The organism is Streptomyces sp. NPDC087859 (assembly GCF_044742595.1).
GTDB lineage: Bacteria > Actinomycetota > Actinomycetes > Streptomycetales > Streptomycetaceae > Streptomyces > Streptomyces canus_F.
In genome coordinates, this window is the sequence record NZ_JBIUUU010000033.1 from 1 (window position 1) to 55,496 (window position 55,496).

The following is a 55,496-nucleotide window of genomic DNA, read 5'->3' on the forward strand; positions in this document are numbered from 1 at the left end:
GCGCCGATGGTACTGCAGGGGGGACCCTGTGGGAGAGTAGGACACCGCCGAACAAATTTTAGAAAAGGCCCACGCCATCAGGCGTGGGCCTTTTTGCGTTTAGGGTAAATGGCATGCGCTATGACCTGGTTATCTTCGACAACGACGGCGTCCTCGTCGACAGCGAGCCGATCTCCAACCGGCTGCTGGCCGGCTATCTCACCGAGCTCGGGCATCCGACGTCGTACGAGGACTCCATCCGTGACTACATGGGGTCCGCGATGCATCGGATCCATGACCTGATCGAGGAGCGGACCGGGGAGCGGTTGCCCGAGGACTTCGACGATGTCTTTCATGGGCGGGTGTTCGCCGCGTTCGAGCGGGAGCTGAAGCCTGTGGCCGGTGCTGTGGGTGTGCTGGAGAAGCTGGCTGCCGATGGGGTGGCGTACTGCGTGGCGTCGTCCGGGAGCCATGAGCGGATTCGGGTGGGGCATCGGACGACCGGTCTCGACCGGTGGTTCGAGGATGCGCGGATCTTCAGTTCGCAGGATGTGGGGCGGGGCAAGCCTGCGCCGGATCTGTTTCTGTACGCCGCCGAGCGGATGGGTGTCGCGCCGGAGCGGTGTGTGGTGGTCGAGGACAGTCCGTTGGGGGTTCGGGCGGCGGTCGCGGCCGGGATGGATGTGTACGGGTTCACCGCGATGACGCCTGCCGACCGGCTTGCCGGTGCCACTCAACTCTTCTCCGACATGGGGGAGTTGGTGGACCTGCTGGTCTGATCCGAGGTCTGACATTTGTCATGCGGAGCTCCGGACGATCGTTTCTACTGGGGGACCCCGGTCGGGCGGGAAGCTGAGGGCATGACGAAGACGAGCAAGCAGCACACCTTCGGCCCGCTGATCGTGGACGTGGCGGTGCCTGTCGGGTCGTACTACCTCTTCAAGGACGCCTTCGGGATGAGCACCTTCGCGGCGCTTGCCTGGAGCAGCGCGGTGCCGGCCGGGCGGACCGTGTGGAGCGTGGTGAGGGAACGGACGGTCAATGGGCTGGCCGCTCTCATCCTCGTCGTGAACGCCGTGTCGCTGCTGCTCGGTCTCGTCTCCGGGGATCCGCGGCTGATGCTCGCCAAGGACAGCGGGGTCAGCAGCATCATCGGGGCCGGGATCCTGGTGTCGGTGGCGTTGGGGCGGCCGATGATGACGGCGGGGTTCAAGCCCTTCCTGGTGCGAGGGGACTCGGCCAGGGAGGCCGCCTGGCGGCGGTTGGCCGACGGCAGCGCGGAGGGCTCGGCTGCCTTTCGTCGGGCCGAGCGGGTGTTCTCGGTGGTGTGGGGCGTCGTACTGCTGGCGGAGTGTGCGGCGCGGGTCGTCGGGGCGTACACCCTGCCCGTGGACACCATGGTCTGGCTCGGGTCCGTCATCCTGGTCGGTTCGATGGCGCTGGCCTTCGTGGTGAGCCGGGTGGTCGCCGCGGAGCCCATGGCGCGGCTGCTCGTCGCCGAAGTGAGGGTCGCCGAGGCGGCCGTGAAGGCGGAGGTCGCGGTCGCCGCCTGAGGCTCGGTGAGCCCTGCTGAACAAAGCTGAGTGAAATTCATCTTTGGCTGGATCTACCCACGGGTAGCCCGGGGCCCTACGCTCGCCGCCATGACAGATGTGCTGCGGCGCGGTAGGGCCTCGTTGGCGTTCAGCTTTTTCGCCCAAGGGGTGGCCTTTGCCCTGTTGGTGACGCGGATTCCCGCGATCCAGGACCGGTACGGGGTCTCCGACGCGTTGCTGCCGGCCTTTCTGGCCGCCGTGCCCATCCTCGCCGGGGTGGGGAGTGTGTCGACCGAGAAGCTGGTGACGCGAATACCGCCCAGCCGGCTGCTGCGCTGGGCCCAGCCCGTCGTACTGCTGGCACTGCTCGGGGTCGGGGCGGGTGACTCGACGCTCGAGCTGGGGATCGCGCTGGGCGCGTTCGGGCTCGCGGTGGGGATGCTCGACGCGTCCATGAACATGCTCGGGGTCAGTCTGCAGCGGGCGTACGGGCGGAGCATCATGCTCAGCTTCCACGCGGTGTTCAGTCTGGGCGGGATGGTGGGGGCGTCGCTGGCGTGGGTGGGGGCGCACTGGGATCTCGCGCTGTTCGTGTCGTATCTGCCGGTCGTGCTGGTGCTGCTGCCGGCCGCGCTTGTGGGGAGCCGGTGGTACGTCGACGGGGGCGCCGAGCCGGTGGAGGACAAGGCCGGCGGTGAGGGCGGGACCGTCGCGTTCAAGTTGCTGCTGCCGCTGTGTCTGGTGATGACCTTCGCGTACATCGGGGACTCGACCGTCTCCAACTGGAGTGCGAAGTACCTCGAGGACGTGCTGGGCAGCAGTGAGCAGATGGCGACCGTGCCGTACAACGTCTACATGGTCACCACCTTGATCGGGCGGGGCCTCGGGGACTTCGGGGTGCGGCGGTTCGGGGCCGTGGTGGTGGTGCGGGCGGGGGCCGTGGTGGCCGCGCTCGGGTTCGCGGTGGTGGCTTCGGCGCCCGGGGCCTGGGTCGGGATGCTGGGATTCACGTTGCTGGGGCTGGGGTTGTGTGTGCTGGTGCCGCAGACCTTCGCGGCCGCCGGGCGGTTGTTCCCCGGGGCTTCCGACGCGGCTGTCGCTCGGCTCAATGTCTTCAACTATGTCGGGTTTTTGATCGGTTCGCCCTTGGTGGGGGCGTTGGGCGATGCGTGGAGTTATCGCGGGGCGATGCTTGTGCCGATGGTGTTGGTGCTGGTGACGCTTGTGTACGCCCGGTCGTTCGCCGCTCAACCGGACCGATACGGTGGCGGGCATGAGCGGCCGCGCACAGCTGATGTGGGACGAGGCAGTAACGGGCTATGACTTCGGTCCGGACCATCCGATGGATCCGGTCCGGTTGGCTCTGACCCGGGGGCTGGTGAGCGCCTTCGGGCTGGACCGGGAGGTGGACGTCGTATCGGCGAAGCCTGCCGGGGAGTCGACGTTGCGGCTGGTGCACCGGGAGGACTACATCGAGGCCGTGAAGGCGGCGTCGGTGGAGCCCGGGGCGGCTGATGGGGCGTATGGGCTGGGGACCATGGATGATCCGGCCTTCGCGGGGATGCACGAGGTGTCCGCCCTGATCGCCGGGCAGTCGGTGGGTGCTGCGGAGGCGGTGTGGCGCGGGGACGCGCTGCATGCGGTGAACTTCGCAGGCGGGTTGCATCATGCGATGCCGGGGGGTGCGTCCGGGTTCTGTATCTACAACGACGCGTCGCTGGCGATCGCGCGGTTGTTGGAGTTGGGGGCCGAGCGGGTCGCCTACATCGATGTCGACGTGCATCACGGGGACGGGGTCCAGGCGGCGTTCTGGGAGGATCCGCGGGTTCTGACCATCTCCCTGCATGAGCATCCTCGGACCCTGTTTCCGCAGACCGGGTGGCCGGAGGAGACGGGGGCGGACTCGGCCGAGGGCAGTGCGGTGAATGTCGCGCTGCCGGCGGGGACCGGGGACGCGGGGTGGCTGCGGGCGTTTCACGCGGTCGTGCCGGAGCTGGTCGCCGATTTCCGGCCGCAGGTGCTGGTGACCCAACACGGCGCCGATACGCACTTCGAGGATCCGCTGGCCCATCTCGCTGTTTCGCTGGATGCGCAGCGGGCTGTGCAGGTGGCCTGTCACGACCTGGCGCACGCGTACGCCGACGGGCGGTGGGTGGCGCTGGGCGGGGGCGGCTACGCGGTCGTCGACGTGGTGCCGCGGTCCTGGACGCATCTGGTGGGGATCGCCGCGGGGCGGGCCGTGGAGCCGGAGAGTGTGATCCCCGAGGGCTGGCGGCAGGAAGTGTTCGCGCGTACCCGGCAGTTGGCGCCCATGCGGATGACCGATGGGCGGTGGCCGGTGAGTTGGGCCGACTGGGAGGCGGGATACGACCCCGCGGACCGGCTGGACCAGGCGGTGCTGGCCGCTCGGCGGGCCGTGTTTCCGCTGCGGGGGCTGCTGGCGTAGGGCGGAGGCCTCGTTACGCCAACTGTGCGGTGTTTCTTCGTTCCCCTCCCGTGTCCTGCTTTCGTCCGTCACCATCACTCCCGTGTTGAGCACCGGCGCACTGCGCGCCCATTTGTTGGCTGCTCGTCTGGCTGGACCGGTGGCCACCTCTCGGGAGGAGAGCCTGCGGAGTTATCGGCTTTTCGCTGCTCGTGATCCAAGAGTGCTGATCGGGATCGATCCCGAGTGGTCTTGGGGGCAGCGGGATTTGATCGGATTGATGGCCGATAAATGTGGGGTTTCTGGCGATCCGAGGCAGACGCAAGGTCATGATGTGATCGACCCTGAGCGGACCCTGGTCGCTCTGGATGCCTTCGCCGAGCGGATCGGGGCAGTTGCCCAGCGTGGCGGCACCGTGCTCCTGGGGACCGGGCATCCGCACCGACTGCTCGGGTTCTACGCCGCCTTGGCGGACGCCTTGTCGGCGGCGGGGTGTACCGTCCTCACCCCTGCGCATGGTCGCTGTGTCGACATAACGACCCGGTTCGGTCTACGCACGTACAACCTTGACTACGTACGAGGAGTCGCGTTCGTGCGAGAACCAGGGGTGCCGAGCTCCGGTCGCGCGACCGGCGCACACACGCACTCACCCCTCCCGGTTCGGGCCGTCCTGGCCGCGGCCGCGGACGAGGGCGGCGTCCTTCCCGAGCTGGTCATCGGGGACCACGGATGGGTCTGCGGGGCAGGTCAGCTGGGGTTTGAGGCCATTGGGCTGGCCGATACCGATGACCCCGCGCTCTTCGTGGGGGAGGCCGAGGGGGTCGTGTCCGTCGTCGTTCCACTTGATGACGCTGTGCGGTCTGATTACTACCGACCGCTTACCCGCTACGTACTCAATCGAGCGTGTCTGTCACAGTAGGCCGCCGATGGGTGCACCTCTTCCCCACTCGCATCACCCGCCCCTACATTGGGGAGTGAGCACGCAACGACGAAGAGTCACCGGAAGGGGAAGCCGGTGACCGTCGAGTGCGGAAGGTTCAGGTGTGTCATGGCTGCAGCTGGCGAGAGGCCTCTGAACGAGGTTCAGTTCCTTACCGTGGCGGAAGTCGCCTCGGTGATGCGAGTGTCGAAGATGACCGTGTACCGGTTGGTGCACAGCGGTCATCTGCCCGCGATTCGGGTGGGGCGGTCCTTCCGTGTCCCCGAGCAAGCGGTTCACGAGTACCTTCGCGAGAGCTATGTGGGGGTGGAAACCGCCTGATGGCTGTGGGGCGGGGGGATTCTCAGGGCAAGACAGGGATCCCCCCTTCCCCCTCGATTACGAGCTCAGCGCTCAGGCGGGTAGGCTAGCCCCTCGTAGGTCGTATGGGCCCATGGCGCCCAAACGCCGAGTGATGAGAAGTGAGCGAGGGTAGTCGTGGGCTCTGTTATCAAGAAGCGGCGCAAGCGGATGGCTAAGAAGAAGCACCGCAAGCTGCTCAAGCGCACGCGCGTTCAGCGTCGTAACAAGAAGTAAGGCGACGCCGCGCAAGCAGCGTGATTTGTGGCCCCCCACCACACCCGGTGGGGGGCCACACGCATACCCGGAATCGGATGCCGGGCTCTGTGCGTACGTCTGACACCGGCTGGCTTGGTCTCGTCGTACGTCTGTGGAAGTCGTCACTTCGTGCAGTGGGCGGTCATCACAGCGCAACATCGACCCGCTAGGTTGGCCGCACACGGGGAACACGGCAGGGTACGCGGGGAACGAGTGCTGGAAGAGAGGCGCTGAATCTTGGGCAAGGTCGTGCTCGTGACCGGGGTGGCCCGACAGCTGGGGGGCCGGTTCGTACGACGGATCCAGCGTGACCCGCAGGTGGACCGGGTGATCGCCGTCGACGCCGTGCCGCCGGAACACCACCTGGGCGGCGCCGATTTCATCCAGGCCGACATCCGGCAGTCCACCATCGCGCGGGTGCTCGCGGAGACGGGCGCCGACACGGTCGTACACCTGGACGTGACGGCCATGGCGCTGGGCAGTGGCAGCCGGACCACGGTCAAGGAGACCAACGTCATCGGCACCATGCAGCTCCTCGGTGCCTGCCAGAAGTCGCCGACGGTCAAAAGGCTCGTCGTCAAATCCAGTACCAATGTCTACGGGTCCGCGCCTCGCGATCCCGCCGTCTTCACCGAGACGACTCCTCCCAAGTCGCTGCCCAGCGGCGGCTTCGCCAAGGACACCGTCGAGGTCGAGGGGTATGTGCGGGGGTTCGCGCGGCGGCGGCCCGATGTGGCCGTGTGTGTGCTGCGGTTCGCCAACATCCTGGGGCCCAGCGCCGATACGCCCCTCGCCTCGTACTTCTCGCTGCCCATGCTGCCGACCGTTCTCGGGTACGACCCGCGGTTGCAGTTCGTGCACGAGGACGATGTGATCGAGGTGTTGCGCATCGCCTCGCACGAGCCGCAGCGGGGCACGCTCAACAGCGGGACGTTCAACATCGCCGGTGACGGGGTGCTGCTGCTGTCGCAGTGCTCGCGCAGGCTGGGGCGGCCCACCGTGCCGCTGCTGCTGCCGGCGGTCACCTGGGCCGGCTCGCTGGTGCGTACGCTCGGGATGACGGACTTCTCGCCCGAGCAGATCCGGCTGCTCACGCACGGTCGGGTCGTGTCGACGGACCAGATGCGCGAGACGCTCGGATTCCAGCCGAAGTACACGACGGCGGAGACGTTCGCGGACTTCGCGCGCGGCCGCGGACCCGGACTGGTGCCGCCGGAGGCCATCGCGGGGGCCGTCGACCGGATCGCCGCGCTGCCTGTCCTGGGCGGCGGCCACCCCACGACGCAGAGCGCCAACTGAGGAGCGCATCAACGATGGCGGACGCCAAGGTCATTCCGTTCGACGACGACCGGTCCCGTGGGGCTGCCGTACAGCGGCCGTCGCGGCGCCGGTCCACGGTGAGCAGGCGCAAGGGGGCCGAGCCCGCGGTTGTCCGAGAGGTCCAGCCCCTGCCCAGCGAGGCGCCGGGGCAGGATGATGTCCCTGTGACGCGTGAGGAACAGCCGCCGCAGCAGGCGCAGAACGACGGCGGTATCGAGCGGCGGATCGCGGGCGGGCTGTCCTTCCTGCGGCGCCGGCTCACCGGTGACTACGACGTCGATGACTTCGGTTACGACGAGGAGCTGACCGACCAGGTCCTGATGTCCCTGCTGCGGCCGGTGTACGAGAAGTACTTCCGGGTCGAGGTGAAGGGCATCGAGAACATCCCGGCGGAGGGTGGCGCGCTGATCGTCGCCAACCACTCCGGGACGCTCCCGCTGGACGGTCTGATGATGCAGGTCGCCGTCCACGACAACCATCCCGCGGGACGGCATCTGCGGTTGCTCGCCGCGGACCTGGTCTTCATGCTGCCGGTGGTCAACGAGCTCGCCCGCAAGCTCGGCCACACCCTGGCCTGCGCGGAGGACGCCCAGCGGCTGCTCAGTCAGGGTGAGTTGGTCGGGGTGATGCCGGAGGGCTTCAAGGGCATCGGCAAGCCCTTCAGCGAGCGGTACAAGCTCCAGCGCTTCGGCCGCGGCGGCTTCGTCTCCACGGCGCTGCGCAACGGGGCCCCGATCATCCCGTGCTCGATCGTCGGCGCGGAGGAGATCTATCCGATGATCGGCAACGCGAAGACCTTGGCTCGCCTTCTCGGCTTCCCGTACTTCCCGATCACGCCGACCTTCCCGTGGCTGGGCCCGCTGGGCGGGATCCCGCTTCCGACCAAGTGGACGATCCAGTTCGGCGAGCCGATCCTCACGGACGGCTATCCGCCGGAGGCGGCCGAGGATCCGATGCTGATGTTCAACCTGACGGACCAGGTCAGGGAGCAGATCCAGCACACGCTCTACAAGTTGCTGGTGCAGCGTCGGTCGGTGTTCTTCTAGGAGTACGACGGTGGGGGCGCCCTTCGAGAGAAGGGCGCCCCCACCGTCGTACTGGAAGGACTAGCTCGCGTCCTCGCCGTCGATGCCCAGGCCGGGCAGGAGGCCCGGGAGGAGGGGCGGGAGCGTGACGTCCGGTTGGGACGGGGTGCTCGTGGACGGGGAGGCCGTGCTGGTGCTGTCCTGGGTCGGGTCGAGGAGGCCGCCGGTGTTGCCGCCGAGGAGGCCGTCGCTCTCGCCGTCGGACGTGGACGAATGGCTGGGAGTCTTGCTGCCGTTCGAGCCGCTGCTGTCCGAGGTGCCGTGGCCACTGCTGGGCGCGGCCGAGCGGCCGGAGCCGGACGTGCCGGTGGACGCCGAGCCGGAACCGCCCTGCCGCTGGCCCGGGCCGCCGCCCTGGGCCGGAGGCTGGGGCAGCAGGGACTGCAGCGGGGCCACTTCTTCGTCTATGGCCTCGAACACCGACGACACCTGCTGACTGACATCGCCGAGCTGGACCGGCAGCCGGTCGCGCAGCGCGCCCCAGACCTCGCGGTGCGAGCGGGAGAAGGTGTCGAGGGCCTGGATGGGGCCCAGGGAGCCCGGGTCGCGCTCATACGCCTCATGGAGCAGCCGGTGGCCCTCGGAGGCGTCGTGCTGCATGCCCGACAGGGCGCGACGGATCTCGCCGACGGACTCGTGGTCGAGGTGGCCGCCGCGGTCGCGGTCCATCAGCCGACGGGCTTCGTTGAGACGCGTGGAGGCCTGGTCGAGATAGCCCTGGCCGCGCTCGTCGTCGCCGTCGGACAGATAGTTGAGCTTGAAGTCCTCGATGCCGCGCTTCAGGCCGTACAGCGAGTCGCCCGGGAGGGCGTCCGAGCTGGCGGCGGCGACTCCGCCGAAGGCACCCGCGGCGACCCCGACGCTGAGTCCGCCGGCCGCGAGGCCCTTGGTCAGTCGGGAACGCGGTCGCAGTTTGCCCAGCGGGGATGCCCGGTGCGAACCCCGCGCCCGATGGGAGCGCTGTTCAGGCACAGAGGGACCCGCTGCCTCGCCTCCGGCGGCGCCTTCCTGGAGCATGGCCTCGAACGCGGCCACCAGCTGGGCCCGCTGGACGACCTTGACCGCGGGGTCCAGCTTCGGCCTGGGCAGCTCGTCGAGACATTCCGTAAGGGCCAGCATGCGGCCCTGCTCGGTCTGTTCCGCAGCTGCCGAGGCCGGCGCCGGTCCTTCGGACTGCTCGGCCGCCGGGCCCTGGTCGGACTGCTCCTCCAGGGCCTGGGCGAAGGCGTTCGCCCGCCGGTGTGCCGATACGTTCGCGATCACTGGCGGCACCTCCTCTCGTCATGACGGTCGACTCCCCAGGGGGTCCTGAGGGTTGCACGCCCTGACCTCGTCCACTCGATCGAGTGATCGAAGTCGGCCAGGGAGTGACCACAGGGAGCCTGCATCCCGCACAACGAGCAACGCGGCACTTGGGTTACGGACTGCGGATGATCGGATCGGGAAGTCAACGGACTCTCACTGAGAGCGAGTTGGATGCTACGGGGCGTGTTCTCTCAGCGGACGTCGTCCGGGAGGAGCCGGGCGAGGGTGCGGACGGCCCGGTACTGCAGGGTCTTGATGGCGCCCTCGTTCTTGCCCATCACCCGGGCGGTCTCGGCGACCGAGAGGCCCTGGAGGAAGCGGAGCGTCACACACTCCTGCTGCTGTGGGTTGAGGCGGCGCACGGCGTCCAGGAGGGCGGCGTTGGAGAGGGACTCCAGGACGGAGTCCTCCGGTGACCGCTCGACCTCGTTGGCGTCGAGCATTTCGCCGGTCGTCACTTCCAGACGAAAGCGGCTGGACTTGAAGTGGTCGGCGACGAGGTTCCGGGCGATCGTCACCAGCCAGGCGCCGAAGTCACGGCCCTGCCAGGTGAAGGTGCCGATCCTGCGCAGCGCGCGCAGGAACGTCTCGCTGGTGAGGTCCTCGGCGGTCGCCTTGCCCCCCACCCGGTAGTAGATGTACCGGTAGACGGTGTCGCTGTACTGGTCGTAGAGGCGTCCGAAGGCGTCGGCCTCGCCGGCCTGGGCACGCTCCACGAGGTCCATCATGCGGGCGCTGTCGCTGTCCGCGGCCGGTCGGCGCGCGGCGGTGGTGCCGGTCGAACGCCCTCTTCTGCCGACAGCCGCGGAACCGTCGGCGAGTGCATAGCACGGGCCGATCGGTGCCGTGGCTACGGCGAGGGCGGGGACGGCGTACGCGGTGGGGACGAAGCCGCGCAACAGGTCTTGGACCGTTGCGCGCAGCGTAGCCAGGCCCGAGGCGTCAACCCCGACGTGTGGGTACACGGGACTCCCAGAGGCAGAGCTTCCATCACGTGCAGTGCGGGACCGTTCACCCGTCGTAGCGACGGAGGGGTACCGGTTTGCGTCTGAGGAGAATAACGCTTCGTGCAGGCACTGCTACACCCAGTTGCTCAAATCATCGATTACGTCGCTTCTGTAACCGAATGACGCCCGTTCAAGTGCCGCAGAGTGACCGGTTGTTGATCAGATGAGATCGAGTTCCGGTCATGGTCGGGGCGTGTTGTGGCCGTGTGCCGACAAGAGGACTGGATGACGGGGGTGGGGGGTACTTCTTGTCTTTCGGGCGCGGGCTCCTAGTGGCCGGTCGCGCGGTTCCCCGCGCCCCTGAGGCTCGTTACCGGCGGCGGCGGTGCAACGCGATCGCCGCCGCGGTGCCCCCGGCCACCGCTCCTACGCCTGCCGCTGCCGGGATGCCCACCTTTGCCGCCTTGCGGCCCGTCCGGTAGTCCCGCAGGCGCCAGTCCAGGTTCCTCGCGTGCCTGCGGAGCTTGGTGTCCGGGTTGATCGCGTAGGGGTGGCCCACCAGCGAGAGCATGGGGATGTCGTTGTGGCTGTCGCTGTAGGCGGCGCAGCGGTTCAGGTCCAGGCCCTCCGCCGATGCCAGCGCCCGGACCGCCTCCGCCTTCGCGGGGCCGTGCAGGGGTTCGCCCACCAGCTTGCCCGTGTAGACGCCGTCCACCGACTCCGCGACCGTGCCCAGGGCGCCGGTCAGGCCGAGGCGGCGGGCGATCACCCCGGCGATCTCCACGGGGGCCGCTGTGACGAGCCACACCTTCTGGCCCGCGTCCAGATGGGCCTGGGCGAGGGCTCGGGTGCCGGGCCAGATGCGTTCGGCCATGTACTCGTCGTAGATCTCCTCGCCGATGGACATCAGCTCGGAGACGCGGTGGCCCTGCACGATCGACAGGGCCGAGTCGCGGGCCTCCTGCATGTGTTCGGGGTCCTCGATGCCGGCCAGCCTGAACCACGCCTGCTGCCAGGCGAACCGGGCGAGGTCGCGGGTCTCGAAGAACTTCCGCTTGTACAGGCCCCGGCCGAAGTGGAACAGCGACGCACCCTGCATGACGGTGTTGTCGAGGTCGAAGAACGCGGCTGCCTTGTCGTCGCCGAGTACCGGGAACTCCGGTTCCCCGCCTGGGGCTGAGGTCTCCTCGACCTCCTGTGACGACTTGCGCGCGGCCTCCGCCGAGGCCTCGCCTGCCAACACGCTCCGCGCCGTGGCGGAGCGCCTACGGGGAGTGAGCCATCCGAGAGCGGCCATGGCGTGAGCATAGCCAGTTTGTTCGGAGCTTCCGGAGCCGAGAGGTTCGAAGGGTGTGAACTCTCCGCGACCGGGCCGTTAAACAAGCGGATCCCGGCCCGGCGCCGGCCGCGCGAGAATGGCCGACATGAGTCCCATCTTCCGCCGCAAGCCGGCCAAGGCTCCCGAGGACCGGCTCGTCACCCTCATCCGTAAGCCGGGGTGTCATCTGTGTGATGACGCACAGATCGTCATCGAGCGCGTGTGCGGGGATCTGGGGGTCCCCTGGGAGCAGAAGGACATCTCCCAGGATTCCCAACTCCACGACCAGTACTGGGAACAGATCCCGGTCGTCCTGGTCGACGGGGACCAGCACACGTTCTGGCGCGTGGACGAGAAACGCTTGAGGACGGCACTGACCGAGTAGTCCAACTCGCTCGACCGGTCGCTTAGGATCGATGGCGACTTGGTCCTGGGGGGCGGGATTGTTGAGGAGAGTGTGCTGTTTTGCCCCCGAGAGAGACGCGCGTGACCCCGGTCACGTTGGCCGGGCAAATCGGACACCATCTTTGTGCACGCGTTCACAAAGACATAGCCTGCTTTCGACGGGGCGGTCTGGGTACGTGTGACCGCCTGCAGCCCCGCTCTACCCGCAGGAGCACCGTGGCAACTGGCCGAACTCACCGACCGGCGACCCGTAGCCGAGGAATTCCCGAGGCCACCGTCGCCCGGCTTCCGCTGTACCTCCGCGCGCTGACCGCACTGTCGGAGCGCTCGGTCCCCACGGTCTCCTCCGAGGAGCTCGCGGCCGCGGCGGGCGTCAACTCCGCGAAACTGCGCAAGGACTTCTCCTACCTCGGGTCCTACGGGACACGTGGTGTGGGCTACGACGTCGAGTATCTCGTCTACCAGATCTCCCGCGAACTGGGCCTCACCCAGGACTGGCCGGTCGTGATCGTCGGTATCGGCAACCTCGGCGCCGCTCTCGCCAACTACGGCGGCTTCGCCTCCCGCGGCTTCCGGGTCGCGGCCCTCATCGACGCCGATCCGGGTATGGCCGGCAAGCCGGTGGCGGGCATTCCGGTTCAGCACAGCGATGAGCTGGAAAAGATCATCGAGGACAACGGCGTATCGATCGGTGTCATCGCCACCCCCGCCGGTGCCGCCCAGCCGGTCTGCGACCGGCTCGTGGCCGCCGGCGTCACCTCCATCCTGAACTTCGCGCCGACCGTGCTGACCGTCCCGGACGGCGTCGACGTGCGCAAGGTCGACCTCTCCATCGAGCTCCAGATCCTCGCCTTCCACGAGCAGCGCAAGGCCGGTGAGGAGGCCGCCGCGGCCGACGCCGCCGGTGCGCTCGCCGCCGGTCGTGCCGACTCCGCCGACAAAGGGCCCGACGGGGACGTACCCGCCGTGATGCCGGCATGAGTCTCCTCGTCGTGGGGCTGAGCCACCGCAGCGCTCCGGTCAGCGTCCTGGAGCGGGCGGCGCTGAGCGCCGACGCCCAGGTCAAGCTGTTGCAGGACGCGGTCGCCGCGGAGCCGGCAGCCGAGGCCGCGGTGCTGGCCACGTGCAACCGGATCGAGCTGTACGCCGACGTCGACAAGTTCCACGCCGGTGTCGCCGAGCTGTCCACGCTGCTCGCCCAGCACAGCGGGGTGGGGCTCGAGGAGCTCACGCCCTATCTGTACGTGCACTACGAGGACCGGGCCGTCCATCACCTGTTCTCGGTGGCCTGCGGTCTTGACTCCATGGTCGTCGGGGAGGGGCAGATCCTCGGGCAGATCAAGGACTCCCTCGCCAAGGCGCAGGATCTGCACACCGCCGGGCGGCTGCTGAACGATCTGTTCCAGCAGGCTCTGCGGGTCGGCAAGCGGGCGCACTCCGAGACCGGGATCGACCGGGCCGGGCAGTCGCTGGTGACCTTCGGGCTGGAACAGCTGGCTTCCGGTACGGCCGTGGACACGTGGGCCCCGGGCAAGAAGGCGCTCGTCATCGGTGCCGGGTCCATGTCCTCGCTCGCCGCGGCGACGCTCGCGCGGGTCGGGATCGGCGAGATCGTGATCGCCAACCGGACGCCGGACCGGGCCGAGCGCCTTGCCGAGATCCTGAACGACGCCGATGACCTGGACGTGGCGGCCCGCGCGGTACCGATGGATGCGGTGCCGGGCGAGCTGACACGTGCCGATGTCGTGGTGTCCTGTACGGGTGCGACCGGGCTGGTGCTCACGGCCTCCGAGGTCGCCGAGGCCGTCGCCGCGGGCCCGGTGGCGGGTTCGCCCGCCGGTGTCGGCGGGGCGCCGTCCCGCTTCGGGCCGGGAGCCGCCCTGGGCGGCACGAATGCCCGCAGCCTGACCGGACCGGCCGCCGCGGGCTCCGCGGATGACGAGAACTGTCCGCTCGACCTCAACGCCGTCCCGGCCACCGCCGGGTTCTCCGTGCTCGGGGAAGCCGCCGTCGCCGGGATGGCCACCACCGAGCTCGAGCAGCACGCCGCCTGGGTCGACAACGGCATCGCCCGAGTCCCCGGGGCGGCCGACGAGGCCGACGCCATCGCCGCGCTCGCCGCGGCCGCCGCCACCGTCGGGCGGATTCCCGAGCGGCGCAGGCCGGAGCCGGTTGCTCCGCAGCCCGCGCCCGGGCTCTTCCTGCTCGATCTCGCCATGCCCCGTGACATCGACGCCGCCGTGCACCGGATTCCCGGGGTGCGGCTCGTCGACATCGAGTCGCTCGCCGACGCTTCGGCCGACGCCCCGATGGCGGCCGATGTGGACCAGGTGCGGCGGATCGTCGCCGACGAGGTCGCGGCGTTCGGTGCCGCGCTCCGCGCCGCGCACATCACGCCCACCGTGGTCGCGCTGCGCACCATGGCCGCCGATGTGGTCGCCGGGGAGATCGCCCGGCTCGAGGGGCGGCTGCCGGGGCTCGACGACAAGCACCGCAGTGAGATCACCCAGACCGTGAAGCGCGTGGTCGACAAGTTGCTTCACGCGCCGACCGTACGGGTCAAGCAACTCGCGGCCGAACCCGGCGGCGCCGGGTACGCGGACGCGCTGCGGACCCTGTTCGACCTCGACCAGGAGACGGTTGATGCCGTGTCCCGCGCCGAGGACAGCACCGAGAAGAACAGCAAGAACCGAGGGCCGGCATGACTGAGAAGGCACTGAGGCTCGGGACAAGGCGAAGCAGACTCGCCATGGCCCAGTCCGGGCAGGTGGCGGACGCCGTGAGCCAGGTGACCGGACGGCCTGTGGAGCTCGTCGAGATCACCACGTACGGCGATGTGTCGCGGGAACAGCTCGCGCAGATCGGCGGCACGGGCGTGTTCGTGACGGCGCTGCGGGAGGCCCTGCTCAAGGGGGAGGTCGACTTCGCGGTGCACTCGCTGAAGGACCTGCCCACCGGGCAGCCCGACGAGCTCTCGCTCGCCGCGCTCCCGCTGCGCGAGGACCCGCGTGACGTCATCGTCGCCCGGGACGCGCTGAAGTTCACCGACCTGCCCCGCGGGGCGCGCATCGGTACCGGGTCACCCCGGCGGATGGCCCAGCTCAACGCGTACGCACGCGCCCATGGGATGGACATCGAGACCGTCGCGATCCGGGGGAACGTCGACACCCGGATCCGGTACGTGCACGACGGTGAGCTGGATGCGGTGGTGCTGGCCGCGGCCGGGCTGCATCGCATCGGGCGCATCGACGAAGTGACTGACTTTCTTTCAGTCGACACGGTTTTGCCCGCTCCCGGCCAGGGAGCACTGGCGATCGAATGCACCGCGGACAACGCGGACCTGATCGCCGCGCTCGGCGAACTCGACGACCCGTTCACGCGGGCCGCCGTGACTGCCGAGCGGTCACTGCTCGCCGCCCTGGAGGCCGGTTGCAGCGCACCTGTGGGTGCGCTGGCCGACCTGCTGGCCGACGGGCAGATTGTCAAGGAAATGCGCCTGCGCGGCGTCGTCGGCACGACCGACGGCTCGCGGATGGTGCAGTTGTCCACCACCGGTCCCGTGCCCGAGACGTACGACCAAGCAATGGCGCTCGGCCGTGAACTCGCTGCCGAGATGCTTGCCCAGGGCGCGGCCGGTCTGATGGGGGAGCGAGCACAGTGAGCCCCACCACCCTTCCTGCCGCCGGACCTGAACACGGGCACGTCACCTTCCTGGGTGCCGGACCCGGGGATCCGGGACTACTCACTCTGCGCGCCGTCGAGGCGCTGGGGAACGCGGACGTTCTCGTCGCCGAGCATGAAGTGCTCGACGTCGTGCGCGTCCACGCTCGCTCAGGCGTCGCCGTCGTTGACACGGATTCGGATCCCTCGTCGGATCCGCATCCGGGCACAGGCGCGCCTCAACTAACGGTTGTTGACGGTACGTCAACAACCGCTGCCGCCCCCGCCGTGCGGGATGCCGCACATCTTGTCATGGAGGCCGCGCGGGGCGGCAGGCGGGTCGTACGTGCGGTGTCCGGGGACCCCGGACTCGACGCGTACGCCGCCGAGGAGATGCTGGCGTGCGCCGCCGCGGGGGTGCCCTTCGAGGTCGTTCCCGGTGTCGCCGCCGCGGTCGGCGTACCCGCGTACGCGGGTGTTCCGCTGCGGGACGCCCAGGGCGCCGATGTGCGGTTCGTGGATGCGCGGACCGCTTCCGACCGGTGCTGGACCGAGGTCGGGGCGTCCGACGGGACCGTGGTCGTCTCGACGACCCTGGATTCCGTGGGCGCCGCCGCCGGTGAGCTCGTCGCCGCCGGGCGCAAGCCCGACACTCCGCTGACGGTCACGGTCGCTGGTACGACCACTCGTCAGCGGACGTGGACCGCGACGCTGGGGACCATCGCCCAACTGCTCAAGCAGACCAAGGTGCTGCCCTCGCCGGATGGCGGGCGGCCGGTGATAGCCGTGGTCGGTGAGCGGTCCGCCGCTGCTCAGCGCGAGCAGCTGTCGTGGTTCGAGTCCAAGCCGCTCTTCGGGTGGCGGGTGCTCGTGCCGCGTACGAAGGAGCAGGCGGCTTCGCTCTCCGACCAGCTGCGGTCCTACGGGGCCGTGCCGCACGAGGTGCCGACGATCGCCGTCGAACCGCCGCGGACGCCTCAGCAGATGGAGCGGGCGGTCAAGGGGCTCGTCACGGGCCGCTACGAGTGGATCGCCTTCACCTCGGTGAACGCCGTCAAGGCCGTACGGGAGAAGTTCGAGGAGTACGGGCTCGACGCGCGTGCCTTCGCCGGGATCAAGGTCGCCGCGGTGGGCGAGCAGACCGCCAAGGCGCTCGTCGCCTTCGGTGTGAAGCCGGACCTGGTGCCCTCCGGGGAGCAGTCCGCTGCCGGTCTCCTCGAGGACTGGCCGCCGTACGACCCCGTTTTCGACCCGATCGACCGGGTGTTCCTGCCGCGGGCGGACATCGCCACCGAGACGCTGGTCGCGGGGCTCATCGAGCTCGGGTGGGAGGTCGACGACGTCACGGCCTATCGGACCGTGCGGGCGTCGCCGCCGCCGGCCGAGACTCGTGAGGCGATCAAGGGGGGTGGCTTCGACGCCGTTCTCTTCACGTCGTCCTCCACCGTGCGGAACCTGGTGGGTATCGCCGGGAAGCCGCACAACGTGACCGTCATCGCGTGTATCGGTCCCGCCACCGCGAAGACCGCCGAGGAGCATGGCCTCCGGGTGGATGTGATGGCTCCCGAGCCGTCCGTGCACAGGCTGGCGGAGGCGCTGGCCGACTTCGGGCTGAAGCGGCGGGCGGCCGCTGTCGAGGCCGGGGATCCGGTCACCCGGCCCAGCGAGCGTCGGCCCGGGGCCCGGCGGAGGCGTAGCACCACCTGACCCTGAGGGCGCGGGTGCGGATGCGGCGGTCTGGTGTTCTTGCCAGGCCGCCGTCGCTGTGTGGCCGTGGCGGAGCAGCAGGTTCTGTGGGGCCGTACGTCGCCTTCGTGCGGGGCGCCGCTCGGGTCCGCGGGCCGACGTCGCGTCGGCAAAGGGGGGTGTGGGGCGGGCGTAGCGTAGGGGTATGACGACGTACGGATCCTTTCCCGGCAGCCGGCCGCGGCGGCTGCGGACCTCCCCCGTCATGCGGCGGATGGTCGCCGAGACGAGGCTGCATCCCGCTGACTTCATCCTTCCCGCCTTTGTGCGGGAGGGCGTGAGCGAGCCGGTGCCGATCGAGGCCATGCCGGGAGTGGTGCAGCACACCCGGGACAGTCTGAAGAAGGCCGCCGCCGAGGCTGTCGAGGCCGGGATCTCCGGGATCATGCTGTTCGGGGTGCCCGAGGAGTCCAAGAAGGACGCTCTGGGGACACCGGGGACCGATCCGGACGGGATCCTCCAGGTCGCGCTGCGGGATGTGCGGGCCGAGGTCGGTGACGAGCTGCTCGTGATGTCCGATCTGTGTCTCGACGAGACCACCGATCACGGGCACTGCGGGGTGCTGGACGACCAGGGGCGGGTCGACAACGACGCCACCCTGGAGCGGTACGCCGAGATGGCTCAGGTGCAGGCCGATGCCGGGGCGCATGTCGTCGGGCCCAGCGGGATGATGGACGGGCAGATCGGGGTCGTGCGCGACGCCCTCGACCAGATCGGGCGGGAGGACGTGGCCGTCCTCGCGTACACCGCGAAGTACGCGTCCGCCTTCTACGGGCCCTTCCGGGAGGCCGTCGGGTCCTCGTTGCGGGGCGACCGGAAGACCTACCAGCAGGACCCCGCCAACGCGCGGGAGTCGTTGCGGGAGTTGGCCCTCGATCTGGAGGAAGGGGCCGACATGGTGATGGTGAAGCCCGCCGGGCCCTATCTCGACATCCTGGCGCGGGTCGCCGACGCGGTGGACGTGCCCGTCGCCGCCTATCAGATCTCCGGTGAGTACTCGATGGTCGAGGCCGCCGCGGAGAAGGGGTGGATCGACCGGGAGCGGGCCATCCTGGAGACGCTGACCGGGATCAAGCGCGCCGGGGCGCAGAACATCCTCACCTATTGGGCTGTTGAGGCTGCGCGGATGCCGGCGCTTCGGTAGTCGTCGTCGTTGTCTGGGTCGTGGATGTCGACGGGCCTTCGTCGCGGAGGCCCTCGCCGTCCTCGCACGCGGTCAGGGTGAGGGTGGCGAGCACGACCGTCAGGGCTGCCAGGAGGCGGGGTGCGCGGGTGTGCGCGTTCGCTGGCGCGGGCATCGGCAGGGGCCTCTCTGTCGGTTGTCTGTGAGGAGGGGTCTCAGCCTGGTGCCTGGGTGGGTGTGGTGACCATAAGGTGCCGCCCGTTTTGGGACGGGCCGAGTGCGGGACGGGCTCCGAACTGCGGGGATGTCGCGTCCCGGTGGTGCGGTGCGGGACGCGGGAAACGGGAGTCCGCCGTCTCGACGGCCGCTGCGGGCTAGCTTGTTCGTCATGAGCATGGAGATCGACACCACCAAGGCGCATCCCGCGCGCGTCTACGACGTCTTCCTCGGCGGCACCGACAACTACCCCGCGGACCGTGAGGCCGCCGCCGCGGCGCTCGCCGCCAATCCACGCGGATACCTGGATGTGCGGCACAACCGGGACTTCATGCGGCGGGCCGTCACCGAGCTGGCGGAGCGGGACGGGATACGGCAGTTCCTCGATGTGGGGACCGGGTTACCCACCGCGGAGAACGTGCATCAGATCGCCCAGCGGATCCATCCCGAGTCGCGGGTCGTGTACGTCGACAACGATCCCGTCGTGCTCGCGCACGCGCGGGAGCTGCTGAGCGGTCATGCCGAGGGGCGTACCGCCTATCTCGACGCCGGCTTCGAGGAACCCGCGCGCATTCTCGAACGGGCCGCCGAGACGCTGGACCTCGGCCGGCCCGTCGCGCTGTTCCTGGTCGCCGTGTTGCACTTCATCGAGGACGAGGTCGCCTATCCGGTGGTGAGGGAACTCGTCGACGCGCTGCCGCCGGGGAGCCGGGTGGTGCTCAGCCACCTCACGCTGGATCTCAACGCGGCGAACATGCGGGCCGTGCAGGAGACGTACACCGCGCGCGGGTTCTCCTTCGTGCTGCGGTCCAAGGGGGAGGTCGAGCGGTTCTTCGCCGAGAGCGGGCTGGAGGTCGTCGAGCCCGGTGTCGTGCCCGTGCACCGGTGGCGGCCGGACGGGGCCGCCCCTGCGGAGATCGGTGATGTGACCGACGCGGACATCAACGTCTACGCGGGAGTCGGACGCAAGGGCTGATCCCGGATCCTGGAAAGCTGTTTGTAGGCGGCATCTATATCTCTAGGGTGCTCGGCATGACCCTTACGAGCACCTTCGCCGCCCCTCCTTCGCTCGCCTCGCGCGTCCGGTCGACCGGCGGGTCGGCGGTACGGGAGATCCTCGCCGTCACCGCACGGCCCGAGGTCGTCAACTTCGCCGGCGGGCTGCCCGCACCCGAGCTGTTCGACCGGGAGGGCGTCGCGGCGGCGTTCCGGCATGTACTGGAGGAGGCGCCGGGGCAGGCCCTTCAGTACTCGACGACCGAAGGGGAGCCGCGGCTGCGGGAGTTGCTGGCGCGGCGGACGGCGGTGCGGGGGCTGGCCACCGGCGCCGAGGAGCTTCTTGTCACCACCGGGTCGCAGCAGGGCCTGTCGCTGGTCGCCGCCGCACTCGTCGAACCCGGTGACACCGTCCTCGTCGAGGACCCCTGCTATCTGGCGGCACTTCAGGTCTTCGCTCTGGCGGGGGCGCGGGTCCTCGCCGTGCCGGGGGATGCGCGGGGGCCGGATGTGGAGGCACTGGCCGAGCTCGTGGTGCGGGAGCGGCCCAAGTTGTTCTACACCGTCCCCACGTTCCAGAACCCCAGCGGGCGGACCATGTCGGCCGAGCGGCGGGCCGGTGTGGCCGAGGTGGCGGGGCGGTACGGGGTGTGGATCGTCGAGGACGATCCGTACGGGGAGCTGCGGTTCGAGGGGGAGCGGCTGCCCTGGATCGCCTCGTATCCGGGGGCCGAGGACCGGACCGCCCTGCTCGGGTCCTTCTCCAAGGTGATGGCTCCCGGTCTGCGGCTGGGGTGGCTGCGGGCGCCGAGCGAGCTGCGGCGGGCCTGTGTCGTCGCCAAGCAGGCCGCCGATCTGCACACACCGACCGTCAACCAGCTTGCCGCGGCCCGGTATCTGGAGGAGCGGGACCTCGACGCCCATGTGGCCCGGGTCGCGGCCGTGTACGGGGAGCGGCGCGACGCGATGCTGGCGGGGCTGGCCGAGGCGCTGCCGGAGGGGGCGTCCTGGAACCGGCCCGAGGGCGGCATGTTCCTCTGGGCGCGGCTGCCTTCGCACTACGACACGACCGCCCTGTTGCCCGAGGCCGTACGGCATGACGTGGCCTATGTGCCGGGGGCGCCCTTCCACGCGGGGCAGGCCGACCGGGCGACGCTGCGGCTGTGCTTCGTGACGGAGACGCCGGAGCGGATCGGGGAGGGCTTGCGGAGGCTGGGGGCCGGGCTTCGGCTTTGAGCGATTCGGGCTGTGCGCCGGGGTTCGGCTGGAGGTCCTAGGTCTCAAGGAGTGGTGCGGTTGGGGCTGAAGGCTGCGGACGGCGTGGAGCGGTGTGCCTAGGGTTGAGGCATGTCCGACACAGTGGAGTTCGACCTCGACGCGTATCTCGGCCGGATCGGGTGGGAAGGGGAGCGGGTCGCCGACGTGGCGACCTTGCGGGGGGTGCATCTCGCGCACTCCCGGGGCATCCCCTACGAGAACCTCGACGCCATGAACCGCACCGCTCCCTCGCTCGCCGTCGGCGATCTGCTGGACAAGCTGGTCCGCAGCCGGCGCGGGGGCTACTGCTACGAGCACAACATCCTGTTCCTGCACGCCCTGGAGGCGCTGGGCTTCGGGGTGACCAGGCTGGCGGCGCGGGTGATGGTGGGCGCGGACGGGTCGGAGAGCTCGGGCCGTCCGCGCACCCATATGACCCTGCTGGTGGAGGTGCCGGGGGAGACCCGGCCCTATCTCGCCGACGTCGGCTTCGCGGCGATCGGCGCGCTGCTGGAACCGGTGCCGCTGGTGGCCGGCGTCGAGTTCGAGGGCGCGGGGCGGCGCCACCGGCTGGTGCGGGTGACGCACCCGGGCCCCCTGGACCTGTGGGTTCTGGAGACCTATGTACCGGGCTCGGCATGGGGCGCCGGCTGGCGGCGGCAGTACAACTTCACGCTGGACCCCGCCGAGCGGCCCGACTTCGAGGTGGCCAACTGGTACGTCGCCACGCACCCGCGCTCCCCCTTCGTCCAGCGGCGGTTCGTGCAGCGACTCAGCGGCGACCAGCATGTCCTGCTGCTCGGCCAGGAGCTGACCGTGACCTCGCCCGACGGCACGGTCAGCAAGCGGGAGGTCTCCGAGGAGGAGGTCTCACGGCTGCTGGACGAGGAGTTCGGGATCGAGGTCCCTCAGTCCCACCAGAAGGACCACACCGGCTGATCGAGCAACTGGCGTTCGGCGTAGGCCTCCAGGTCGGTGTCGCCGCCCTGCCAGAGGTTGTCCGGGCAGAAGGCGAAGTGTTCGGCGGCCAGGGCCCGCGCCTCGGCGAGTGTCGTGGGCGGGGCCGCCACGGAGAGCCGGAGATGGTCGAAGCCGAGCGCCACAACGCGTATGCCGAATCGGTCCTCCCAGGAGCGGAGCACCGCGCTGAGACGGGCCGTGTCGTCGCCGTGGTTCACCGCGCCCGTCCAGCCGAGCGCCGTCGGGATGTCGGCGCTGCGGCGGGCCGGGACCAGGGCCAGGCGGGGCTCCTTGAGGGGGCCGCCGGCCGAGAGGAAGCCACCGGCGATGTCGCCGGCCGCCGTGTCCGGGTCGGTCGCGGCGGCGGTCGCTTCCGCCAGGCCCGGCCAGTCGCCGGCCTCGGCAGCGCAGCACTCCTCCCAGAAGTCGGCCAGGACCTCCTCCGCGTCGTGATCACCGGGGTACGACACCTCGGCCGGCGCCAACTCCCAGTCCTCCGGGCCGCCGTGGCCCCCGCCGAGGTCCAGGACCACGGGGAGCAGACCGAGCGCGCGGGGCGCCTGCTGGAGGGCGGCCCAGTCGGCCGGGGTCGCCCGGTCGTCGGCCAGCCAGAGCAACGGCTCGTGCCACGGGCCCTCGTCCGTCGTGTCGATCAGCCTGCCCGGCGGAAGACCGAGGCCGAGGGAGGCCAGCCTCGGCAGCGGGTTGGGGAGTGTTGCCATGCCGACGACTGTAGGGGCCGCCACTGACAACGGCCCCTGAAGATCACGGAGGACGCGGTGCACGCACCGGCGGGGGCCGGGAATTGACGTAGTCACCCTGATCTCCGAGGAGTTGAGGTTACGGTGGGCCGAGCGTCGGGGGGCGCGAACGGGCGGCGCGTCGACGGCGCGCCGCGGACGGGAGGGAGACCGCGTGACGGAGCCTGGCCCGGGCGAGGACGACTCCAGGGAGCCGCTGCCGGTCGGCGGCCCCGCGGAGGGCGCTCCCGAGAAGGGCGCTCCGGCAGAAGGGGTCCCCCAACCGTCGTACGGCCTGTCTCCCGAGGACGAAGCGGCGTTCAGCCGCTTCTACGGCACCCATGTGCCCAGGCTGACCGCCTATCTCGTCCACCAGGGCGCTCCGGTGGACCGGGCCGGGGAGTTCGCGCAGGACACGATGGTCAAGGCCCACCGGTCATGGCACGAGATCAGGTCGCACAAGAGCTGGGCCTACACGGTCGCCTACCGGGAGTTCGTCCGCCACGCCACACGCGTGGAGGAACCCGTCGAGGAAGTACCCGAGTCCACGACCCTGCTGCGCCGCCCCGAGGCGACCGAGTCCTGGTTACAGGACCAGGAGATCGTCCGGGTCTTACGGGACCTGCCCGCACGCCAACGGCAGGTGCTGGCCCTCATGCTGGACGGGTGGAAACCGGCCGAGATCGCCAAGCTGATCGAAATCGAGGGCGCGGCGGTGCGGTCGAACCTGTTCAAGGCGCGCAAGGCCGTCGCCCAGCACCTCGCCCCTCGGGGAGGCGCACTGACAGCCGACGAGTGGCTCGCCCGTGAGCACGAGGAGTTCGGCCTCGGCCTCTCCCGGTTCCTGGACCCCGACGCCGGGCTGCGTGAGGCGCGCGAGCAGGCCGGCCGGCACGAGGACGTGGTCCGTGGTCTGGGGCTGGTGCTGGACGTCGAGGGCGGACTGGCCGGCATCCTCCATGCCGAGGACGCGACGGACTCCGCTACGACGGACCCCGCGAACCGCGCCTGGATGTCGGAGGCCGATGTCGCCGAGGCCCTGCGCGCCCTCCCGGTGGAACAGCGGCTGGCCGCGCGCAAGGACCCCGCGATCGCCGCCTGCGTCAGCGGCGAACTCCTGGCCCGCGCACTGGAACTGCTCGACGACCTCGTCCAGGAGAAGAAGCGACTGGGAACCGCCGAGGACTTCCCCGCCCCGTACGTGCAGCGCTTCGCGGACCTCGCCCGGGACTACGCCCGCGCCCGCAGGTTCGCGCTGGCGGAGCCGCCCGCCCTGACTCTCCCCGCCGCCCTCAACCTCGCCGCGGTCTTCGCCCGCACCTTCGAACACGACCTCCGGGCGGCCCGCCACCCCGGCGACAGCGCCCACGCCCTCACCGACATCCTCGACTCCGCCGCCCGCGCCCGGGACCCCGACCGCGTCCGTACCATCGACCTCGTCGCCCGCCCGCTCGCCAGGAGCCTCGCCCTCGAAGCCGGCCACCGGCTCCGCCTCCCGACGGCGGACGGTCTCGTCGCCGCGCTGCTCGACGGCACGCTGGACGACTTCACCGACGCGGACCTCACCGGCGTGAACCCGAACGACCCCGGACTCAACGGCATCCAGTGGTCCGACGCGGGCACCCGCTGGCCGCCCGGCACGGACATCGAGGCGCTGCGGAACAGGTCCGAGGAGACCTCGCCGTACTCCCGCGTGTATGTGCTCGGACGGCGTCCGAAGGGAACGAGCAGGCCTGGGGCGGGAGTTCGGGTCTAGGCGGTCGTCGCGATGAATGCCGACCAGGCGGTTGCCGTGACCTGGAGGGTCGGGCCGGTGGGGGTCTTGGAGTCGCGGATGTGGATGGTGTGGGGGCAGATGGCGATCTCGACGCACTGGCCACCTTCGCTGCCGCTGTAGGTCGACTTGAACCACTGAAGCGCTTCGGTGCTCATTGCTCTCCTAGCAGGCGGTCGAGCAGGCCCGATGAGTCCTGTGGCGTCAGGGCCTGTGCTCGCAGCATCGCATACTTGCGCGCCAGCCTGGACACCTCATCCGCGTCGGAAACCCACTGGCTTCCGCGCTGCGATTCGGTGTAGGCGAGGTGTTGGTGGTCCGGGGTTTCGAGGAGGGTGAACGGGCCGTCCATTCCCGCGTGGCAGGGGCTGCTCAGAGGCAGGAACTGTAGGGATACACAGGGCAGTTCAGCGACCTCGCGCAGATGGCGAAGCTGATCCCGTCGCACCTCCGGCCCGCCGATCATCAAGTGCAGCGCAGGCTCCCAGACGACGAAGCTCAGCGTCGGGGGGTTCTTGCGGTGCAGGATCTCCTGGCGTTCCACACGGCCCGCCACCTTGGTCTCGATCTCGTCCTCGTCGTACGCCGGGACGCGCTCCCGAAGGACGGCTTCCGCGTACGCGCGGGTCTGGAGCAGACCGGGGAGCACCGCGTTGTCGTACCAGGACAGCGCGATCGCCTCCCGCTCATGCTCCATGTACAGCTCCGCCCACATCGGGAACTGGTCGATCTCCGGCAGGTTCGCCACCCCGACCGACAGCATCCCCTTGGTCTGGAGGATCTCGTCCAACAGGGCGGCCAGGTCCGGCTTCAGGGACCTTCTGCCCTGCTCGATCGAGGCGATCGTCTCCTCGTCGACCTTGACCAGCGCGGCCAGGGCGCTCTGGGTGTGGCCCGCGGCGCGGCGGGCCGCGGCCAGTTGCTTGCCCAGCATCTTCATCGAGGTCAGGTTCTTCGGCCGCGGTGGCTTCTTCGCGCTCATGCTGGTCTCAATCCCCCAGGTCCCACGTACGTCACCGGGTGAGAGCCCGTACAAAAATTTCGTACGGGTTCACTCGCTGATCCACGCCGGTGACTCTGCGCGACATTCGTACCGTGAATGAGCAAAGCCAACTCGCCTTCCAGCGCGACCAGTTCTATCGGCGCGACCGCCGTTCCGTGGGCGCCGCCAGGCGGTTCGCGCGATGGTCCCTCGTCCACTGGGGGATCTCGGCGTGGGAGCGGGCCGATGATGTGTCGCTGTGTGTGAGCGAATTGGCGACCAACGCGCTCGTGCACGGGGCGCCGCCGGGGCGGGGCTTCCTGCTGCGGGTGCGGTACGACGGGGCCGTACTGCGGGTGGAGGTGCATGACAGCGGGGGTGGCGAGCCGTGTGTCGCGGAGGAGGCCGACGAGGGTGGGCGTGGGCTGCTGCTCGTCGCCGCGCTCGCCGACAAGTGGGGGGTGGGACAGCGGGACCCCGGCAAGGTGGTGTGGTGCGAGTTCGTCCACCCTGCCGGGGCCCGCGAGCCTGTCTGAGCAACTGGCCTCTGGCTGTGCGCGGTTGCGCTCAGAGCTTCTCGGGCGTCCTGATGCCCAGCAGGGCCATGCCCTGGTGGAGGGTGCGGGCGGTCAGGTCGCAGAGGAACAGCCGGTTCTCCGCGATGTCCTTCGGCGGCTCCGGCTTGATGACCGGGCACTGGTCGTAGAACGTCGTGAAGAGCGACGCCAGCTGGTACAGGTACGCGGTCAGCTTGTGCGGTGCGTACTCCGCCGTCGCCTCCGCGAGCAGGTCGCCGAACGCGTCCAGGTGCAGGCCCAACGCCCGCTCCGCCGGGGCGAGTTCGAGCTCCGGGTGGGCGGTCGGCCGCTTGTCGTCGGCCTTGCGCAGGATCGACTTGATACGGGCGTACGCGTACTGGAGGTAGACCGAGGTGTCGCCGTTCAGCGAGACCATCTGGTCCAGGTCGAACTTGTAGTCACGGCTCGGTGAGGTCGACAGGTCCGCGTACTTCACGGCGCCGATCCCGACGTACCGGCCGTTCTCGACGATCTCCTCCTCGGTCAGGCCCACCTTCTCGGCCTTCTCGCGCACGACGGCCGTGGCCCGCTCGACGGCCTCGTCGAGGAGGTCCTCCAGCTTCACCGTCTCGCCCTCACGCGTCTTGAACGGCTTGCCGTCCGCGCCCAGCACCGTGCCGTAGCCCATGTTGTGCGCGGTGACGTCGTCGCCGAGCCAGCCGGCGCGGCGGGCCGTCTCGAAGACCATCCTGAAGTGCAGCGACTGGCGTACGTCCACGACGTACAGCAGCGTCGTCGCGTCCAGGTCGACGACACGGTTGCGGATCGCGGTCAGGTCGGAGGCCGCGTAGCCGAAGCCGCCGTCCGCCTTCTGCACGATCAGCGGCACCGGCTTGTCGTCCTTGCCGCGGATCTCGTCGAAGAAGACCACGAGTGCGCCGTCGGAGCGTTCCGCGACGCCCATCTCCTCCAGGAGGCGGGCGGTCTCGGGCATGCCCTCGTTGTACGCGGACTCGCCGACGATCTCCTCGTCGCGGATCTCCATGTCCAGCTTCTCGAAGACGGAGTAGAAGTAGACCTTCGACTCGTCGACGAACTGCTGCCACAGTTCGAGGGTCTCCTTGTCGCCGGACTGGAGGGACACGACCCGCTTGCGGGCGCGCTCCTTGAACTCCTCGTCCGTGTCGAAGACCGCGCGCGACGCCTTGTAGACCCGGTTCAGGTTCGACATGGCCTGCTCGCCGTCGACGTCCTCCGGCGGGGCCAGCTCGCCCGGGTTCTCGACCAGGTACTGGATGAGCATGCCGAACTGGGTGCCCCAGTCGCCGATGTGATGCCGGCCGATCGTCTGCTCGCCGGTGAAGTCGAGCATGCCGCGGAGGGCGTCGCCGATGACCGCGGAGCGGAGGTGGCCGACGTGCATTTCCTTGGCGACGTTGGGCTGGGCGTAGTCGACGACGGTGATGCCGGGGTTGTCCTTGAGGGGCACGCCGAGCCGGTCGCCGTCGGCGGCGCGGGCGGCGAGGGTCTCGATGATCGCCTTGTCGGTGACCGTGATGTTCAGGAAGCCGGGGCCCGAGACCTCGACGTCCGCCAGGAGGTCGCCCTTGGTGATCTTCTCGACGACCTGGACGGCCAGTTCCCGCGGGTTCGCCTTCGCCTTCTTGGCGAGGGCGAGGATCCCGTTGGCCTGGTAGTCGGCCCGGTCGCTTCGTCGCAGCAGCGGGTCGACTCCGTCGGTTTCCGGGAGAGCGGAAGTGAGGGCGTCGGCGAGGCGTGCGTTGACGTTCGCGGTGATGGACGTGACCGGGGCCATGGGTATGGGTGCCGTTCTGGTCGGGGGCCGGGTTGACAGTCCCCGCCAGTATCCCACGGGGCCGCAAAGGGGTTTTTCGGTCTCGTGGCCGGGTGCGGGCCCGGTGGGGGCTGGTCGCGCAGTTCCCCGCGCCCCCAGAAAGGCGGCCGCGTCGCCATGGGGCGCGTGCGTGAAAAGGCGTTTTCGCGCTTGCCGAACTAGCTGGGAGAATGGTGACCGCCAGCCGTAGACCGTACCGGCTGCTTCAGGAGAGAAAGAAGGACGTGCCCCGTGGCTCAGAGCACCGAGACCACCGACTGGGTCTCCCGTTTCGCGGATGAGGTCATCGAGGAGTCGGAGCGTCGGGCCCCGGGCAAACCGGTCGTCGTCGCGTCCGGACTGTCCCCCTCGGGGCCGATCCACCTCGGGAACCTGCGCGAGGTCATGACCCCGCACCTGGTCGCCGACGAGATCCGGCGCCGGGGACTCCAGGTCCGGCACCTCATCTCCTGGGACGACTACGACCGTTACCGCAAGGTGCCGGCCGGCATCGTGGGCGTCGACGAGTCCTGGGCCGAGCACATCGGCAAGCCGCTGACCTCCGTGCCCGCGCCGAAGGGATCGGCGTACCCGAACTGGGCCGAGCACTTCAAGGCCGCCATGGTCGAGGCGCTCGGCGAGCTCGGCGTCGAGTTCGACGGGATCAGCCAGACCGCGCAGTACACCTCCGGGGTGTACCGCGAGCAGATCCTGCACGCCATGAAGCACCGCGGTGACATCGACGCCATCCTCGACCAGTACCGGACCAAGAAGGCGCCGCCGAAGAAGCAGCAGAAGCCCCTCGACGAGGCCGAGCTGGAGGCCGCGGAGGGGTCGGGAGCGGCGGACGAGGACGACGGCTCCTCCGGCAGCGCCGGATACTTCCCGTACAAGCCGTACTGCGGCAACTGCGAGAAGGACCTGACGACCGTCACGGCGTACGACGACGACAGCACCGAGCTGACGTACACCTGCGACGTCTGCGGCTTCTCCGAGACCGTGCGACTGAACGAGTTCAACCGCGGCAAGCTGGTCTGGAAGGTCGACTGGCCGATGCGGTGGGCGTACGAGGGCGTCGTCTTCGAGCCGAGCGGTGTCGACCACTCGTCTCCGGGTTCCTCCTTCCAGGTCGGCGGGCAGATCGTCGGGATCTTCGGCGGGAAGCAGCCCATCGGGCCCATGTACGCCTTCGTGGGGATCTCCGGGATGGCGAAGATGTCGTCGTCCAAGGGCGGCGTGCCCACGCCCGGTGACGCGCTCCAGATCATGGAGCCGCAGCTGCTGCGCTGGCTCTACGCCCGGCGCCGCCCCAACCAGTCCTTCAAGATCGCCTTCGACCAGGAGATCCAGCGGCTCTACGACGAGTGGGACAAGCTGGACGCCAAGGTCGCGGACGGCTCCGCCCTGCCCGCCGACATCGCCGCACACGCGCGTGCGGTGCGCACGGCCGACGGCGAGCTGCCCCGCACGGCCCGGCCGCTGCCGTACCGGACCCTCGCGTCCGTCGCGGACATCACCGCCGGGCACGCGGACCAGGCGCTGCGGATCCTGTCCGAGCTCGACCCCGCGAACCCGCTCGGCTCCCTCGACGAGGCCCGGCCGCGGTACGACAAGGCCGAGGCCTGGATCAACACGCACGTCCCCGCCGACCAGCGGACCATCGTGCGGGACGAGCCGGACGTCGAGCTCCTGAAGTCCCTCGACGAGGCCTCCGCGCAGTCCCTGCGCCTGCTGCTCGACGGGCTCGCCGAGCACTGGTCGCTCGACGGGCTGACCCACCTCGTCTACGGCGTGCCCAAGGTGCAGGCCGGGTTCTCCGCGGACGCGACGCCCAAGGAGCTGCCGGCGGAGATCAAGACCGCACAGCGGACGTTCTTCGCGCTGCTCTACCACCTGCTGGTGGGCCGTGACACCGGTCCCCGACTGCCCACGCTGCTGCTGGCCGTGGGTCAGGAGCGGGTGCGGACCCTGCTCGGGGCGTAAAGGCCGGTTCTACGACGAGGGGGGCGCCCGGTGGTTCACCGGGCGCCCCCCTCGTCGTACGCGATCGTGGTTACGCGATGTGGTCCTCTTCCAGCTCCGCGTTGTAGCGGTTCGTGAAGCGGTTGACCATGCGCTTGGACTCGTCCGGCGGAAGCATGAGGCTGAACTCTGCCTCGACGTTCTCGCTGAACTCACGCGGGGTCGGATAGCCGCTGCCGCTTATCGACTTCTTGAAGACCTGGTAGTACGACTCCTCGTCCGGCTCCGGACTGCCGCCGCCCTCACCGAGTTCCCGCGTGCGGCTGGGGCCCACCGGGATGGGGAAGCTGCCGGTCTCCTCCGAGGAAGGCTCCTCGTGGACCGGCCGCTGCTGCTGCTGGTACTGCTCGGCCTGCTGCTGCTCCGCGTACCACTGGGCGTACTGGTCCGGGTCGTACGCCGGGTCGTAGTCGCCCTGGTACTCGATCTGCTGGGGCGGAGCGAACCAGGGGCTCTCCTCCGGCACCTGCTCGTACTGCTCCCCGGCGGGAGCCACCGCCTGCTGCGGGACGGGCGCGGCCTCCACGGCCCGCTGCTGCACCGGCGCCTCGACCTGCGGTGCGGGCACCGGTACCGGCGCCGGGGGGAGCAGCGCGGGCTCGATACCCGCCGCCGCCAGGCCCGCCGGAGCCGTCTCCGCCAGCGGGACCCCGTACCGCGCGAGCCTCAACGGCATCAGGGACTCCACCGGAGCCTTCCGCCGCCAGGCACGGCCGAAGCGGGACCTCAGCCGCGCCTGATAGACCAGGCGCTCCTGCTCCAGCTTGATCACCTGCTCGTAGGAGCGCAGCTCCCAGAGCTTCATGCGCCGCCACAGCAGGAACGTGGGCAGCGGGGAGAGGAGCCAGCGCGTGAGGCGGACACCCTCCATGTGCTTGTCGGCCGTGATGTCCGCGATCCGGCCGATCGCGTGCCGCGCGGCCTCCACCGAGACCACGAACAGGATCGGGATCACCGCGTGCATACCGACGCCGAGCGGATCCGGCCACGCGGCCGCACCGTTGAACGCGATCGTCGCCGCCGTCAGGAGCCACGCCGTCTGACGCAGCAGCGGGAACGGGATGCGGATCCACGTCAGGAGGAGATCCAGGGCCAACAGGACGCAGATGCCCGCGTCGATGCCGATCGGGAAGACGTAACTGAAGTTCCCGAAGCCCTTTTGGATGGCGAGTTCACGGACGGCCGCGTACGACCCCGCGAAGCCGATACCGGCGATGATCACGGCGCCGAACACGACGACGCCGATGAGAACGCGGTGCGTCCGGGTCAACTGCACTGGTGCGGCCACCCGTAATCCCCTCCCCTTGCGTGTTGTTGCGCGCAACAGAGTGGCACATGTGTGCGGCGCACGGGTGGCCGGTAGCGGCCGTCAGCCCTTGTTCAGCTCTTCTTCGCAGCCGACTTGGACGGAGATGCGGACTTCGACGTAGACGTCGAGGGGGACTTGGAGGCCGACTTCGACGCCGACTCGGACGGAGACGGACTCGCCGCGCCCCCCGTACCCGTGCCGCCGCCCGCGTTCGCCTTCGTCACCGCGGCCACCGCCTCCTTGGCCGCCTTCTTCACCAGCTTGGCGAGGCTGTCCGCACTCGGCGTCTTCTCGCCCGCCAGACCCGCCCCGTTGTAGTCGACGGTGACCACGACGTTCTCGACGCGCGTGACCAGCGTCTGCTGCTTGAAGGAGCCTTCCTTTTTCTTCAGGTCGTACGTCACCAGCGTCGCCGCCTCGCCGGTACCCGTGACCGGCGCCGTCTTCGCGTTCTTCGCGCCGTCCACCGACTGGGCTTCCTGGACCTGCTTGTCGAAGTACTCCTGCGCCAGCTTGTCGCCCTCGCCACGCGTGACGTCCGAGTCGAAACGGAGCAACGAGACGTTCAGCCAGCGGAACTGGGAGCCCTTGACGCCGTTGTTGTCGAGGCTCGACCAGGAGCAACTGCCCCGCGTCGCCACATCATCCGACTTACCCTGCTTGCCGGACTTCGGCGCCTTCGGTACGAGATCACCCAACGTGCCCTTGGACAGGGTGTCGCACGGATCGGGAAGCGAGGCATACGTCGCCGCCTGCACCGTCGGCGACGCGCTCACGGACGCGGAGGCGCCGGCGCCGGCACCGGACTCCTTGCCACCGGCGTCGTCCGAGCCGGAGTCCGAGGAACAGCCGGCCGCCACCAGCATCACCGGGACTGCCGCCGCGCCGAGAAGTACCCGGCTCAGGCGCCCCACTCTCCCCCGCTGCCCGAAAGGCGCGGGAGGGACCCCCACGCCACCCTGGTCTCGCTGTGCTGCTCGCTGCATGGTTCCTTCACTCATGACGCTGCTCGTGCTCCTGCGGTCGGCTCGGGTCCGAGGGGCCACGGTACGCGGTGAGGCAGCTGTGCGGCTCTGGTTCACCCGCTTTGCCGAGGTGCCCGAACGGCCCTCAACCCGCCAGCGCGTCCGCCAGTCGAGAGGCCAGTTCCCGTGCCCTGTCCTGCATTTCCTCACTGTCCGGCACCACGCCGACCGTCGCCGGCTGCTCCTCGTACACGATCGTCACGATCACGTTGGACGTGCGGAACGCCACAGTCACCGTGCGCTGCCGAGCCGTCGAACCCGAGCTGCTGAGCGCGTCGTCCAGGAACGCCTCGTCACCGAGATCGTCGAGCAGTCGGGGCTGAAGATCGCTCGGAGTGGCGCTCGGAGAAGTGCTGGAAGAAGAGGAGGACGACGAGGAAGAAGTGGAGGAAGAGGACGGGCTCGGGGTGGCGCTCTCGCTGCTCACGCCGGAACTCACGTCGGAACTCACGTCGGACGTGCTCGACTCGGAGTTCGTGGGCTCCGGGAGGTCGGCGGCCTCCTGCCGCTTCGCGAACAGCGCCTCCGCCTGACTCTCGTCGCTCACGGCGTTGTCGTACGACACCACCCGCTCCAGATCGACGAGCAGACGGTCCGTCGCGTCGGTCGACTCCACCTTCCAACGGCAGCCGACCTTGCGGTCCGTGTCGAACGTGACCGTCGGCTGTCCCTCGTACGCCTTCTCGCGCTGCTTCTCGTCCGTGATCTGCGGGATGCCGGGCAGGAGTGCGTCGAGCGTGCTCTCGCCGGCCGCGGCGCAGGGCTCCGGGAGGGTGCGGTAGCGGCCGGGTTCGGCGACGGCCGACGCGGTGCCGGCGTCGCCGGGGTTGGCGTCGTCCGTGGTGCCGCCGTCGTCCGAGCCGCCGGTGCAGCCGGCCAGCAATGCCACGAGGAGCGCCGCGGCGCCGGGTACGTAGGCCTTCCGCTGCACGGTCGGCTCCTCTCGCTGTGTGCGTGTTCCCGCTGCTTATTCGCTTGCCGGGCAGGGGTGACCCCTGGGCACCATGTGTATCGCACGCACAGCCGTGGACGCCGGTCCGTTGTCCTATTCGTTGATCTTGGCGCCGGTTTTGCGATCTGAGACTTTTATACAATTTCCGGGGGAATGAGGACGATATGTCGTACGTGGAGATGCCGGGCGCGAAGGTACCGATCCGCATGTGGGCCGACCCGGCGTCGGTCGAGGACGTGGCGCTCCAGCAGCTGCGCAACGTCGCGACCCTGCCGTGGATCAAGGGCCTGGCCGTGATGCCGGACGTGCATTACGGGAAGGGGGCGACGGTCGGGTCGGTCATCGCGATGCAGGGGGCTGTCTGCCCTGCGGCGGTGGGGGTGGACATCGGGTGCGGAATGTCGGCCGTCAAGACGTCTCTGACCGCCAATGATCTGCCGGGGGACCTTTCCCGGCTGCGGTCGAAGATCGAGCAGGCTATTCCGGTGGGGCGGGGGATGCATGACTCCGCCGTTGAGCCCGGGCGGTTCCATGGGCTCGCCACCGCGGGGTGGGACGAGTTCTGGGGGCGGTTCGACGGGGTTGCTGAAGCGGTGAAGTTTCGGCGGGGGCGGGCCGGTTTGCAGATGGGGACGCTCGGATCCGGGAATCACTTCTGTGAAGTTTGCGTAGATACGTCCGGTTCGGTGTGGCTCATGCTCCACTCCGGCTCCCGGAACATCGGCAAGGAACTCGCCGAGCACCACATCGGCATTGCTCAGAAGCTCCCGCACAACCAGGGACTGATCGACCGTGACCTCGCCGTCTTCATCGCGCAGACCCCGCAGATGGCGGCGTACCGCAACGATCTGTTCTGGGCGCAGGAGTACGCGAAGTACAACCGCACGATCATGATGGCGCTCCTCAAGGACGTGATCCGCAAGGAGTTCAAGAAGGCGAAGCCGGCCTTCGAGCCGGAGATCAGCGCGCACCACAACTACGTCTCGGAAGAGCGGTACGACGGGATGGACCTGCTCGTGACCCGCAAGGGCGCGATCCGGGCCGGTTCCGGCGAGTACGGCATCATCCCGGGCTCCATGGGCACGGGGTCGTACATCGTGAAGGGTCTCGGCAACGAGAAGGCCTTCAACTCGGCCTCGCACGGCGCCGGTCGCCGTATGAGCCGCAACGCCGCCAAGCGGCGCTTCTCGACGAAGGACCTGGAGGAGCAGACGCGGGGTGTGGAGTGCCGCAAGGACTCCGGCGTCGTGGACGAGATTCCGGGTGCGTACAAGTCGATCGACCAGGTCATCGACCAGCAGCGGGACCTGGTGGAGGTCGTGGCGAAGCTGAAGCAGGTCGTCTGTGTGAAGGGCTGACGCAAGGGCCCGAGCCGTTGTGGCTCGGGCCCTTCGCCGTGTCACCGGAGCGGCTTCTCCAGCAGGGTCACCGCGTACGGGCTGCCCGACCCGCCGTCTTTTGAGGGCTGTTCGCCGACGACTGTGTAGCCCGCGGATTCGTAGTACGTGCGGAGGCGGGGGTTGGTCGACAGGCAGTCCAGGCGGGCGTAGGGGCGGGCCGACTGTGTGATGCGGGATTCCGCGTGGGTCAGGAGTTGGCGGCCGGTGTGGGGTGGGGCCGTGTGGGGGGTTGTCATCAGGCGGTGGATGTAGCCGGCGTCGGAGGGGCGGGGGCCCCATGCCGCCTCGTCGGACCACCAGAGTTCGTAGGCGCCGGCCAGGGTGTCGCCTGTGCAGGCCAGCCAGACTTCGCCCTCTTGCATGCGGGTGATGAAGTGGGCCTCGGTCTTTTCCTGGGGCTTCCACTGGTCGATTCCTCGGGCCAGCATCCACAGGGAGAGGGAGTCGCGTAGGTGGACCAGGGTCTTCGCGTCCGCCGGGGTCGCCCTTCGGTAGGTGAGGGGAGGCCAGGTCGTCGGGGCCGGTTCCAGGAGGTTGTCGCGGAGCTTTGAGGTGAGGGCTTCGGCGTCCAGGCCCAGGGCGTTCGTGACGTAGCCCTCCACCGAGCCGTAGCGTGCGTTGAGGGCTTGCAGGAACAGGCGCATCACCGACTCCGGGGCGCGGGCGAAGCCCGGCCAGGTCGGGGATCTGCCCTCGTTCCTCGCCCGCCAGTCCGCCAGGAGGGACGGGGTGGCCAGTTCCGTGAGGCTGAAGTCCTCGGTGATCGTCCGCTCGTCGACGCCGAGCAAGGAGAGGACCAGGGCTGCCAGTTCGCCCGTGCGGTCCTTGCCGGATGCGCAGTGGAAGGCCAGGGGAGTGTCGGACTGCGCTGATTCCGCTACCAGTTCCAGGGCCTGGCGGATTTCCTTCGTGCCGTCCTCGGCGACTTCCATGAAGCGTTCGGCGAGGTAGGGGCCGGGGTCGATGTCGGGGCCCAACGCCGCCTGGTTGTAGGGCCGGTGCTCGATGCTGAGGTGGTGGTAGGTGAAGGAATCGTCTCGCGGGACGCGGCCCCTGGCCTCGATCTCCCAGTCGTAGCGCAGATCGATCACCGTGCGGATGCCCAGGGAGAGGAAGCGGGACCAGTCCGGGGTGTCACGGGTCAACTTGCCCAGGGAGTCGGCGCGGTAGAGCCTTCGCGGGCGGATCCTGCGGCCGTCGGCGGCCCGGTAGCCGCCGAGATCGCGGAAGTTGTGCAGGGCGTCGAAGCGTACGTGTCTGTCCACGGGCAGTGACCATATGCGGTCGCTGCCCGTCCTGACCTGGCATTTACTTCGCGTGTGTCACCGCGTAGATCATCACGAAGGCCACGATGTGGATGCCGAAGAGGAAGTACGCGAGGTAGTACCAGACGAACCGTTCGCGCTTCTTCTCCAGTGCGAGATGCCGGCGGTCCGACTCGTCGTCGGGGCCGCCGGGGCCGCCGGGGTCAGCGAGGTCGTCGGGCATCTACAGCTCCCTGTGGACCTTCGTGTTCGACGCCTGTGCGCGGGGGCGCAGGACCAGGAGGTCGACGTTGACGTGGTGGGGGCGGGTGACGGCCCAGGTGATCGTCTCCGCGACGTCGTCGGCCGTCAGGGGCTCGGCGACACCCTCGTAGACCTTCTCCGCCTTCTCCTTGTCGCCGCCGAAGCGGGTCACGGCGAACTCGTCCGTCTTCACCATGCCGGGCGCGATCTCGATGACGCGGACCGGCTGGCCGACGATCTCCAGACGGAGGGTCTCGGCGAGGACGTGGGCGCCGTGCTTGGCGGCGACGTAACCGGCGCCGCCCTCGTAGGTGCCGTGGCCCGCAGTGGAGGAGACGACGACCACCGTGCCGTCGCCGCTCGCGACCAGCTTGGGGAGGAGGGCCTGGGTGACGTTCAGGGTGCCGAGGACGTTCGTCTCGTACATCGAACGCCAGTCGGCCGGGTCGCCGGTCGCGACCGGGTCGGCGCCGAGCGCGCCGCCGGCGTTGTTGACCAGGACGCCGATCGTCCGGAAGGCGGACGCGAACTCGTCGACCGCGGCGCGGTCGGTGACGTCCAGCTGGTACGCCGTCGCCTGGCCGCCGGACGCGTTGATCTCCGCCTCCAGCGCCTCGATGCGGTCCTTGCGGCGGGCGGTCAGGACGACGCGGTAGCCCGCGGCGGCGAGCTGTCGGGCCGTGGCGGCGCCGATTCCGCTGCTCGCACCGGTGACGACGGCGATGCGGGAGGCGGCGGACGGGGCGGCGGTGGCCATGGGCTGCTCCTCGGGCGTGCGTACGAATGGCTCTCGCCAGGATAGGCGGGCGCGGCGGGGAGGCGTTTCCGGTCTCAGCCAGCGGTCCGGTGACGGGCCGGGAGTGGTTGCGGCCAACAGACGGGTTTGGTCTGCGCGTGGGAAAATCGAGGTGGGTGGTCCTCTGGTAGTGGAGGTGGATCATGGGTGAAGCGCGAGAGGTCATGGACCGGCTCACCGAGGCGCTGACCACGCACCCGGACATCAAGGCGATCGGGGAGCTGTACGCGGAGGACGCGGTCGCGTACACCCCGGACGAGGGCGAGATCCATGGTCGGGACAACATCGTCGAGTACTGGCGGCAGATGACGGACGCGGTGCCGGACGCGACGTTCGAGACGCTGTACGCCTTTGAGGTCGACGACACGGCCATCGACGAAGGGGTCTTCAGCGGGCGGAACACCGGCCCGATCCTGTTGCCCTCCGGGGAGTCCCTGCCCGCGACGCAGAAGGAGATCCGGATTCGCGGGGTGGACTTCGCGACCGTGCGGGACGGCCGGATCGTCAGTTACCGGCTCTACTTCGACCAGATGGAGTTTCTCGGGCAGCTGGGGCTGCTGCCCGAAGACGCCGGGTGAGGCTCCCGCCGCTCAGTTCCCCCGCGGCGCCCACATGATCACCGCCATGCCCGCGAGGCAGACCAGCGCGCCCGTGACGTCCCAGCGGTCGGGGCGGTAGCCGTCCGCGACGGCGCCCCACAGGATCGAACCGGCGACGAAGATCCCGCCGTACGCGGCGAGGATGCGGCCGAAGTGGGCGTCGGGCTGGAAGGTGGCGACGAAACCGTAGGCGCCGAGGGCCAGCACGCCGCCGGTCATCCACAGCCAGCCGCGGTTCTCCCGTACGCCCTGCCAGACCAGCCAGGCACCGCCGATCTCGAAGAGGGCGGCGACGACGAAGAGGGCGGCCGAACGCAGGACGAGCATGCCGCGCAGCCTGCCATATGGGTCCACGTCACCTGGCCATACGGGTCCAGTCACCTGTTGGAGGGCGCCTGTCGCCCGCTCCGCGTGGGATACATCCGACGGTATGGCCACGCTGGAGTGAGGAGTGCCGGTATGCGGGTTGTTGCTGTGTGCGTCGCGGCCGTGCTGACGGTTTGTGGGGTGGCGCCGGGGGCTTTCGCGGGGACGGGGGCCTTTCCGGGTGAGCCGGAGGCCGATCTGGCCTATCACGGTGCCGTCTCCATGGCCGCGGGCCAGGTGGAGGTGCGGTTCACACCGCGGAACCACGGGCCGTCGGCGGTGCCCGACGCGACGGTGCGGCTGCGCTGGTCGGAACCGTTGGCGAACCGGCAGCTGTTGCCGGACGGGTGCGCACGGTCGGGCGTGAGGGTGGTGCTGTGCCGGGTCGGCGCGCTGGACGCGGACGGGCTGGGCAACCAGATCGGCCTGCGGCTGCGGCTGAGGGGCGAGCCGTCCGAGGTTCTGCTGGAGTTCGACACGGTGTGGAGCGGTGGTGTGGTGGACCGGAACCACCTGAACGACCGCCAGCGGGTGCTGGTCCTCGACACGGGCGACACGTACTACTTCTGACCGCGGGCGGGCGGGCGGGCCGGTGGGTGGGCGGACGGGCAGGTGGGCGGCTGGAGGGAGGGAGTGGCCTCCCTTCCTTCCCAGCTCCCCTCGCCTCGGCCGCGTCGTACGATCTCTGCATGGTGCAGGTGGAGGGTGGGGCGGCGCGGGAGCGGTTGCTCGAGGAGTTGGGGACCGTGTCTCGGCGGTACATGGCCTCTTACGCTCTCTTCAACCAGGCCTTCGCCGATCATCTGGGGCTGCACCCGACCGACCTGCAGTGCCTGAATCTGCTCGCCCTGGAAGGGGGGCCCGTGACCACCGGGCGGGTCGCCGAGCTGACGGGGCTGACCACCGGGTCGGCCACACGGCTGGTGGACCGGCTGGAGCGGGCCGGGTACGCGGTACGGGAGCGGGACGTGGCGGACCGGCGGCGGGTGCTGGTGGCCACCGTGCCGGAGAAGCTCGCGGAGCTGACGCGGGTGTGGGACCGGCTGGGGGGCGGGTACAACGCCCTCTTCGACGACCTCGGTGACGGACAACTCGCGCTGATCATCGAGCACATGAGGCGTACGACGCGGTTCAGCGCCGAGCAGGTCCAGCGGCTGCGCTCCGGGGACGTCTAGTCGCCCGGTCGGTCGGCCGGTCCGGCGGTCCGTCAGTTCGTTCAGTCCGTGGTGTCGTAGCGCTCGCGGGCCTGGTGGACCTCGTCGATGTGGTTCTCCGCCCAGTCCTTCACCGCGGTCAGGAGTACGGCCAGGCTGTGGCCGAGCGGGGTGAGTTCGTAGTCGACGCGGACCGGGACGGACGGGGTGACCGTGCGGTCGAGGATGCCGTCGCGTTCCAGTGAGCGCAGGGTCTGCGTGAGCATCTTGGGGCTGACGCCCGCGATCTTGCGGGTGAGGTCGCTGTAGCGCATCGGACCGGTGGAGAGGGCCGAGACGACGAGGCTGACCCACTTGTCGCTGAGGCGGTCCAGGAGCTGGTTGGTGGGGCAGCCGCGGATGAACGCGTCGTACTCGACACGGGCCTGCTCGCGCCGCTGGGCCGCGGTCAGGGTCGGCATGGCTCACCTCCGGGATGCTTACGCACTTCCAGGTAACTACTTACTGATAGATAGTAACTCTTCCTAGGGTTGTTGGCAGGGAAGGGGGCCTCACGCAAGTGGGGAATCCCCGCAAACGCCAATAAAACCAGGAGACTTGGCATGCGTGCTGTTGTGGTGAACGCGTTCGGTGGGCCCGAGGCCGTGGAGGTCGTGGAGACCGAGGTGCCTGAGCCCGCCGCGCGACAGATACGGATCAAGGTGGCGGCGGCCACGCTGAACCCGGTGGACGCGGGGGTGCGGCAGGGCGTCTTCGGGGGCGCGGGCAAGCAGATCGGGCTCGGGTGGGATGTCGCCGGGACGGTGGACGCCGTCGGGGTCGCGACCGCGTGGAACGTGGGGGATCAGGTGGTCGGCCTCGACTACGGCATGGTCGCGCCGCTGGGCGCGCACGCCGAGTACGTCGTCCTGGACACGGACGCGGTGGCGCGGGCGCCGAGGACGGTCGACGCCGTGCACGCGGCGACGCTGCCGCTGAACGCCCTGACCGCCGTACAGGCCCTGGATCTCGCGGAGTTGACGGAGGGGCAGTCCCTGCTGGTGACCGGTGCGGCGGGTGCGGTCGGGGGGTTCGTCATCCAGCTCGCCTCCCGGCGAGGGATTTCGGTGACCGGGCTCGCGCGGGAGGGGGACGAGGAGCTCGTACGGTCCCTGGGGGCCGCTCACTTCACGTCCGGCGCGGTGGAGGCGGGGGCCTTCGACGGCGTGCTGGATGCGGCGGTGCTCGGGGAGGCGGCGCTGGAGTGGGTGCGGGACGGGGGCGTGTACGTCGGGGTCATTCCGCAGGCTCAGCCGGCGTCGGTGCGGGGGGTGCGGACGACTGCCGTCGAGGTGAGTGCGGATGGGGCGCGGCTCGGTGAGCTGGTCGGGTTGGTCGAGGAGGGGGTGCTGACGTTGCGGGTGGCGGAGACGTTTCCGTTGGAGGAGGCGGTGAAGGCGCATGCGCGGCTCGCCGAGGGTGGGGTGCGGGGGCGGTTGGTGTTGGTGCCGGGCGCCTAGTGGGGTGGTGGGGGCTGTTGTGGGGCGGGTGCGGGGTGTGTGTGGCTTGTCGCGCGGTTCCCCGCGCCCCTGGAGGAAAGGCGGCTGCGCCGGCCTTTCCTCCAGGGATCAGTGGTGCTCGCTCTCCTGCGCCTTGCGTGGCAGCAGGCCTACCAGTGGCAGGCACAGGGTGAGCGCTGCTGTGACCGTGATGAGGCTGACCGTGGTGGCGTGCGTCGTGTTGCCGGCCGTTCGGAAGTAGACCGTGGTCACCGCTGCCGCTCCGATCGCGTTGGCCAGTTGCTGAACGGCGTTGAGCGAGCCGCTCGCGCTGCCCGCCTCCGCCGGGGTGATGTCGCCGATCGTGATGTCGTAGACCGTGCCGAAGCAGGTGCCCATGCCGATGCCGAGGATCAGCAGGGGTGGGACGAGGGGCCAAGTGCCGGTGTGGGTGCCGGAGTTGTGGATCAGCAGGGTCAGGTAGGCGCAGCCAGCGATCAGGGTCAGCAGACCGGCGTGGACGAGGCGGCGGCCGTGGGTGTGGATCAGGCCGTGGCAGGCGATCGAGGCGATCACGATGCCGATGGTCAGGGGGATCAGGGCGAGCGCGGTGCCGGTGGGGGAGCGGCCGAGGCCCTGTTGGAGGAAGAGGGAGAGGACGTAGAGGAGGCCGGCGGTCGCGGCGAAGGCGACGATGCCGAGGGCCAGGCCCGCCGCGAAGCCGCGGTTGTGGAGCAGGGTCGGTTCGATGAGCGGGTGGGGGGCGGTGCGCTGGCGGTGGCCGAAGGCGGCGAAAAGGGCGAGGCCGATGGCCAGGAGGATCAGTGGCCGACTGGTCCAGCCATTCGCCGAGCCGTCGATCAGCCCGCCCAGCAGGCCGAGCAGTGCGCCGGTGAGCAGCACGGCCCCGCGGACGTCGACGGAGACGGTCCGGTCGCCCGGGTCGCGCGGCAGCAGGCGGGCGGCGGCGAGCAGGGCGGCGCCGCCGAGCAGCAGGTTGATCAGGAACATGGGGCGCCAGCCGAGGCCCAGGACGTCGGCGTCGACGAGGAACCCGGCGAGGATCGGGCCGCCGACCGCGGACAGTCCCATCGCGGGCCCGAACAGGCTGAACGCCTTGCCGATCTGGTCGCGGGGCCAGGTGGCGCCGAGGATGCCGAAGCCCTGCGGGATGACGAGGGCCCCGAAGGCGCCCTGGGCGAGCCGGGCGACGACCAGTGTCGTCGGGTCGGGAGCGAGCCCGCAGGCCAGTGAGGCCACCACGAACCCGGCGAGCCCGAGCAGGAAGAGCCGGCGGCGGCCGTATCTGTCGCCGAGCCGTCCGCCGGGGACGAGCAGTACGCCGAGGGCGAGTGCGTAGGAGGCGCCGAGCCACTGGACGAGGCCGGGGCCGCCGCCGAGGTCCGCGGTGATCGTCGGGGCGGCGATGGTGGTGATCGTGGCGTCGAGGAGGTCGAGGACGTCCGCGGCGAGGATCACGGCCAGGATCGCCCAGCGGGTGCGGGCGGGAAGGGGCGGTTCTCCGACCTCTTCATCTGTGTCATGCAATATCTGTGTCACGCAGATGAATATGAGGCTGGGAGGGTGGGCGGGTCAAGTGGAATAACGGGGCGGGGGTGCTCGTTCAGCGGTATAGTTGAACGGTCAACAACCTGGAGGGTGAGCGACCATGCAGTTCGGGATCTTCAGCGTCGGCGATGTCACGCCGGACCCCACCACCGGCCGGACGCCGACCGAACGTGAGCGCATCAAGGCCATGGTCGCCATCGCGCTGAAGGCCGAGGAGGTCGGGCTCGACGTCTTCGCGACCGGCGAGCACCACAACCCGCCGTTCGTGCCCTCGTCGCCGACCACGATGCTCGGTTACGTCGCCGCGCAGACCGAGAGGCTCATCCTCTCGACCTCCACCACCCTCATCACCACGAACGACCCGGTGAAGATCGCCGAGGACTTCGCGATGCTCCAGCACCTGGCCGACGGCCGGGTGGACCTGATGATGGGCCGCGGCAACACCGGCCCCGTCTATCCGTGGTTCGGCAAGGACATCCGCGACGGCATCGGCCTCGCCATCGAGAACTACGCCCTGCTGCGCCGCCTGTGGCGCGAGGACGTCGTGAACTGGGAGGGGAAGTTCCGCACCCCGCTCCAGGGCTTCACCTCCACACCCCGCCCCCTGGACGGCGTACCGCCCTTCGTCTGGCACGGCTCCATCCGCTCGCCCGAGATCGCCGAGCAGGCCGCGTACTACGGCGACGGCTTCTTCCACAACAACATCTTCTGGCCGGCCGACCACACCAAGCGGATGGTCGAGCTGTACCGGAGCCGGTACGCGCACTACGGCCACGGCACGCCCGAGCAGGCGATCGTGGGACTCGGCGGGCAGATCTTCATGCGGAAGAACTCCCAGGACGCGATCCGCGAGTTCCGGCCCTACTTCGACGTCGCGCCGGTCTACGGACACGGGCCGTCCCTGGAGGACTTCACCGACCAGACCCCGCTGACCGTGGGCTCCCCGGAGCAGGTCATCGAGAAGACGCTCAGCTTCCGCGAGTACGCCGGCGACTACCAGCGCCAGCTGTTCCTGGTGGACCACGCCGGGCTGCCCCTGAAGACCGTCCTGGAGCAGATCGACATGCTGGGCGAGGAGGTCGTTCCAGTGCTGCGCGAGGAGTTCGCGAAGGGCCGCGCGAAAGATGTCCCCGAGGCGCCGACCCACGCGTCGCTGCTCGCCGAAGTGAAGGCCGAAGTGAAGGCCGAAGGGAAGAAGGAGACCGTCGTATGAAGCTCGTCGTCGTCTCTGCGGGACTGAGCGTGCCGTCCTCCACGCGACTGCTGGCCGACCGGCTGGCGGCCGCGGTGGAACGGCTCGCTCCGGCCGAGGTGCAGGTCGTCGAGGTCCGCGACCTCGCCGTGGCGATCGCCCACCACCTCACCAGCGGGTTCCCCGGGCGCGATCTCGCCGCCGCGCAGGACGCCGTGGCGGGGGCGGACGCGCTGATCGTCGTCACTCCGGTGTTCTCGGCGTCGTACAGCGGACTCTTCAAGTCGTTCTTCGACGTCCTCGACAAGGACGCGCTGGCCGGGAAGCCGGTGCTGATCGCGGCGACCGGCGGCAGCGCGCGGCACTCCCTGGTGCTGGACCACGCGCTGCGGCCGCTCTTCTCCTATCTGCGGGCCGTCGTCGTGCCGACCGGGGTGTACGCCGCCTCGGAGGACTGGGGCGCGGAGGGGCTGGACGGGCGGATCGAGCGGGCGGCGGGGGAGCTGGCGGCGCTGCTGCCGGAGGGTCGTCCGGAGGCCAGGCCGGCCACGTCGGGGGCGTCGGCGACTTCGGCCAAGGCCAAGGCCAGGGACCGCTTCGAGGTGGTCCCGTTCGCCGAGCAGCTGGCGGCGCTGTCGCCGACGGGGGCGGCGGGGGCCTGAGGGTTGGGTGCCTCGGTGCCTCGGTGCCTCGGTGGCTGGGTCGCTCGGTGGTTCGGCCACTCGGTGGCCCGGTGGCTGGGCCGCTTGGTGGCTGGGTGGCCTGGTCACTCGGTCACCTGCTCACCCGGTCACTCGGTGGCTAGGCCTCCTGGTGGCTCGGTCACCCGGTCACCCGGTCACTCGGTCACGCGGTCACCTGGTCACTCGGTCGCCCGGGCACCTGGCCACTCGGTCACGCGGTCACCTGGCCACTCGGTCGCCCGGGCACCTGGCCACGCGGTCACGCGGTCACGCGGGCACCCGGTCACTGGGCCACTCGGTCACGCGGCCACTCGGCCACCCGGCCACCCGGCCACCCGGCCACCCGGTGGTGAGAAGAGCGTAGACATACGCCCTCCGGTTGCCTCTGTGACGGTGAGAGCCGGGTAATAAGGCTGATCGTCGGCCCGCTCACCCGGCTGAACCGGCGACGGTCTTGGCAGTATGGGGACGTGCCTCAGACCGTGCTGCTCGCCGAAGACGACCGCGCCATCCGTCACGCCCTGGAGCGAGCCCTGACCCTGGAGGGCTACCGGGTCACCGCGGTCGCCGACGGTGTCGAGGCGCTGGCGCAGGCCCACCGCACCCCGCCCGACGTGCTCGTGCTGGATGTGATGATGCCGGGCATCGACGGGCTCCAGGTCTGCCGGGTGCTGCGCGCCGAGGGCGACCGGACGCCGATCCTGATGCTGACGGCGCTCGTGGAGACCCAGGACCGGATCGCCGGCCTGGACGCGGGCGCCGACGACTACGTCCTCAAGCCCTTCGACGTCGAGGAGGTCTTCGCCCGGCTGCGCGCCCTGCTGCGCCGCACCGGCGGGGCGGGCGGGGTCGCCCCCGTCGAGGCGCCCAAGCAGCCGGTGCCCGAGCGGTACCTGGAGGCGGCCGGGCTGAGGATGGACCCGCAGGCGCGGCGGGCCTGGCGGGACGGGCGGGAGCTGGAGCTGACCCGTACCGAGTTCGAGCTGCTGGAACTGCTGGTGCGCAACAGCGGGATCGTCCTCGACCACTCCACGATCTACGACCGGATCTGGGGGTACGACTTCGGGCCGGGCTCCAAGAACCTCGCCGTCTACGTCGGCTATCTGCGCCGCAAGCTCGACGAGCCGGGTGCCCCGCAGCTGATCCACACGGTGCGGGGCGTGGGTTACGTGCTGCGGGCGGACTGAGTGGGCCGCCTCGCGCGGCTGCTGCGCAGACGTCGGCCCGGGCTGGTCTCGCTCGCGACCACCTTCGCGGTGTCCTTCGCGGCGGTCACGGCCGCCGTCACCGTTCTCGTCGGGATCCTGTCGTACGGGGCCGCCGCCCGTCTGGTCCGGGTGGACCAGCAGTCCGTGTTCGACGAGGTCGTGCAGGACCTGCGGGACGAGGTGCGGGAGCACAGGATGACGCCGGAGGACTTCTCCTCGTCGGCGCCCGGACACGACCTGGTCCGCCCGGCCCGTACCGATGTGCAGGTGCTGGGGGCGGACGGCTCCGTCGTCGATCCCGGCAGCCCGGGGCTGCCCGTCATCGCCGCGGACCGTCTCGTCGCGGCGGCCACGAAGGCGGGGCGGCTGGCCGAGCACAAGGACGTCGACGTCGGCAGTGACGTCTACCGGGTCGCGACCGTCTCCCTCGGCGGCGGCCGGGGCGCGGTGCAGGTCGCGCAGGAGTTCAGCGACACCGAGGACCTGCTGCGGGCGCTCCAGCAACGCACCCTGATCCTGATGGCGGCCGTGGTGGTCGGCGCCGGACTGTTCGGCTGGTGGCTGGCCCGGCGCATCACGCGCCGCCTGGTGATCCTCACCTCGGCCGCGGAGGACGTCGCCCGCACCCGCCGCCTCGGTATCCAGGTGCCGGTGACGGGGTACGACGAGGTGGGCCGCCTCGGGCGGGCCTTCGACCGCATGCTGGGCCGGCTGGCGCAGTCGGAGGAGGACCAGCGTCGTCTGGTCCAGGACGCGGGGCATGAGCTGCGGACGCCGCTGACCTCCCTGCGTACCAACATCTCGCTGCTGCGGCGGATCGACGAACTGCCGCCCGAGACCCGCGCCGAACTGGTCGCCGACCTCGGTCAGGAGGCCCGTGAACTGACCGATCTGGTCAATGAGTTGGTGGATCTCGCGGCCGGTCAGTCCGACAACGAGCCGCCGCAGCGGGTGGACCTCGCCGACATCGTGGAGGACGTGGCGGGGCTCGCGCGGCGCCGCACCGGGCGTGAGGTGGTGGTCCGGGTGAGCGGGGACACGACGACGGACGGCCGGCCGGGCATGCTGACACGCGCGGTGTCGAACCTCGTGGAGAACGCGGCGAAGTTCGACCGCGCGGGCCGCTCCCCGATCGAGATCACGGTGACCGGCCCCGCCCGCCCGGGCACCGTCCGGGTGGAGGTCCTGGACCGGGGCCCCGGAATCACCGAGGCGGACCTGATCCGCATCTTCGACCGCTTCTACCGGGCCGCCGACGCCCGCTCCCTCCCCGGCTCGGGCCTGGGCCTGTCGATCGTCCGCGAGGTGGCCCTGGCCCACGGCGGAGCCCCGTTCGCGCTGCGGAGAGACGGCGGCGGCTCGGCGATCGGCTTCACGGTGGGCGGAGCGTGAGGGCAGGGCAGGTCAGGCTTACGAAGCGTCCACGGTGAGCATGTATGGCTCCGATCGGGATGGGGAGGCGTACATGCTGAGTGCCGCGGAAGCCGCCGCGCTGGACCGTATCGACGAAGCCTCCGTCGGGCGGATGCTCGCCGAGCTCGTGGCGATTCCCAGCGTCACCGGGAGTGCCGCCGAGTCGGAGTTGCAGCATCACCTCGCCGGACGGCTGGAGCGGCTCGGGCTCGATGTCGACCTGTGGGCGATGGATCTGGACGCGTTGCGTGCCCATCCCGACTATCCCGGTGCGGAGGTGGCCAGGGACGAGGCGTGGGGGCTCGTCGGGCGGACCGGGGAGGGCGGGGACGGGCCGACGCTGATCCTTCAGGGGCATGTGGACGTCGTACCGCCCGGGGACCTCGGTGCCTGGGAGGGGGATCCCTTTGTGCCCAGGGTCGTCGGGGACGTCGTGCACGGGCGCGGGGCCTGTGACATGAAGGCCGGACTGGTCGCGGAGCTCGTCGCGTTGGAGGCCGTGCGGGCCAGTGGGGCGCGGCTGCGGGGGCGGGTCGCCGTGCACTTCGTCGTGGGGGAGGAGGACGGGGGGCTCGGTGCGTTCGGGACGTTGCAGCGGGGGTACGGCGGGGACGTCTGTGTCATCGCCGAGCCGACCGCCGGCACCCTGGTCACCGCCAACGCGGGCGCGCTGACGTTCCGGCTCGCCGTCAACGGGAAGTCCGCGCACGGCAGTTCACGCGACGAGGGGGTCAGCGCGATCGACGCCTATCTGCCGCTGCACCGGGCGCTGGGGCGGCTGGAGGCCGAGCGGAACCGGGAGCCGCATCCCCTGATGGCGGAGTATCCGATCCCGTACGCCCTGTCGGTGGGGACCCTGCGCTCCGGGGACTGGGCGAGCAGTGTGCCCGATCTGCTGGTCGCGGAGGGGCGGTTGGGCGTACGGCTGGGGGAGGAGCCGGCGGCGGCGCGGGCCGCGTTCGAGCGGTGTGTGGCCGAAGTGTGCGCGGGGGACGCCTGGTTGGCCGACCATCCGGTCACCGTGACGTGGCCCGGTGGGCAGTTCGCGAGCGGCCGGCTGCCGGAGGGACATCCGCTGCCCGGCGTGATCCGCGGCGCGCACACGGACGCCGGGGGCGGGCCGCTCAGGGAGCGCGGGGCGTCGTACGGGAGCGATCTGCGCCTGTACGCCGGGGCCGGGATTCCGACGCTGCAGTTCGGGCCGGGGGACATCCAGGTCGCCCACAGTGCGCGGGAGCGGGTGTCCGTGCGGGAGGTGGTGGCGGTGGCGCGGACGCTGGCGCTGACGGTGTTGCGGACGGTGGGGACGAAGTAGCGGGAAGGGGCGGGCCGTTCGGCGATCCTGCCGAGCGGGACGGGCCGGGGGAGCGGCGCTCACTTCCTGACCGCACGGTCCAGTTCACGCCGTACCGCCTGCTCGTCCTGGCCGAGGATCGTCTCCTCGAGACTGTCGTCGTCCTTGCGGGAGAAGAGTTCACCGCGGGCGACGTCCTCCTTCGACAGGACCCGCCCGCACCACTCGCCCTGACCGGCGACCCCGTCGTCGAAGGGGACGGCGGCGCCCTCACCCAGAACGGTCCAGCCCTCCGGACTCCAGCGCAGGGCGAGGACGTAGGTGTGGCCGGTCTCCAGGCGGGGAGCGTCGGGGGCGGTCCGTTTGATGCGGGTGCCGCTCTGCCGGTACACCTGCCAGCCGGGGGCGACCATGTCGAAGCCCTTGTCCACGGGGCGGCCGGGCCGGTCGGCCGAGGTCCACAGGACCTTGTCGGTGCGGAAGGTCACCATGCGGTCGGTCCGGTACCGGAACGGGCCCGAGGCGAAGTCGCGCCGCCCGGTGTCCCGTTCCCGCTCGGGCGTGGCGACGACGACGTGGTCGGCGTGCGTGACCCAGTCCCGCGCGGTCCGGGAGGGGTGGGCGTCGCTGACGTACCCGCAGCCGGGGACGGTGTCCAAGCCGTCCCAGCCGATCAGGACCGCCGCGGCGAGTCCCGCGAAGGCCACGGTCGCAATGACAGGACGGCTCGCTGTGCGGCCGCCGTGAGGCCGGTTCCACGGCATGGCGAACTGCTCCCCCTGTTTCCCCCGTGAGCGGCGACGGTGTCCCCCGGTCGCCTGCTGACTGTGCGGCAGCGGATGCGGATCCGGTCAAGATCCGCTGGCGCCGCGATGATCACCGTACGCACACCCCGCGCAGGGGAACAGGAGCCGCTGCGCACTGTCACGAAACTGTCGATCACCGCTCAGAACCACCGAGTTGAGCACGTGTACGCACCCTGCCCCAGGTGACCCCGACCGGGAGGACGGCGACACGGAGCCGGCCGCGGGTGGAAACCCAGACGGAGATGAGCACCCGTACTCATGCCTCGGCGCGGGTCGGCGGGACACCCTGGGAACACACAGCGACAACGGACCAACCGAAGGGATCCGCGATGTCGAACGTCTCGCGGCCGGGCCGCCTCGTGCGGTTGCGGAGGCTGCTCGCGCTCGCCACGGACAACTGGGGCGGCCGGGGGTATCTGGCGGTCTTCGCCGCTTCCGTGCCGGTGGCGTTCCTGTTTCCGGACAGTGCCTACGCGATGGCTCCGATGCTGCTCACGGAGCCTCTGTCGATGCTGGGCGCGGTCGTGCCCTTCGGGCCCGGCAGCGCCGAGGGCAGTGGTGGGGCGGCTGTCGTGGCCGCCTCGGTCGGCATGGGGGCCTGGCTGCTCGCGTGCGCTCTGGTGAACGCGGCCGTGGTCGGTGCGTTCGCCCATCACGTCCGGGATGTCCGTGCCGATGTCCGGCACGCGTGAATCTCTCCCCTTCGTCCTGAACAACACCTCGCACGTCACCTCGAAGAGAAAGGCACCGACATGGCCCGTTCCGCACGCCCCCGATTCCCGAGGATCCGGGCCCTGCTGGCGCCCGCCGTGGACAACTGGCTCGCGCGGGGCTACCTCGCGGTGGTCGCGGCGTCGCTGGGGTTCTTCCTGTGGGCCGTGTACCTGTCCCCGGACCCCGGGTTCGCCGGGATCTGGCCGCTCATGACCACGGCTCCGCTCAGCATGATCGTCAGCATCCCCCTGATGGCGCTTTCACCCGACGGGGACTCCCCGCTCGCCTGGCTGACCCCGCTGCTCTTCTCCGCGGGGACCGTCCTGTGCGGGCTGTTCAACGCCGCCCTGCTGGGTCTGCTCGCCCGCCGGCTGACGGGGCGGGAGCCGCACCCGGCCGCCTGACCGTGACCGGTGACGGCGGCGCGAGCCGATGCGGCCGGCCGCGCGACGGACCTACCGTCCGACGCCCCGGCTCAGGGCCACACCAAGCAATACGGCTGATGCCCCGCCTCGTGCAGCCGATGCGAGAAGTCCTGCCACTCGTGCAGCAGTTGGTACACGTTGAACGCGTCCCGCGGACCGCCGCGGTCCGGGACCGTCGACCAGATGAACGCCGCCGCGCCCACCGCTTCCTCGCCGATGCCGCGCAGCGGGTCGACGACCGTCATGGGGAGCTTCACGACCGCGTAGTCGGGGTGCAGGACGACCAGTTCGAGCGGGGGGACCTTGTGCAGCGGGACGCCTTCTATGCCGGTGAGGACCATCGCCGCCATGGTCTCCGGCTTGATCTTGGTGAACATGCCGTTCATCCCGAGCTCGTCGCCGCCGAGCTCCTCGGGGCGCATCGAGATCGGGACGCGGGCCGCGGTCGCGCCGTCCGGCGCGCCGAAGTACTTGTACGTCACCCCCACCCGACCACCATTCCTGCTCCCCGCCCCCAGCTGCTCGATCCGACGTTCGATACGTCGGTCGTCCCGCTCCGACTCACTCGGTACCGCATGTCCTTGACGTGATTCTGCGGCTTCCTCCGCGTCGCGCCGGTGCCTTCCCCGCCGGGCACGTCGAGGACCCAGGTCATCAGTCCCCTCGCCCAGTCCGCCACCGCGATGCATATCTCCACCCGACTGCTTTTCTGGGAGGCGTGGCCCCCGCCGCGCAACCCGATCATCGTGTCAGTGACCTCCCCCACGGCCGCCCGCCGAAACGTGCGTTGAAACACCTGTCCGCAGGATCATCGCAGCACCCGAACATCAAGGGCCGCACGAGCTGTGTCTATCAGCTCTCAGTTTCGCAGATGCCGTCGGACCACAGACCGCTGTCGCCCAGTGCCGCTGGCCTACCCTGAGGAGGAAAGTCGGCAACCGGAGTCCGAGAAGTCGGAGAAGTCGCAGGTCATGAGCGAAACGCCCTATTCATACGATGCGCCTGCCTCACAGGCCCTGTTCGACCGTGCGGCCACCGTCACACCGGGCGGCGTGAACTCCCCGGTGCGCGCCTTCCGCGCCGTGGGCGGAACGCCCCGGTTCATGGTGTCCGGCACCGGCCCGTATCTGACCGACGCCGACGGGCGTGAGTACGTCGACCTCGTCTGCTCCTGGGGACCCATGATCCTCGGGCACGCGCACCCCGAGGTCATCGCCGCCGTCCAGGACGCCGTATCGCGCGGTACGTCCTTCGGTACGCCCGGCGAGGGCGAGGTCGCGCTCGCCGAGGAGATGGTCGCCCGGATCGAGCCGCTGGAGCAGGTGCGGCTGGTGTCCAGCGGCACCGAGGCCACCATGTCGGCCATCCGGCTCGCCCGCGGGTTCACGCGGCGGACCAAGGTCATCAAGTTCGCCGGGTGTTACCACGGTCACGTCGACTCGCTCCTCGCCGCGGCCGGGTCCGGTGTCGCCACCTTCGCCCTGCCCGACACGCCCGGTGTCACCGGCGCCCAGGCCGGCGACACCATCGTGCTGCCGTACAACGACCTCGAGGCCGTGCACGAGGCCTTCCACCGGCACCCCGGCGAGATCGCCTGTGTGATCACGGAGGCCTCGCCCGGCAACATGGGCGTCGTGCCGCCGCGGCCCGGGTTCAACCAGGGCCTCAAGGACGCGTGCTCCAAGAACGGCGCCCTCTACATCTCCGACGAGGTCATGACCGGCTTCCGGACGAGCCGCGCCGGCTGGTACGGGATCGACGGGGTCAAGCCCGACCTCATGACCTTCGGCAAGGTCATGGGCGGCGGCTTCCCGGCCGCGGCCTTCGGCGGTCGCGCCGACGTCATGGCGCACCTCGCGCCCGCCGGGCCCGTCTACCAGGCCGGCACCCTCTCCGGGAACCCGGTCGCCACCGCCGCGGGCCTCGCCCAGCTGCGGCTGCTCGACGACGCCGCGTACGACAAGGTCGACGCCGTGTCCGCGCAGGTCCAGTCGCTGGTCAGCGAGGCGCTCAGCAAGGAAGGCGTCGCCCACCGGGTGCAGAACGCCTCCAACATGTTCTCCGTCTTCTTCACCGACCGTGAGGTGCGGGACTACGAGGACGCCAAGAAGCAGGAGTCCTTCCGCTTCACCGCCTTCTTCCACTCGCTGCTGGCCGACGGCGTCTATCTGCCGCCGTCGTCCTTCGAGTCATGGTTCGTCTCCACGGCCCACGACGACCAGGCGGTCCAGCGCATCGCCGACGCCCTCCCGGCGGCGGCCCGAGCGGCAGCGGAGGCGACCGCGTGAGCACCCCGACCAACCCCGACATCACCGTCGTCCACCTCATGCGGCACGGAGAGGTGGCCAACCCCGACGGGGTCCTCTACGGCCGTCTCGCCGGCTACCACCTGTCCGAGCTGGGGCGGCAGATGGCCGACCGGGTCGCCGAGCACCTGGCCCCCCGGGACATCACCTATGTCTGCTCCTCCCCGCTGGAGCGCGCGCAGGAGACGGCCACGCCGATCGCCAAGGCGCACGGCCTCGACCTCGCGACCGACGGGCGGCTCATCGAGGCCGACAACGTCTTCCAGGGCAAGACCTTCGGCGTCGGCGACGGCGCCCTGAAGCGGCCCGAGAACTGGAAGCACCTGGTCAACCCCTTCAAGCCGTCGTGGGGTGAGGCCTACGTCGACCAGGTCGTCCGCATGATGGGGGCGCTGGACGCCGCGAAGGACGCGGCGCGCGGCCACGAGGCGGTGCTGGTCAGCCATCAGCTGCCGATCTGGATCGTGCGGTCCTACGTCGAGAAGCGGCGGCTGTGGCACGACCCGCGGCGGCGGCAGTGCACGCTCGCTTCGCTGACGACGTTCACGTATCAGGGCGACAGAATCGTGTCCGTGGGGTACAGCGAGCCCGCGATCGATCTCGTGCCCGCGCATCTGCGTGCCGGTGCCAAGCCGGTGAAGGGCAAGGACAAGGCGTTCGGGGCGTAAGCGTGGTGGTCGAACTGCGGGCCGGTGGGGGCTGGTCGCGCAGTTCCCCGCGCCCCTGAGGGGCGCTTTAGCACCCGCTCGTTGCATTTGTTACTGAATCTCCGTGATCAGGGGGAACCTCCTCGTTCGTCACGTCCTCTGAATGGGTGACCACTTCGCAGGACGTGACGAACGGGGATGCAATGCGCGCTCTCACCCGCAGGGGAGCACTCGGACTCGGTGTGGGTGGTGCGGCCGCCCTCGGACTCGCGGGCTGCGGCACCCTCACCTCGTCAGAGGGGCCGAGCCATGCCGGAGGTTCCACCGGCAGCAAGCCCAGTGCCCAGACCCACCGCGCCCGCCCCCTAGGCGACGGCTCCACGTCGTACACGGGCAAGCAGCCCCACCAGCCGGCCAGGCCGGAACCGCTGGAGCCGGGCCAGAAGCCGCCGCAGTTCGTCGTCTTCTCCTGGGACGGCGCCGGCGAGGTCGGCAACGGACTCTTCCCGCGCTTCCTGGACCTCGCCAAGGAGCACGGCGTCCACATGACCTTCTTCCTCTCCGGGCTCTATCTGCTGCCCGAGTCGAAGAAGCGGCTCTACGACCCGCCCAACAACCCCCTCGGCGCCTCCGACATCGGCTATCTCACCGACGACCACGTCAAGGCCACCCTGACCAACGTCCGGCGGGCCTGGCTCGAGGGGCACGAGATAGGCACCCACTTCAACGGCCACTTCTGCGCCGGCTCCGGCACCGTCGGCAACTGGACGCCCCAGCAGTGGCGCAGCGAGATCGACCAGGCCAAGGCCTTTGTGAAGGAGTGGCGGACCAACACGGGGTGGACCGATCTGCCCGCCCTGCCCTTCGACTACGACAAGGAGCTCGTCGGCGGTCGTACGCCCTGCCTCCTCGGCCAGGACAACCTGCTGCCCACCGCCAAGGAGCTCGGCTGGCGCTACGACGCCTCCTCGCCCGGCGGCCGCCAGGTCTGGCCGGAGAAGAAGGGCGGGCTGTGGGACCTGCCGCTCCAGGCGATCCCGTTCCCCGGGCGCAGCTTCGAGGTCCTCTCGATGGACTACAACATGCTCGCCAACCAGTCGATCAACTCCACCAACGCGCCCGCCCACAACTACCCGGCCTGGCGCGAGCAGTCCGCCGGGGCCTACATCGCCGGCTTCCGGCGCGCCTACGAGTCCAACCGCGCCCCCTTCTTCGTCGGCAACCACTTCGAGCAGTGGAACGGCGGCATCTACATGGACGCCGTCGAGGAAGCCCTGAAGCACATCGCGGCGGAGAAGGAGAAGGGCGAGGACGTACGGCTGGTCTCCTTCCGGCAGTTCGTCGACTGGATGGACGTACAGAAGCCGGAGGTGCTGGCCAAGCTGCGGACGCTGGACGTCGGACAGGCACCGGTCGGTGGCTGGAACACGTTCATGAAGGCTGGCCCAGCCGGCTCGGACAGCACTGCCGGGAGCTCCGCGAACGCCGCCTGAAATGCGGATTTCCGCCCGCAAGGGGGGTGCGCAAGATCCCCAGAACGGGCATGCGAAACTTTTCACATGAGTGCCCTGACCCGCACCAACCGTCGAGCCGTCCTGTTCACCGCCACGGCCGCAGCAGCCGCGCTGACCCTCACCGCGTGCAGTTCCGGCGGCAAGGTCGGCGGCAGCGGTGACACCAACTTCATCACCGGGAACGACGGCGTCGACACGGTCGCCCAGGGCAAGCGGGACGCCGCCCCCCTGCTGTCCGGCAAGACCATCGACGGCAAGCAGCTCTCCACCGCCGACTACAAGGGCAAGGTCCTCGTCGTCAATGTGTGGGGCTCCTGGTGCACCCCCTGCCGGGCCGAGGCGAAGAACCTCCAGGCCGTCTCCGAGAAGCTCAAGGGCCAGGGCGTTCAGTTCGTCGGAATCAACACCCGGGACACCAACACCACCTCGGCGATCAACTTCGAGAAGGAGTTCGGGGTCACCTTCCCGAGCCTGTACGACCCGACGGGCCGGCAGATGCTCCGCTTCAAGAAGGGCACGCTGAACCCGCAGCTGATCCCCTCCACGCTCGTCATCGACCGCAGCGGCAAGATCGCGGCCCGGGCGCTGATGGCACTCAGCGAGGACACGCTGACCGGGATGATCAAGCCCGTCCTCGCGGAGAAGTGACGTGAGCGCGACGTTCACGCTCGCCGAGGCGGTGGGCCGCAACGAGACCGTGTTCAGCGGCGCACTGCTGCTCGCCCTGCCACTCGCCGTTCTCGGCGGCCTCATCTCCTTCTTCTCCCCGTGCGTCCTGCCGCTCGTGCCCGGCTATCTGTCGTACGTCACCGGCGTCAGCGGCACCGACCTCGCCGAGGCCCGGCGCGGGCGGATGGCCGCCGGGGCCTCGCTCTTCGTGCTCGGCTTCACCGTCGTGTTCGTCTCCGGCGGGGCGCTGTTCGGGTACTTCGGACAGACGCTCCAGGAGGAGCGGGACGTCCTGTCCAAGGTGCTCGGCGTGCTCATGATCGTCATGGGCATCTTCTTCATGGGCATGATGCCCTGGCTCACCCAGCGGGAGTTCCGCTTCCACACCAGGCCCGCCACCGGGCTGGCCGGCGCCCCCCTCCTCGGCGCTCTGTTCGGCATCGGCTGGACGCCCTGCATCGGACCGACGCTGTCCTCGGTGCAGTCCCTCGCCATGCAGGACGGCAGCGCCCTGCGCGGCGCCGTACTGACCGTCGCCTACTGCCTCGGCCTCGGCGTCCCCTTCGTCCTCGCCGCAGTAGCCTTCCGCAAGGCCCTCGGTGCCTTCGCGTGGGTCAAGCGCCACTACGTCTGGGTGATGCGCATCGGCGGCACGATGATGATCCTGACCGGTGTGCTGCTGCTGACGGGCGCGTGGGACCGTCTCGTGCAGGAGATGCAAGTCTGGTCCAACGGCTTCACTGTGGGGATCTGATCGATGAGCAAGACCACAACCGACTCGACCC

At 69.9% G+C, this 55,496-nt stretch carries 57 protein-coding genes (1 of these 57 running past the window's edge); 39 read left to right on the forward strand and 18 right to left on the reverse strand.

Translation table 11 applies throughout. From position 1 onward, the window contains the following. Positions 1–113: 113 nt before the first annotated feature. The 9 genes from ACIOHP_RS47345 to ACIOHP_RS47385 all read left to right on the forward strand — a co-directional run bounded on the left by ACIOHP_RS47345 (position 114) and on the right by ACIOHP_RS47385 (position 7,842). A complete protein-coding gene (locus ACIOHP_RS47345) occupies positions 114–758 on the forward strand; it encodes an HAD family hydrolase (protein ID WP_401897826.1) in 645 nt (214 codons plus the stop codon). A gap of 81 nt (positions 759–839) precedes the next feature. Further along, positions 840–1,532 (forward strand): VC0807 family protein, encoded by a 693-nt coding sequence (locus ACIOHP_RS47350; RefSeq protein ID WP_401897691.1) that lies wholly within the window; start codon positions 840–842, stop codon positions 1,530–1,532. A 90-nt stretch (positions 1,533–1,622) separates the two neighbouring features. Beyond that, on the forward strand, positions 1,623–2,837 hold the full coding sequence (locus ACIOHP_RS47355; protein ID WP_361547234.1) for an MFS transporter: 1,215 nt from the start codon (positions 1,623–1,625) through the stop codon (positions 2,835–2,837). Further along, positions 2,788–3,960: an acetoin utilization protein AcuC gene (locus tag ACIOHP_RS47360; protein WP_401897693.1), complete on the forward strand. Its 1,173-nt coding sequence runs from the start codon at positions 2,788–2,790 to the stop codon at positions 3,958–3,960. The genes ACIOHP_RS47355 and ACIOHP_RS47360 overlap by 50 nt, the downstream gene beginning before the upstream one ends. A gap of 82 nt (positions 3,961–4,042) precedes the next feature. Beyond that, positions 4,043–4,858 (forward strand): phosphatase, encoded by an 816-nt coding sequence (locus ACIOHP_RS47365; protein WP_361547228.1) that lies wholly within the window; start codon positions 4,043–4,045, stop codon positions 4,856–4,858. Between the two features lie 129 nt (positions 4,859–4,987). Continuing rightward, positions 4,988–5,200, forward strand: a complete 213-nt coding sequence (locus ACIOHP_RS47370) for a helix-turn-helix domain-containing protein (RefSeq protein ID WP_004984898.1) — start codon at positions 4,988–4,990, stop codon at positions 5,198–5,200. Between the two features lie 156 nt (positions 5,201–5,356). After that, a complete protein-coding gene (locus ACIOHP_RS47375; RefSeq protein ID WP_003948845.1) occupies positions 5,357–5,455 on the forward strand; it encodes a 30S ribosomal protein bS22 in 99 nt (32 codons plus the stop codon). Between the two features lie 258 nt (positions 5,456–5,713). Continuing rightward, on the forward strand, positions 5,714–6,775 hold the full coding sequence (locus tag ACIOHP_RS47380; RefSeq protein WP_401897696.1) for an NAD-dependent epimerase/dehydratase family protein: 1,062 nt from the start codon (positions 5,714–5,716) through the stop codon (positions 6,773–6,775). A gap of 14 nt (positions 6,776–6,789) precedes the next feature. Beyond that, positions 6,790–7,842, forward strand: a complete 1,053-nt coding sequence (locus ACIOHP_RS47385) for a lysophospholipid acyltransferase family protein (protein WP_401897699.1) — start codon at positions 6,790–6,792, stop codon at positions 7,840–7,842. Positions 7,843–7,902: 60 nt separating this feature from the next. On the opposite strand, the gene ACIOHP_RS47390 is transcribed toward ACIOHP_RS47385, so the two are convergent. The 3 genes from ACIOHP_RS47390 to ACIOHP_RS47400 form a co-directional block, all read right to left on the reverse strand. After that, positions 7,903–9,144, reverse strand: a complete 1,242-nt coding sequence (locus tag ACIOHP_RS47390; RefSeq protein ID WP_401897701.1) for a DUF5667 domain-containing protein — start codon at positions 9,142–9,144, stop codon at positions 7,903–7,905. A gap of 233 nt (positions 9,145–9,377) precedes the next feature. Then, a complete protein-coding gene (locus ACIOHP_RS47395) occupies positions 9,378–10,151 on the reverse strand; it encodes an ECF subfamily RNA polymerase sigma factor, BldN family (RefSeq protein WP_361493677.1) in 774 nt (257 codons plus the stop codon). A gap of 352 nt (positions 10,152–10,503) precedes the next feature. Continuing rightward, positions 10,504–11,430 carry an HAD-IB family hydrolase gene (locus ACIOHP_RS47400; RefSeq protein ID WP_361493679.1) on the reverse strand — a complete coding sequence of 309 codons (927 nt, stop codon included), beginning with the start codon at positions 11,428–11,430 and terminating at the stop codon, positions 10,504–10,506. A 118-nt stretch (positions 11,431–11,548) separates the two neighbouring features. Here ACIOHP_RS47400 and ACIOHP_RS47405 point away from each other — a divergent pair, with 118 nt between their 5' ends. The 9 genes from ACIOHP_RS47405 (at position 11,549) to ACIOHP_RS47445 (ending at position 21,793) form a co-directional block, all read left to right on the forward strand. Further along, positions 11,549–11,836 carry a glutaredoxin family protein gene (locus tag ACIOHP_RS47405; RefSeq protein ID WP_401897703.1) on the forward strand — a complete coding sequence of 96 codons (288 nt, stop codon included), beginning with the start codon at positions 11,549–11,551 and terminating at the stop codon, positions 11,834–11,836. Positions 11,837–12,072: 236 nt separating this feature from the next. Next, the gene (locus ACIOHP_RS47410) at positions 12,073–12,837 is read left to right on the forward strand and encodes a redox-sensing transcriptional repressor Rex (protein ID WP_361547215.1); all 765 of its coding nucleotides are present in this window, start codon (positions 12,073–12,075) and stop codon (positions 12,835–12,837) included. After that, positions 12,834–14,561 (forward strand): glutamyl-tRNA reductase, encoded by a 1,728-nt coding sequence (locus tag ACIOHP_RS47415; protein ID WP_401897706.1) that lies wholly within the window; start codon positions 12,834–12,836, stop codon positions 14,559–14,561. Before ACIOHP_RS47410 ends, ACIOHP_RS47415 begins: the two co-directional genes overlap by 4 nt. Beyond that, positions 14,558–15,517: a hydroxymethylbilane synthase gene (gene hemC / locus ACIOHP_RS47420; protein WP_361547209.1), complete on the forward strand. Its 960-nt coding sequence runs from the start codon at positions 14,558–14,560 to the stop codon at positions 15,515–15,517. Before ACIOHP_RS47415 ends, hemC begins: the two co-directional genes overlap by 4 nt. Then, the gene (locus tag ACIOHP_RS47425) at positions 15,514–17,223 is read left to right on the forward strand and encodes a bifunctional uroporphyrinogen-III C-methyltransferase/uroporphyrinogen-III synthase (protein WP_361493690.1); all 1,710 of its coding nucleotides are present in this window, start codon (positions 15,514–15,516) and stop codon (positions 17,221–17,223) included. The genes hemC and ACIOHP_RS47425 overlap by 4 nt, the downstream gene beginning before the upstream one ends. Positions 17,224–17,407: 184 nt before the next feature. After that, entirely contained in the window at positions 17,408–18,406 is a 999-nt protein-coding gene (hemB, locus tag ACIOHP_RS47430) for a porphobilinogen synthase (RefSeq protein ID WP_327718581.1), read from the forward strand. A 367-nt stretch (positions 18,407–18,773) separates the two neighbouring features. After that, positions 18,774–19,577 carry an SAM-dependent methyltransferase gene (locus tag ACIOHP_RS47435; RefSeq protein ID WP_401897709.1) on the forward strand — a complete coding sequence of 268 codons (804 nt, stop codon included), beginning with the start codon at positions 18,774–18,776 and terminating at the stop codon, positions 19,575–19,577. A 56-nt stretch (positions 19,578–19,633) separates the two neighbouring features. Further along, positions 19,634–20,833, forward strand: a complete 1,200-nt coding sequence (locus tag ACIOHP_RS47440; protein WP_401897711.1) for a PLP-dependent aminotransferase family protein — start codon at positions 19,634–19,636, stop codon at positions 20,831–20,833. Between the two features lie 111 nt (positions 20,834–20,944). Beyond that, positions 20,945–21,793 carry an arylamine N-acetyltransferase gene (locus tag ACIOHP_RS47445; protein WP_401897713.1) on the forward strand — a complete coding sequence of 283 codons (849 nt, stop codon included), beginning with the start codon at positions 20,945–20,947 and terminating at the stop codon, positions 21,791–21,793. Here ACIOHP_RS47445 and ACIOHP_RS47450 read toward each other — a convergent pair. Next, complete coding sequence (locus ACIOHP_RS47450) at positions 21,763–22,536, reverse strand: DUF4253 domain-containing protein (protein ID WP_401897716.1); 774 nt, start codon at positions 22,534–22,536, stop codon at positions 21,763–21,765. The two genes, ACIOHP_RS47445 and ACIOHP_RS47450, sit on opposite strands and share 31 nt — an antisense overlap. A gap of 193 nt (positions 22,537–22,729) precedes the next feature. On the opposite strand from ACIOHP_RS47450, the gene ACIOHP_RS47455 reads away from it, so the two are divergent. After that, positions 22,730–24,310 (forward strand): RNA polymerase sigma factor, encoded by a 1,581-nt coding sequence (locus ACIOHP_RS47455; protein WP_401897717.1) that lies wholly within the window; start codon positions 22,730–22,732, stop codon positions 24,308–24,310. Here the strand turns inward: ACIOHP_RS47455 and ACIOHP_RS47460 are convergent. Together ACIOHP_RS47460 and ACIOHP_RS47465 are read right to left on the reverse strand one after the other, a co-directional pair. Further along, a complete protein-coding gene (locus tag ACIOHP_RS47460; protein WP_401897718.1) occupies positions 24,307–24,486 on the reverse strand; it encodes a DUF397 domain-containing protein in 180 nt (59 codons plus the stop codon). The genes ACIOHP_RS47455 and ACIOHP_RS47460 overlap by 4 nt on opposite strands. Then, positions 24,483–25,310 carry a Scr1 family TA system antitoxin-like transcriptional regulator gene (locus ACIOHP_RS47465; protein WP_401897720.1) on the reverse strand — a complete coding sequence of 276 codons (828 nt, stop codon included), beginning with the start codon at positions 25,308–25,310 and terminating at the stop codon, positions 24,483–24,485. Before ACIOHP_RS47465 ends, ACIOHP_RS47460 begins: the two co-directional genes overlap by 4 nt. A 113-nt stretch (positions 25,311–25,423) precedes the next feature. On the opposite strand from ACIOHP_RS47465, the gene ACIOHP_RS47470 reads away from it, so the two are divergent. Beyond that, positions 25,424–25,846 (forward strand): ATP-binding protein, encoded by a 423-nt coding sequence (locus ACIOHP_RS47470; protein ID WP_361547186.1) that lies wholly within the window; start codon positions 25,424–25,426, stop codon positions 25,844–25,846. A 31-nt stretch (positions 25,847–25,877) separates the two neighbouring features. Here ACIOHP_RS47470 and argS read toward each other — a convergent pair whose 3' ends face one another. Then, complete coding sequence (gene argS / locus ACIOHP_RS47475; protein ID WP_361547183.1) at positions 25,878–27,644, reverse strand: arginine--tRNA ligase; 1,767 nt, start codon at positions 27,642–27,644, stop codon at positions 25,878–25,880. Positions 27,645–27,914: 270 nt separating this feature from the next. Here argS and lysS point away from each other — a divergent pair, with 270 nt between their 5' ends. Then, on the forward strand, positions 27,915–29,645 hold the full coding sequence (gene lysS, locus ACIOHP_RS47480) for a lysine--tRNA ligase (protein WP_401897722.1): 1,731 nt from the start codon (positions 27,915–27,917) through the stop codon (positions 29,643–29,645). A gap of 70 nt (positions 29,646–29,715) precedes the next feature. On the opposite strand, the gene ACIOHP_RS47485 is transcribed toward lysS, so the two are convergent. The 3 genes from ACIOHP_RS47485 to ACIOHP_RS47495 form a co-directional block, all read right to left on the reverse strand. After that, positions 29,716–30,972: a DUF2637 domain-containing protein gene (locus ACIOHP_RS47485; protein ID WP_361547177.1), complete on the reverse strand. Its 1,257-nt coding sequence runs from the start codon at positions 30,970–30,972 to the stop codon at positions 29,716–29,718. 92 nt (positions 30,973–31,064) lie between these two features. Next, complete coding sequence (locus ACIOHP_RS47490; protein WP_401897725.1) at positions 31,065–31,994, reverse strand: DUF3558 family protein; 930 nt, start codon at positions 31,992–31,994, stop codon at positions 31,065–31,067. A 109-nt stretch (positions 31,995–32,103) separates the two neighbouring features. Next, complete coding sequence (locus ACIOHP_RS47495) at positions 32,104–32,949, reverse strand: DUF3558 domain-containing protein (protein ID WP_401897727.1); 846 nt, start codon at positions 32,947–32,949, stop codon at positions 32,104–32,106. A gap of 185 nt (positions 32,950–33,134) precedes the next feature. Here ACIOHP_RS47495 and ACIOHP_RS47500 point away from each other — a divergent pair, with 185 nt between their 5' ends. Then, positions 33,135–34,328, forward strand: a complete 1,194-nt coding sequence (locus ACIOHP_RS47500) for an RtcB family protein (protein WP_401897730.1) — start codon at positions 33,135–33,137, stop codon at positions 34,326–34,328. Between the two features lie 41 nt (positions 34,329–34,369). Here the strand turns inward: ACIOHP_RS47500 and ACIOHP_RS47505 are convergent, their stop codons facing one another. The 3 genes from ACIOHP_RS47505 to ACIOHP_RS47515 are packed head-to-tail and all read right to left on the reverse strand — an operon-like array spanning position 34,370 to position 36,635. Beyond that, on the reverse strand, positions 34,370–35,635 hold the full coding sequence (locus ACIOHP_RS47505) for a tyrosine-protein phosphatase (RefSeq protein WP_401897731.1): 1,266 nt from the start codon (positions 35,633–35,635) through the stop codon (positions 34,370–34,372). 43 nt (positions 35,636–35,678) lie between these two features. Next, positions 35,679–35,858, reverse strand: coding sequence for a hypothetical protein (locus tag ACIOHP_RS47510; protein WP_401897733.1), 180 nt, complete (start codon positions 35,856–35,858; stop codon positions 35,679–35,681). After that, positions 35,859–36,635, reverse strand: a complete 777-nt coding sequence (locus ACIOHP_RS47515) for an SDR family NAD(P)-dependent oxidoreductase (RefSeq protein WP_266823697.1) — start codon at positions 36,633–36,635, stop codon at positions 35,859–35,861. 182 nt (positions 36,636–36,817) lie between these two features. Between ACIOHP_RS47515 and ACIOHP_RS47520 the strand changes: the two genes are divergently transcribed. Then, on the forward strand, positions 36,818–37,252 hold the full coding sequence (locus ACIOHP_RS47520) for a nuclear transport factor 2 family protein (protein ID WP_361547162.1): 435 nt from the start codon (positions 36,818–36,820) through the stop codon (positions 37,250–37,252). 12 nt (positions 37,253–37,264) lie between these two features. Here the strand turns inward: ACIOHP_RS47520 and ACIOHP_RS47525 are convergent, their stop codons facing one another. Beyond that, positions 37,265–37,600, reverse strand: a complete 336-nt coding sequence (locus ACIOHP_RS47525) for a YnfA family protein (RefSeq protein WP_401897736.1) — start codon at positions 37,598–37,600, stop codon at positions 37,265–37,267. A 132-nt stretch (positions 37,601–37,732) separates the two neighbouring features. Between ACIOHP_RS47525 and ACIOHP_RS47530 the strand changes: the two genes are divergently transcribed. Both ACIOHP_RS47530 and ACIOHP_RS47535 read left to right on the forward strand, forming a co-directional pair. Then, the gene (locus tag ACIOHP_RS47530; protein WP_401897739.1) at positions 37,733–38,209 is read left to right on the forward strand and encodes a hypothetical protein; all 477 of its coding nucleotides are present in this window, start codon (positions 37,733–37,735) and stop codon (positions 38,207–38,209) included. A 119-nt stretch (positions 38,210–38,328) separates the two neighbouring features. Next, positions 38,329–38,814 carry a MarR family winged helix-turn-helix transcriptional regulator gene (locus tag ACIOHP_RS47535; protein WP_401897740.1) on the forward strand — a complete coding sequence of 162 codons (486 nt, stop codon included), beginning with the start codon at positions 38,329–38,331 and terminating at the stop codon, positions 38,812–38,814. A 41-nt stretch (positions 38,815–38,855) separates the two neighbouring features. Here ACIOHP_RS47535 and ACIOHP_RS47540 read toward each other — a convergent pair whose 3' ends face one another. Then, positions 38,856–39,254 (reverse strand): helix-turn-helix domain-containing protein, encoded by a 399-nt coding sequence (locus ACIOHP_RS47540; RefSeq protein ID WP_361547153.1) that lies wholly within the window; start codon positions 39,252–39,254, stop codon positions 38,856–38,858. Positions 39,255–39,395: 141 nt separating this feature from the next. Here ACIOHP_RS47540 and ACIOHP_RS47545 point away from each other — a divergent pair, with 141 nt between their 5' ends. Continuing rightward, positions 39,396–40,292 (forward strand): NADP-dependent oxidoreductase, encoded by an 897-nt coding sequence (locus ACIOHP_RS47545; protein WP_401897743.1) that lies wholly within the window; start codon positions 39,396–39,398, stop codon positions 40,290–40,292. Between the two features lie 108 nt (positions 40,293–40,400). Here the strand turns inward: ACIOHP_RS47545 and ACIOHP_RS47550 are convergent, their stop codons facing one another. Then, positions 40,401–41,831, reverse strand: a complete 1,431-nt coding sequence (locus tag ACIOHP_RS47550) for an MFS transporter (RefSeq protein WP_401897745.1) — start codon at positions 41,829–41,831, stop codon at positions 40,401–40,403. A gap of 109 nt (positions 41,832–41,940) precedes the next feature. On the opposite strand from ACIOHP_RS47550, the gene ACIOHP_RS47555 reads away from it, so the two are divergent. From ACIOHP_RS47555 to ACIOHP_RS47575, 5 genes are all read left to right on the forward strand, one after another. Further along, positions 41,941–43,053: an LLM class flavin-dependent oxidoreductase gene (locus ACIOHP_RS47555; RefSeq protein ID WP_401897747.1), complete on the forward strand. Its 1,113-nt coding sequence runs from the start codon at positions 41,941–41,943 to the stop codon at positions 43,051–43,053. Continuing rightward, complete coding sequence (locus tag ACIOHP_RS47560) at positions 43,050–43,694, forward strand: CE1759 family FMN reductase (RefSeq protein ID WP_401897748.1); 645 nt, start codon at positions 43,050–43,052, stop codon at positions 43,692–43,694. The genes ACIOHP_RS47555 and ACIOHP_RS47560 overlap by 4 nt, the downstream gene beginning before the upstream one ends. Before the next feature lie 491 nt (positions 43,695–44,185). Further along, the gene (locus ACIOHP_RS47565) at positions 44,186–44,902 is read left to right on the forward strand and encodes a response regulator transcription factor (protein WP_361493752.1); all 717 of its coding nucleotides are present in this window, start codon (positions 44,186–44,188) and stop codon (positions 44,900–44,902) included. Further along, positions 44,903–46,315 (forward strand): ATP-binding protein, encoded by a 1,413-nt coding sequence (locus ACIOHP_RS47570; RefSeq protein WP_401897750.1) that lies wholly within the window; start codon positions 44,903–44,905, stop codon positions 46,313–46,315. 73 nt (positions 46,316–46,388) lie between these two features. Continuing rightward, entirely contained in the window at positions 46,389–47,651 is a 1,263-nt protein-coding gene (locus ACIOHP_RS47575; RefSeq protein ID WP_401897752.1) for an ArgE/DapE family deacylase, read from the forward strand. 59 nt (positions 47,652–47,710) lie between these two features. On the opposite strand, the gene ACIOHP_RS47580 is transcribed toward ACIOHP_RS47575, so the two are convergent. Further along, positions 47,711–48,337: a hypothetical protein gene (locus ACIOHP_RS47580; RefSeq protein ID WP_401897754.1), complete on the reverse strand. Its 627-nt coding sequence runs from the start codon at positions 48,335–48,337 to the stop codon at positions 47,711–47,713. Between the two features lie 428 nt (positions 48,338–48,765). Between ACIOHP_RS47580 and ACIOHP_RS47585 the strand changes: the two genes are divergently transcribed. After that, complete coding sequence (locus ACIOHP_RS47585) at positions 48,766–49,128, forward strand: hypothetical protein (protein WP_361493763.1); 363 nt, start codon at positions 48,766–48,768, stop codon at positions 49,126–49,128. Between the two features lie 60 nt (positions 49,129–49,188). Beyond that, entirely contained in the window at positions 49,189–49,554 is a 366-nt protein-coding gene (locus ACIOHP_RS47590) for an SCO4225 family membrane protein (RefSeq protein ID WP_401897757.1), read from the forward strand. Between the two features lie 71 nt (positions 49,555–49,625). Here ACIOHP_RS47590 and ACIOHP_RS47595 read toward each other — a convergent pair whose 3' ends face one another. Further along, the gene (locus ACIOHP_RS47595; RefSeq protein ID WP_003974483.1) at positions 49,626–50,063 is read right to left on the reverse strand and encodes a hypothetical protein; all 438 of its coding nucleotides are present in this window, start codon (positions 50,061–50,063) and stop codon (positions 49,626–49,628) included. Positions 50,064–50,546: 483 nt separating this feature from the next. Here ACIOHP_RS47595 and hemL point away from each other — a divergent pair, with 483 nt between their 5' ends. The 6 genes from hemL to ACIOHP_RS47625 form a co-directional block, all read left to right on the forward strand. Continuing rightward, entirely contained in the window at positions 50,547–51,863 is a 1,317-nt protein-coding gene (hemL, locus tag ACIOHP_RS47600) for a glutamate-1-semialdehyde 2,1-aminomutase (RefSeq protein WP_401897759.1), read from the forward strand. A gap of 38 nt (positions 51,864–51,901) precedes the next feature. Beyond that, complete coding sequence (locus tag ACIOHP_RS47605) at positions 51,902–52,549, forward strand: histidine phosphatase family protein (protein ID WP_361547265.1); 648 nt, start codon at positions 51,902–51,904, stop codon at positions 52,547–52,549. A gap of 182 nt (positions 52,550–52,731) precedes the next feature. Beyond that, on the forward strand, positions 52,732–54,021 hold the full coding sequence (locus ACIOHP_RS47610; RefSeq protein ID WP_401897761.1) for a hypothetical protein: 1,290 nt from the start codon (positions 52,732–52,734) through the stop codon (positions 54,019–54,021). 66 nt (positions 54,022–54,087) lie between these two features. Beyond that, the gene (locus ACIOHP_RS47615; RefSeq protein WP_361547116.1) at positions 54,088–54,690 is read left to right on the forward strand and encodes a TlpA disulfide reductase family protein; all 603 of its coding nucleotides are present in this window, start codon (positions 54,088–54,090) and stop codon (positions 54,688–54,690) included. 1 nt (position 54,691) lies between these two features. Beyond that, a complete protein-coding gene (locus tag ACIOHP_RS47620; protein ID WP_351691750.1) occupies positions 54,692–55,465 on the forward strand; it encodes a cytochrome c biogenesis protein CcdA in 774 nt (257 codons plus the stop codon). A 3-nt stretch (positions 55,466–55,468) separates the two neighbouring features. Next, positions 55,469–55,496 carry the 5' portion of a cytochrome c biogenesis protein ResB gene (locus tag ACIOHP_RS47625; protein WP_361547113.1) on the forward strand. It continues 1,682 nt past the right edge of the window, so the window shows 28 of its 1,710 coding nt (coding positions 1–28); its start codon is at positions 55,469–55,471; its stop codon lies off the right edge, out of view.

Coding starts and splice junctions, on each gene's coding strand:
- ACIOHP_RS47345 (WP_401897826.1), top strand. CDS start 114: ATGCGCTATGACCTGGTTATCTTCGACAACGACGGCGTCCTCGTCGAC.
- ACIOHP_RS47350 (WP_401897691.1), top strand. CDS start 840: ATGACGAAGACGAGCAAGCAGCACACCTTCGGCCCGCTGATCGTGGAC.
- ACIOHP_RS47355 (WP_361547234.1), top strand. CDS start 1,623: ATGACAGATGTGCTGCGGCGCGGTAGGGCCTCGTTGGCGTTCAGCTTT.
- ACIOHP_RS47360 (WP_401897693.1), top strand. CDS start 2,788: ATGAGCGGCCGCGCACAGCTGATGTGGGACGAGGCAGTAACGGGCTAT.
- ACIOHP_RS47370 (WP_004984898.1), top strand. CDS start 4,988: ATGGCTGCAGCTGGCGAGAGGCCTCTGAACGAGGTTCAGTTCCTTACC.
- ACIOHP_RS47385 (WP_401897699.1), top strand. CDS start 6,790: ATGGCGGACGCCAAGGTCATTCCGTTCGACGACGACCGGTCCCGTGGG.
- ACIOHP_RS47400 (WP_361493679.1), bottom strand. CDS start 11,430: ATGGCCGCTCTCGGATGGCTCACTCCCCGTAGGCGCTCCGCCACGGCG.
- ACIOHP_RS47405 (WP_401897703.1), top strand. CDS start 11,549: ATGGCCGACATGAGTCCCATCTTCCGCCGCAAGCCGGCCAAGGCTCCC.
- ACIOHP_RS47415 (WP_401897706.1), top strand. CDS start 12,834: ATGAGTCTCCTCGTCGTGGGGCTGAGCCACCGCAGCGCTCCGGTCAGC.
- hemC (WP_361547209.1), top strand. CDS start 14,558: ATGACTGAGAAGGCACTGAGGCTCGGGACAAGGCGAAGCAGACTCGCC.
- hemB (WP_327718581.1), top strand. CDS start 17,408: ATGACGACGTACGGATCCTTTCCCGGCAGCCGGCCGCGGCGGCTGCGG.
- ACIOHP_RS47435 (WP_401897709.1), top strand. CDS start 18,774: ATGAGCATGGAGATCGACACCACCAAGGCGCATCCCGCGCGCGTCTAC.
- ACIOHP_RS47440 (WP_401897711.1), top strand. CDS start 19,634: ATGACCCTTACGAGCACCTTCGCCGCCCCTCCTTCGCTCGCCTCGCGC.
- ACIOHP_RS47445 (WP_401897713.1), top strand. CDS start 20,945: ATGTCCGACACAGTGGAGTTCGACCTCGACGCGTATCTCGGCCGGATC.
- ACIOHP_RS47450 (WP_401897716.1), bottom strand. CDS start 22,536: ATGGCAACACTCCCCAACCCGCTGCCGAGGCTGGCCTCCCTCGGCCTC.
- ACIOHP_RS47460 (WP_401897718.1), bottom strand. CDS start 24,486: ATGAGCACCGAAGCGCTTCAGTGGTTCAAGTCGACCTACAGCGGCAGC.
- ACIOHP_RS47465 (WP_401897720.1), bottom strand. CDS start 25,310: ATGAGCGCGAAGAAGCCACCGCGGCCGAAGAACCTGACCTCGATGAAG.
- argS (WP_361547183.1), bottom strand. CDS start 27,644: ATGGCCCCGGTCACGTCCATCACCGCGAACGTCAACGCACGCCTCGCC.
- ACIOHP_RS47490 (WP_401897725.1), bottom strand. CDS start 31,994: ATGAGTGAAGGAACCATGCAGCGAGCAGCACAGCGAGACCAGGGTGGC.
- ACIOHP_RS47500 (WP_401897730.1), top strand. CDS start 33,135: ATGTCGTACGTGGAGATGCCGGGCGCGAAGGTACCGATCCGCATGTGG.
- ACIOHP_RS47510 (WP_401897733.1), bottom strand. CDS start 35,858: ATGCCCGACGACCTCGCTGACCCCGGCGGCCCCGGCGGCCCCGACGAC.
- ACIOHP_RS47515 (WP_266823697.1), bottom strand. CDS start 36,635: ATGGCCACCGCCGCCCCGTCCGCCGCCTCCCGCATCGCCGTCGTCACC.
- ACIOHP_RS47520 (WP_361547162.1), top strand. CDS start 36,818: ATGGGTGAAGCGCGAGAGGTCATGGACCGGCTCACCGAGGCGCTGACC.
- ACIOHP_RS47525 (WP_401897736.1), bottom strand. CDS start 37,600: ATGCTCGTCCTGCGTTCGGCCGCCCTCTTCGTCGTCGCCGCCCTCTTC.
- ACIOHP_RS47530 (WP_401897739.1), top strand. CDS start 37,733: ATGCGGGTTGTTGCTGTGTGCGTCGCGGCCGTGCTGACGGTTTGTGGG.
- ACIOHP_RS47535 (WP_401897740.1), top strand. CDS start 38,329: ATGGTGCAGGTGGAGGGTGGGGCGGCGCGGGAGCGGTTGCTCGAGGAG.
- ACIOHP_RS47540 (WP_361547153.1), bottom strand. CDS start 39,254: ATGCCGACCCTGACCGCGGCCCAGCGGCGCGAGCAGGCCCGTGTCGAG.
- ACIOHP_RS47545 (WP_401897743.1), top strand. CDS start 39,396: ATGCGTGCTGTTGTGGTGAACGCGTTCGGTGGGCCCGAGGCCGTGGAG.
- ACIOHP_RS47555 (WP_401897747.1), top strand. CDS start 41,941: ATGCAGTTCGGGATCTTCAGCGTCGGCGATGTCACGCCGGACCCCACC.
- ACIOHP_RS47560 (WP_401897748.1), top strand. CDS start 43,050: ATGAAGCTCGTCGTCGTCTCTGCGGGACTGAGCGTGCCGTCCTCCACG.
- ACIOHP_RS47575 (WP_401897752.1), top strand. CDS start 46,389: ATGCTGAGTGCCGCGGAAGCCGCCGCGCTGGACCGTATCGACGAAGCC.
- ACIOHP_RS47585 (WP_361493763.1), top strand. CDS start 48,766: ATGTCGAACGTCTCGCGGCCGGGCCGCCTCGTGCGGTTGCGGAGGCTG.
- ACIOHP_RS47590 (WP_401897757.1), top strand. CDS start 49,189: ATGGCCCGTTCCGCACGCCCCCGATTCCCGAGGATCCGGGCCCTGCTG.
- hemL (WP_401897759.1), top strand. CDS start 50,547: ATGAGCGAAACGCCCTATTCATACGATGCGCCTGCCTCACAGGCCCTG.
- ACIOHP_RS47605 (WP_361547265.1), top strand. CDS start 51,902: ATGCGGCACGGAGAGGTGGCCAACCCCGACGGGGTCCTCTACGGCCGT.
- ACIOHP_RS47610 (WP_401897761.1), top strand. CDS start 52,732: ATGCGCGCTCTCACCCGCAGGGGAGCACTCGGACTCGGTGTGGGTGGT.
- ACIOHP_RS47615 (WP_361547116.1), top strand. CDS start 54,088: ATGAGTGCCCTGACCCGCACCAACCGTCGAGCCGTCCTGTTCACCGCC.